The sequence below is a fragment of the Silvimonas sp. JCM 19000 genome (assembly GCF_054652575.1).
This window is the reverse complement of record NZ_BAAIHC010000013.1, coordinates 55,588-113,258: the sequence shown is the minus strand read 5'-3', so window position 1 is coordinate 113,258 and position 57,671 is coordinate 55,588. Positions and strand designations below refer to the sequence as shown.

The window sequence follows — 57,671 nt, the reverse complement described above, 5'->3', positions numbered from 1 at the left end:
AGGTCAGGCCGTCCATCCGCGGCATTTCGATATCGAGCACGATCACGTCGGGCCAGTCGCGCTCCATTTTCTGCCGCGCAAAAATCGGATCGGGGGCGGTACCGATAATCTGGATATCGGCAGCCTTGGAGAGGGTCTCTTGCATGACCTGCCGCACCACCGCTGAGTCATCCACGATCATGACTTTAATCGCCATGGTTTCATCCTTTCAGATGCGTGCCGAGGCGCGCTAATCATTCATCATAGTCGGCGCGGGCGGCGCGATGCCCGCGTAATGCACCCATACCGCGCCAGTGTTCAAGTCCAGCACGATACGGCGTGATTCTTCGCCGCCGACGTCTTCCACCGTGGCGTTCAGGCCGTGGCTTTGCAGCCAGGCACGGGCACCTGCGATGTTCTTCATGCCGATGGGCATATTGTTGCCGCGGCGCAGCGCCATAAAACTGCCGCCGCCAAATAACTTGTATTCAAACTCGCGCGCGGACAGCCCGGCGGCATCCATATATAAGGCCAGCGCATCCATGGCGTCGTCACCATAGCGCGGGTTAAGAATCTGCCCCGGCTGGCGGGTGCGCCCGCTGGTCGGTAGCAAAAAGTGGCACAAGCCGCCGGTACGCTGGCCCGGATGCCACACCGTCATCGCCAGGCACGAGCCCAGCAAGGTGTGGATACGTCCTGGTGCCGGGCCAAACCAGATCTCGCCCGGCATCACAAAAATGCTATGCATGCGTTTTCCGGTAGATTGCCGTGGTGATTTGCTCCAGTCCGCTATATCGATCCAGCAAAGGCTCGGCGTGGCCCATCATCAGCCAGCCGCCGGGCCGCAATTGCGCCGTCACTTGCTCCACCACGCGGCGCTTGGTCGGTGGATCAAAATAGATAGTCACATTCCGCAAGAAGATCACATCAAACAGGCCCAGTTCATGCAGGGCGCCGGTCAGATTAAAGGGCCGGAAACTCACATGGCGGCGCAGGGTTTTATCGATCAGCAAGGTGCCGTCGTAACGGCCTTTGCCTTTGAGGCACCACTTTTTGAGATATGCCGGTGGAATACGTTCCGCCTGGTCCAGGCTATACAAGCCACGGCGCGCGGTTTCCAGTACCTGGGTGCTGATATCGGTGCCCAGAATCTCCCATTGCTGGCTGGGTGGTAGCACCCCCGCCAGCACCATGGCGGCCGAATATGCTTCTTCGCCGCTCGAAGACGCGGCGCTCCACACGCGCACTTTGTCCGGCCCGCTCAGCGTGGGCGGCACCATGGCGTAGAGCGCGTCAAAATGCTTGGGCTCGCGAAAAAAATAGGTTTCGTGGGTGGTGATCAGATCGATCAGGATTTGCAGTTCCTGCGCGTTGCGGTCCTGGCGGATTAATTCAAAATACGCGCCATAGCTGGCGCACTGATTGATGCGCAGCCGTTTTCCCAGCCGCTGCGCCAGCATCATCTGTTTGCTCTCAGGCAGCGACAGGCCGATGTGCTGGTGCAAAAAGCGCTGGAACAGCTCGAATTCCTTGCGGGTGATCGGCGTAGTCAGCATGGAAGATGGGGTGTCTTAATCCTCGGCGCCCGGCGCGCCATGCACCAGCGAGCTCATTTCTTCCAGCGACAGCACGTGGGCCACATCCAGCAAGATGACAAACTGGTTGTTGATCTTGCCCATGCCGGCAATAAATTCGGCGCGCAAGGGCGTGCCAAAGCTGGGCGCGGGCTCAATCTGGCTGGCCGGAATTTCGATAACAGCATTAACGGCATCGACCAGCATGCCCACCGAATGCGCTTCACCGGCAAAGTCCAGGTTAAGCACCACCACGCAGGTACGGCGGCCGACGGGCGTGGGCGCGCGGCCAAAGCGGATCGACAGATCAATCACGGGCAAGACCGAGCCGCGCAGATTGATCACGCCATGCACAAACGGCGGCATCAATGGCACTTGCGTGACGGCGCTGTATTCGATGATTTCCTTGATGTGATGGATGACAACGGCAAACACTTCGGCGCCCAGCGTAAACGTCAGGTATTGCTGGTCCTCGCCGGGCAGGGCGCTGCCAGCGGTGGTGGCGGGGAGGGTGGCGGCGGGCATGGTCGGCCTCAGAAGCGGGTGAATTCGTTTTCGTCCGGATCACCGGCCGTATCGTGGCGCTGGCTGGCCTGGCGTACCGGCGAGCGTGGTGCGGCGCCGCTGCCATGAAAGCTGCGTTTGGCCACCCCGCTGACGCGCGGGCTGCTGTGCGCCGCGCCAGCTCCGCTTACGCTGCCGCGCCCGCTCTGGCCCTCCAGCCGGAAGAAGCTGACGATGTCCTGCGCCTTGGCCGCATGCGAACTCAGTTCTTCTGAGGTCGAGGTCAGTTCTTCGGCCGAGCTGGCGTTCACTTGCGTCACATTGGTCAACTGGCTAACCGCCATATTGATTTGCTCGATGCCTTGCGATTGCTCGGACGAGGCTGCGGCAATTTCCTGAACCAGATCGGCGGTGCGCTGGATTGACGGCAGCATTTGTTCCAGCAAATTGCCGGCCTGTTCGGCCTTGTCAACACTGTTGCCCGCCAGCTCTGAGATCTCCTGGGCCGCCACCTGGCTGCGTTCGGCCAGCTTGCGTACTTCGGCGGCGACCACGGCAAAGCCTTTGCCGTGCTCACCGGCGCGCGCCGCTTCGATGGCGGCGTTCAAAGCCAGCAGATTGGTCTGGTAAGCGATGTCATCGACGATGCTGATTTTCTTGGCAATTTCGCGCATGGCGGACACGGTATCGCGCACGGCCTTGCCGCCTTCGGTGGCGTGGCTGGACGACTGCCGCGCAATGCCTTCGGTCACGCGGGCGTTTTCGCTGTTTTGCGAGACGGTGGAGGTCAGCTCTTCCAGCGAAGCGCTGGTCTCTTCGATGCTGGCCGCTTGCTCGGACGCGGTTTGCGACAGCGACTGCGCCGACGCGGCCACTTCTTCGCTAAGCGAAGCCAGCGAGTCGGCCGACTGGTGCAGATCGGTCATGATATTGGCAAGGCGGCTGATGGTTTGCTGCAGGCTGTACAACATGCTGTTTTCATCGCCGGGGCGCAGGCTGATACGGATGGCCAGATCACCATCGGCCAGCCGGCGCAAGGCTTCGACTGCGGCATCCGGCTCGCCGCCCACCTGGCGGGTAATGATGCGGGTGACCAACAAGCCCAGGCCGATCGCAACGATAAAGCCGATCACCATAATCGTATTGAGCATGACGGTGACTTGATGCACCACTTCCTGGCCACGCTCGTGTGCGTCCTTGCCATTCTTCTGGTTTTCTTCGTTCAGCGCGTTGATGACGCCCGCCACCTTGTCATATTGCGGACGGGTTTCGCTGCGGATGGTGGTGTAGGCCTCGTCCTTTTTGTTGTCGCGCAACAACTGGGCCACTTTGTGCGCCGAGTTCAGATAGACCGGCCAGGCCGCATCAAACTGACCCAGCAGATCGCGCTCATGCGCGGTGGTCACGGTTTGCTTGTCGGCCTCGACCGCGACGGTGACTTTGCGTTCGGTATCAAGCATGCGTTGCAGTTGATTGCCGCGTTCGGTGGTGTCTGGCTCCAGCATGGCTACATACAGTCGCCGATAGTGTTCATCCAGCTGAAATTTGCTCTCACCAAACATCGCCACCGGCACCAGGTTGTCGTTGTAGGTTGAGTCCAGCATCGCGCCCAGCATCATGGAGCGATTAACCCCGACCACGCCGATCAGCACGGCAATCAGCGCCACAATCAAAAATGTAATGACCAGCTTGCTGGCCAGTTTGAGTTGCAAAAACCATTGCATGGTTTTTCTCCTGGGCAGGCCGGGTTAGCGGCCGGGGTTGGGCAGAGTCGTTGTGCGGTCGTGAGTGGTGTGGTGGATCAGTTGTGCAACGTCAAGAATCAGTGCAACGCGGCCGTCACCCAGTATGGTGGAGCCGGCAATGACGCGGGCGTGGCGGAACAGTTGCCCCAGTGGCTTGATCACGGCCTGCACCTCGCCCAGTAGTTTGTCGACCACCAGCCCGGCGCGGGCCTGGCCGTACTGCACCACCACCAGGCTCTCGCGCGTGCCTTCCGGTGGGGCTGGCATTTCAAACAGCTGGCGCAGGCGGATAAAACTCAGCGGCTGGCCGCGCAAATTGACGATGTCGTGCAGGATGTCGTGGCTGCCCAGATCGGCGCATTCGACCACCAGTTCCAGCGGGATTACAAACACCGATTCGCCCACCATGACCTGGAAGCCATCAATAATCGCCAGGGTCAGCGGCAGGCGGATGCGCAGGGTGGTGCCGTTGCCGGGGCGCGAGGTCAGTTCCACCTCGCCGCGTAATTCCTGGATATTGCGCTTGACCACATCCATGCCTACGCCGCGGCCAGACAGATTGGTTACTTTTTCGGCGGTGGAAAAACCGGGCTCAAAAATCAGCTGCCAGATTTCTTCATCGCTCAATTGCGCATCGGCATGGATCAACCCGCGTTCCACCGCTTTGGCGCGGATGCGCTCGCGGTTCAGGCCACGGCCGTCATCGCGCACTTCCACCACGATGCTGCCGGACTCGTGATAGGCGTTCAGCCAGATGCTGCCGTGTGCCGGTTTGTCGGTCTGCTCGCGCTCGTCCGGCATTTCGATGCCGTGGTCGATGGCGTTGCGCACCACGTGCATCAGCGGATCGGTCAGCTTGTCGACCATGCTTTTATCCAGCTCGGCATCGCCGCCGTGCACATGCAGTTCTATCTTTTTGCCCAGTTCTTTGGAGACATCGCGCACCACGCGCGGAAAGCGATCAAAGATTTCCTTGATCTGCACCATGCGCAAATCCAGCGCGCTGTCGCGGATGCTCTCGACCAGTGTGCCCAGATGCGCCGTGGTTTCCAGCATGGCCAGATCGGCGCTGCGGCTGGCCAGCAAACGCGTGGCGGCGCCCGCAATCACCAGCTCGCCCACCAGGGTAATCAGCTGGTCCAGCTTGCCCGCTTCGACCTTGATAAATTTCTGCTCGGCGCCTTTTTTTTCTTGCGCCTGCTTTTGCGTGGCCAGCGCGGCGGCCACGACCGGCGCATGCACCACGTGCTGTTCCACCAGCAGGGTTCCTAACGGCTGCCCGGCCCCCTCATTGGCCTGCAGTGCCAGGATCTCGGTCAGCTCAGCCTGGGTAATCGACCCGCAGGCCAGCAGGATCTCGCCCAGGCGGCGCGGCGATTCGGGCAGATTGCGGATCAGCTCGATGTAATCCTGCACGCGTGAGCGCGGCGGCAGGATGCGGATGGTGCTTTCGTCGCGCACAAAATCGAACACGCCTTCGATGGTGGCTTTGTCGGCGTCACTGGCAAATTCAATCTCGAAGCCCAGATAGCACAGCTCCGCATCCATCTCGCTGGCGGCGGGCAGGCTGTCGGTGAGGGTGTAGATATAAACGATCTCGCCCATGCGCCCGAGGTAGCGCAAGAACGACAGCGGGTCCATGCCGTTGCGCAATACATCGCTACCAAAGCGCAAGGACAGATGCCAATAGTGGTTGCCGACATTAAGCGCATCGCCATCGCGCTCCAGCGGGTCAGCCTGAACGCTGGCCGCCACGCCCATGCTGGCGTGCGGATGCCCCAGATAGTCGTTGAGCTGGTCGAGCAGGCTGGCGCGTTCGGTCGGATCGGGGTCGGTGTCTTCGCTGCCGTTTTCCACGGCGTCGATCAGCTGGCCGATATAGTCGCGGCAATCCAGCAACAACGTAACCAGCCTGTCGTCGATCAACAGTTCACCGGCGCGCACGCGGTCGAGCACGCTCTCGCTAGTGTGGGTAAACGCCACGATGCTGTCCAGACCAAACAATCCGGCCGAACCCTTGATGGTGTGGGCCGCGCGGAACGCGGCATTGACGGCATCATTGATGTCGCCACCGGCCTCCACCTGCAGCAAGGCGTTTTCCATTGCGTCGAGCAATTCGCGTGCTTCTTCAATCAACGTGCCACGCGCTTCTTGCAAATCCATGGCCGACCTCCGCTCAAGGGCGCGTAAAGATCATGGGGTCGCCAAAATGGCCCCCCAGATTGCATAGCTCAAACACTTCCAGCACCGGCTTGCTGTGATTGACAAAGCTGATCGGCTTTTGCTGGCGAGCGGCTTCCTGCTTGAGCATCAACAACAACTGCACACCAGCGGTATCGATTTCTTCCACTTGCGCCAGGTCGACCGTAATGGCTTCGAGCGCGCTTAATTCAGCCAGCAATTGTGGCTTGAGCTGGTCGGCCTGATAGATATTGAATTCACCTTCAATATGTAGCGTGCCGCTGGCGTCGAGATGTTCGCTGCGTAAAGGCATGGCGGCCCCCGGGGGGTGACGTTAGGGCAGGATCAGCTTGGCGACCGCATCCAGCAAAATGGGCGGCTGAAACGGCTTGACCACCCAGGCGCGCACGCCAGCGGCTTTGCCTTCCATTTTTTTGCTCTCTTCGGCTTCGGTGGTCAGCATGATCACCGGCGTGAACTTGTAGGCGGGCAATTGCTTGGCCGCCTTGACGAAACTGATGCCATCCATATTCGGCATATTGACGTCCGAGATAATCAGATTGAGCTTGCGCCCATCCAGTTTGCTCAGCGCGTCTTTGCCGTCCACCGCTTCGACGACGGTGTAACCGGCTTGCTTGAGGGCAATGCCCACCACCTGCCGCAGGCTGGCGGAATCGTCCACGATCAAAATCGTTTTGCTCATGCGGGCTCCTTTGGGCGGGTCGGGCCTGCCTGGTCTTGTTGCCGAGTCAGAAAAAAGTAACTGAAGAAGCCGGGCTGGCAGCCGCAGCGCTCTGACCGTCGCCACCGTGGGCGGCTTTTTGTTCGAGCGTGGTGTAGGTGCGTTGCAGTTCATCCAGCCAGCGCGCGGTGTCGGGTGCGGTGGCGTCATGGCCGTTGCGCTGCAATTTGCTGATGTCGTTACCGACATGATCAAGAATCTGATGCACCCGATCCTGGAACTGCAGATTGACCAGCACATCGGAAATCTCGCGTTCAACTTCGTGGCCGTCCTGTTCCAGCCGTTGCAGGTTTTCATTCAGCGTTTGCGTGGTTTCTTCAAAACGCGCTATCACCTGGCGGATGATGCCTTCGGCCCCGCCGATCATCTTGCTTTCTTCGCTGGAAAAGCGTTGCGTCATGTTTTGGGTGTTCTGCATGGCGGCATTAACCAGTTGCACTTTTTCGCTGATGCGCTTGCCGGTTTCTCCCGACAGCGTCGACAGCTTGCGCACTTCATCGGCCACCACGGCAAAACCGCGACCCGATTCGCCCGCCCGCGCCGCTTCAATGGCGGCATTCAGCGCCAACAGATTGGTTTGTTGCGCGATGGTGGCAACGTCGGTGGCCATGCGTTGCAATTCGTCGGTATAACTGGCCAGGCCGTTCACTTCGGCCAATAAAGATTCGCGCGCGGCAATCGCATGATTCAGCGAATCAATAATCCCGGATAAATCGCGTTCGGATTCCTGAATGGTCTGGTGGATATTCTGCGCACCGGCCGTGCCCGAGCGCGCTAGCGTGTCGGACAATTGCTGATTGATATTGGAGAAACGCAGCACCAGATTGTTGGCGGCATCGCCCATTTGCGTTTGCGCCAATTGCACGTGCTTGCCCCATAACGGTAATACCGCGCTGAGAAACTGCGGCCAGCCGCCGCCGGTGTGCAGCGGCTCGGCGCTGGGTGTCCAGCTTGGCGTGGCGGCGACGGCGGTCGTTTGCGGTACGCTGCGCGCCAGGAGCAGCACGGCAATGCCAAGCACGATGCCGGCGATCAGGCCGTACCACCACAGGGTGGCCAGCCAGGCCAGTGCAATCGTATTCACTACGGCAAAAGCGATAAACAGTAACCAATAAACCGGGGAGCTGGTTTTCACGACTTATCCTCTTGTCATAAGTCATTTTCTTTCTAGATGAGGCCGCTTACGAACGCAAGCATCGCCCCGGAGTTAAAACAAATCGCTGATTGAACTGCGCAATTTGTTACCTTATTTGTAAGATCTACCAAAGATTCGGGCGTTTTATTGCAATCGGTTAGTGGTTTACCGAATGGTTGCTTGCTGTAACCGTGCATTACCCTGCGGGCAAAGGAAAATTCATGCGTATACGCTTTTTGCAAGACTCTGATCTGGATGGTTTGATGGCGCTGGCGCAAGCAGCGGGCGTGGGCGTCACCACGCTGTCGGCTGACCCGCAACGGCTGGCTGCGCGCATCGCCGCCAGCACGCAATCGGTAGAAGGCAGTCCGGATCAGGCCGATGCCAGCTACTTTTTTGTGCTCGAAGACGAAACCACCGGCGCGCTGGTGGGCACCTCGGGCATCGAAGCCGCCATCGGCATGCATGACACCTGGTACAACTATCGCGTCGGCCTGGCCGTGCATGCCTCGCGGGAACTGGAAATTTATAAACAGCTGACCACGCTGTTTTTAAATTCGGACCTGACCGGCGCGTCGGAATTGTGCTCTTTGTTTTTGCTGCCGGATTGGCGCAAAGACGGTAATGGCAGTTTGTTATCGCGCTGCCGCTTTTTGTTTATGGCGGAATTTCCCGAGCGATTCTCCGAGCGCGTGATTGCTGAAATGCGCGGGGTATCCGATGAAAATGGCCGCTCGCCATTCTGGGAAAGCCTGGGCCGACATTTCTTCAAAATGGATTTTGCCCGCGCGGATTTTCTGTCTTATGTCGGCGATAAATCTTTTATTGCTGAATTAATGCCCAGCTATCCGATTTATACCTGTCTGTTATCGGAAGAAGCCCAGGCCGCCATCGGCGAAGTCCACCCCGGCACCCGTCCGGCGCGCAAATTGCTGGAAGGCGAGGGCTTTAGATATTCCGGCTATGTCGACATCTTTGACGCCGGCCCCAGTCTGGAATCGCCGCTCAAAGACATCCGTGCCATCCGCGACAGCCGCCTGTACCAGGCGCTGGCCGTTAACGCCGAACCCAAAGGCGGCGTGCCCTGGTTGGTCAGCAATCGCAAGCTGGGCAGCTTTAAATGCGCGCTGGCGCAAACCCGCCCGCTGGAAGACAGCCTGCCGCTGACCGCTGCGGTGCTGGCGCGGCTGGAAGTAGAAGACGGCGACGTAGTGCGTGCGGTGCCGCTTTCGGCTTGATCAGGCACGCGGTAATCTGTTTGCCACATATTTGATTCGCCGCGTACTCACAAGGTGGCGCGGCGGCTTTGCTATTCAATGAGCACCCAACCCTTCGGAGCCTGGATCCATGCTGATGATTAATGGGGAGTGGCGCGCCGGTAGCGGCGAACGCTGGCAATCGCGTAATCCGGTCACACAAGAAACCGTCTGGGACGGCCATGCCGCCAACGCCGCCGAAGTGGATGCCGCCGTGGCCAATGCGCGCGCGGCCTTCAAAAGCTGGGCGCGGCAAGAGCCGGAAGCGCGGCTGGCGGTGGCGCGTAATTTTGCTGAACTGCTCAAAACCAATCAGGCCATGCTGGCCGAGACCATAGGCCAGGAAACCGGCAAGCCGCGCTGGGAAGCCCTGACCGAAGTCACCAGCATGATCAACAAAGTGGATATCTCGATCCGCGCGCTGGATGAACGTACCGGTAGCAAGCAAGCCCCGCAGGGCGATGCGCAGGCCGTGTTGCGCCATCGGCCGCATGGTGTGCTGGCGGTGTTCGGGCCGTATAACTTTCCGGGCCATTTGCCCAACGGCCATATCGTGCCCGCGCTGATCGCAGGCAATTGCGTGGTGTTCAAGCCGTCCGAGCTGGCGCCACTGGTGGCGCAAAAGACCGCCGAACTGTGGCTGGCCGCAGGTTTGCCCGCAGGCGTGCTCAATCTGTTGCAAGGCGGCCGCGACACCGGAATTGCCTTGTCAAAACATGCGGGCATCGATGGCCTGTTGTTTACCGGCAGCGCCACCACCGGCTACCACCTGCATCGCCAGTTTGCCGGCCAGCCCGACAAGATGCTGGCGCTGGAAATGGGCGGCAACAATCCGCTGATTGTGGCCGAGGTGGCCGACGTCAACGCCGCGCTACATCACGTGGTGCAATCGGCTTTTGTGTCGGCGGGCCAGCGCTGTACCTGTGCGCGCCGACTGCTGGTGCCGCAAGGAGCGTGGGGCGATGCGTTTATTGATCGCTTGAGCGAAGTAACGCGCAATCTGACGGTGGGCAGCTGGGATGCCGAGCCGCAGCCGTTTATGGGCGCGGTGATTTCGCTGCAGGCGGCCGAGCAATTGCTGAAGGCGCAAACCGAACTGCATGCCATGGGCGCTTCCAGTGTCCTGACCATGCGTCGCCTGGTCGAAGGCACGGCGCTGCTGTCGCCCGGCATTCTTGATGTGACCCATGTGGCGCATCTGCCCGATGACGAATACTTTGGCCCGTTGCTGCAAGTGCAGCGCTACAGCGATTTTGCTGAAGCCATCACGCTGGCTAACCGCACCCGTTATGGCCTGGCTGCCGGTTTGCTCAGCGACGACGAGGCGCAATATCGCACCTTCTGGCTGGAAAGCCGTGCCGGCATCGTCAACTGGAACAAGCCGCTGACCGGGGCCTCCAGTGCCGCGCCATTTGGTGGTGTTGGCGCCTCGGGCAATCACCGCCCCAGCGCCTGGTATGCCGCCGATTACTGTGCATGGCCGGTGGCGTCGCTGGAAAGTAATGCCCTTACGCTGCCAGGCCAGTTGCCGCCGGGTATGACCCTCTGATTTGTTTGTGATTTTCTGGATTCGGGATTGAATTGATGCGCGCTTTTGAAGCCAATTTTGACGGCCTGGTCGGGCCGACTCATCACTACGGTGGCCATTCCTTTGGCAATGTCGCCTCGACCAGCAATGCCAACAAGGCCGCCAATCCGCAGCAGGCCGCCAGACAGGGTCTGGCCAAGATGAAGGCGCTGGCCGATATGGGCTATCACCAGGGCATTTTGCCGCCGCAAGAACGCCCGGCGGTTGAGGTGCTGCGCGCGCTCGGATTTGGCGGTAGCGATGCCGAGGTGGTGGCGGCAGCAGCCCGCAGCGCGCCGCAGTTGCTGGCCAATGTGTCGTCGGCCTCAAGCATGTGGACCGCCAATGCCGCCACCGTGAGCCCGTCAGCCGATACGCGTGATGGCAAAGTGCATTTCACCGTGGCCAATCTGCAAAACAAATTCCACCGCGCCATCGAACACGAACAAACCAGCCGCACTTTGCGCGCGGTGTTCAAGCACGACGCCCACTTTGCCCACCATGCTGCCTTGCCCATGCATCCGGCCATGGGCGACGAGGGCGCGGCCAACCACACCCGCTTTGCCACCGAATATGGCGCGCCCGGGGTGGAGTTTTTTGTCTACGGCCGCCAGCAGTGGGGCGGCACGCAAGAACCGCAACGTTATCCGGCCCGCCAGACGCTGGAAGCCAGCGCCGCCGTGGCGCGCCTGCATGGCCTGAGCGCCGAACGCGTGGTGTATGCGCAGCAATCGCCATCCGTGATCGACGCGGGCGTTTTCCACAATGACGTGATTGCGGTCGGCAATCTGGATGTGCTGTTTTGTCATGAGCAGGCTTTCGTCAATCAAGCGGGCGTCTATGCTGAATTGCAGCAACACCTGGGCGCACCGTTGCGCGTGGTGGAAGTGCCCACCACGGCGGTGTCGGTGGCGGATGCGGTCAAATCGTACGTATTCAACAGCCAGTTGCTGGCTGGCCCGAATGGCCGCATGAAGCTGGTGGTGCCGCAGGAATGCCAGAACACCCCAGCGGTCTGGGCCTGGTTGCAGCAGATGATTCATGACGGCGGCCCGATCAATGAACTGCTGGTATTTGACCTCAAGCAAAGCATGCAAAACGGGGGTGGGCCGGCCTGCCTGCGTTTGCGCGTGGCGCTGAACGAGGCAGAAGCGGCTGCGGTCAACCCGGCCTGCTGGATGAACGATGCCCAATTTGCCCGGCTGAATGCCTGGGTAGACCGGCATTATCGCGACCGCCTGAGTGAAGCTGATCTGGCCGACCCGCAATTGCTGATTGAAGTGCGTACCGCGCTGGATGAGCTGACCGGCATTCTGCAAACGGGATCAATCTATCCGTTTCAGTTGGCTGGCGCCTGAGGCGGGCGCAAACGCAGATTAATCCGGAGCGGCGCAAGCCGCTTCGTTACTTGATAAAGGATGACACCGATGTTCCAGGGATCGTTTCTGGCCGCAACGCTGGCCGGCAAAACCACGCTGGGCCTGCCGTTCTACCTGCCCCATGGCGCCAATGTGCAGATCATGGACGAAGGCGTCATCCGCTTTGGCCCGCGTGACCCACAATCCAGCCCACTGCATCTGGTGATCTCATGCGGCGTGCACGGCAATGAAACCGCACCGGTCGAGCTGGTTGAGCGCTTGATCGCCGCTTTGCTCAGCGGCGAACTCAAGCCGCGTGCACGGGTGATGTTTGTGTTGGGCAATGTCGCGGCCCTACGCGCGGGCACGCGCTTTGTGCAGCAGGATATGAACCGCTTGTTCTGTCGCATTCCGGAAGCCAGCGACGACGACGAAAGCCGTCGCGCGACCATGCTGGAGATGCATCTGATGCGCTTTTTCAGCCGTGCCATTCAGGATGATAAACCGCGTCTGCATTACGACTTGCACACGGCCATTCATGGCTCGCAGATCGAGAAATTTGCCATTTACCCGCGGCCGAACGAGGGGCAACACTTTCAGCCTGCTGCGGTGGCGCGGCTGGCGCGCGGTGGCGTTGCGGCCGTGCTGTTGCAGACCAGTACGGCACCGACGTTTTCGTATTTCTCTTCGCGCCATTGCGGCGCCACCGCCTTCACCGTCGAACTGGGCCGCGCCGCGCCGTTTGGCCAGAATGCCGCGCTGGATCTGAGCCAGATGGAAGCGCATCTGCGCGCCTTGATCGGTGGCGAGGTGCCGATGGACGACAGCGCCCCGGCCTCGATGCAGGTGTTCCGCGTCTCGCGCGAAATCATCAAGCGCAGCGAGGCGTTCGAGCTGTTTATCGACGCCAAAACCGACAACTTTACCCCGCTGATCCAGGGCCAGCCGCTGGCCCGTGATGGCGAGCATACGTGGACGGTGGAAGAGGCAGGGGCGCGGATTATTTTTCCGAATCCGGACGTGGCGGTAGGGCAGCGGGCGGGGTTGGTGATTGTGCCGACGGAGAGTTACGCGCGGTGATTTTTTGCGGGGGGAGGTGGGGGATAGAGCTTTTAAACGCTTTAGCCTGCGGCGCATGTTTTGAAACCGGGGGGCGCCCCGTTGCGCCTTACTTTTCTTTGCTTCGCCAAAGAAAAGTAAGCAAAAGAAAGGCGACCCCACTCGCGAATCCTTCGCTCGCCAGGGGGCCCGGTAGGTCAAAAGCCGAAACGGACCGTCTGCTACTTCAGCATGTCAGCTGCCGCTCCGCGGAACTTCGGTCGGACGGAGCCCGTACCGGTCTCCTTCCCCTCCCTCGACAGGTAATGGCTGCTGTTTGCCAAGGGGGCTGCCTCGTTGCTGCGCAACATCGGGTGGGCGTGATGGTGACGGGTAACAGTGAACATCTGCATCGCTTGCTTAACGCATTTGTTTTGCAAGGCCACCGCCGTCTAATTGGTCACCCCTTCCGCCACGACCGCCAACTCTCATAGGGTGGGTCAAGACCCACCACCCAAAGCCACAAGCAAGAACACCCAACGCAACCGCGAGCACGTAGGTTGCGTTACCCCATCGGGGTAACGCACATTTCCCCGATTACGCCATGCCCATCATTCCTTGCCGCCATCCGGATTTCGTGTTTTTCAAAGCTTCGGTGGCATAACCAAAATGTGCGTTGCCCTACGGGTAACGCACCCTACGTTTGCATGCGTTCGCGAGAGGGCAAAAACATGCGAGCGTTTCGGCTTGGTTGTTCTTGCATGCCACTTTGAGTGGTGGGTCTTGACCCACCCTATGCGTTAAGCACGCGCACTAGTCATTCACTGTCACGGCTCAGCATCCACGCCCACGATGTTGCGCAGCAACGAGGCAGCAACCCCGGCAAACCAGCGCCATCTCCTGAGCGTCGCGTACGCGGAGCGGCAGCTACCATGCGAAAGTCCCAGACGGTTAGTTTCGGCTTTTGACTTACCCCCGCATCGCGCCAGCTAAGGGCGGCCTCTTTGGTTACTTTCTCGGCTGTAGGAGAAAGTGACGTGCTCCCGGGCACCCCCGGGTAACAAAACACCCGCCGCAGGCTAAGCGTTTAAGGATTTACAGCCAAAGCAGTGCACCCGGCCTCATCAGCGTTTTTTCTTCTTGCCGCTCGACTTCTTTACCGGCGCCGCCTTCTTGCTCGACTTGCTGGTGCTTGCTGCCGCCTTGCTGCTGGAGGTCTTCGGTTTGCTGCATACCGACACCACGCGCTTATGTTTGCCTTTGCCCTTGGTGACCTTGCGGCAACTGGCTTCAGCGGGCGCATCGGCTGTGGTGATGCCGGCAGCGGCAGAAGACTGGCCGCGGTTTTCTTCGCGTGCCGTGCCAGCCATGGTCAGCAAGCTGGCCAGGTTAGGCGCATCGCCAGCCACGCCCTCGATCCGCCGCGCGCCGTCAAAGCGGGTGGTCCAGTATGCCTGGGTCAGGTTGGCCACCTCGATATCGCGCCCGGTTCGGGGCGAATGGATAAAGCGGTTGTCACCCAGATAAATGCCGACATGCGAAAAGCGACGGCGCAAGGTATTAAAGAACACCAGGTCGCCGGGCTTCAGCTCGGTGCGGTCCACATCGCGGCCGGATTGGCTCATGGCCAGCGCATTGTGCGGCAGGGCGATATTGAGCGCGTTCTGGAACACGTAACGCACAAAGCCGCTGCAATCCAGACCCTGCTCCGGCGTTTTGCCGCCCCATTTGTATTTAACGCCGATCAGGCTCATTGCCTGCAGCAGCAGGTTCTGCGCGGGCGCGTTGGGGTTGTCGGGGTTGGAGGGGTCGTTGACGCCGGTGTTGGAAGAAGAATTGCCGTTGGCCTCGGGGGCACTATCGGCACTGCCTTTACGTGTGCGTGGCGCGGCCGTCCAGGCGCTGCCAGCGGGGGCAGTCGCATTGCTGGAACCGCTGCTTTGGGCGCCTGGCGCCGAAGCCGCAGCGGGAAGGTCGTCCGCCCACACCCCGCACATCGTCAAGCCCAAGGAGAGGGCGATTATCAACCGTAAGCATTTCATGGGGCCAGACTGTATCGGATGAGCGAAAACGCTGTAAAGCCTCAGGCTCACGAACGGTGTCGTGCCAAGGCGCATTTTTGCTGGGTTTGCGGGCGCTGAAAGCGGTGTGTGGGCGTGCCGGAAAAGCGGTTTTGCGGCAACGCCGGAGCGCGTTCGATACCGTTGATCGGCCTTGGTTCCCTGTTTAAAACAGCGGTTTGCAGTTTTTTCATCAGCCCGGCGCGTGCATGCGGGCGATGACGCCGCAGGATGGTGTTTTGGCCAAAATAGTTTATCTTTGACACCGTTTGCGTTAGCGGCGCGTCAGTCCGCAGCCAGCACACTTTGTAATCTTCAAGAATTCACCGGAATCTCATGCTCAAGGAAACCTTCACCGTCATGCGCGATTTGCCGCGCGTCCGCGAAATCATTGCGGTATTGATGCGGCACGGGCTGGGCAATCTGGTGCAGCGGCTGGGTCTGGCGCATGGGCTGGAGCGGGCGGGTGATTTGCTGCGTTTGCCCGGCGATCATGGCATCGAACTGCTGGACCCGCCGGTGCGCGTGCGCCGCGCGCTGGAAGAACTGGGCCCCACCTTTATCAAGCTGGGGCAAGTGCTGGCCACGCGGGTGGACGTGTTTACCCCCGACTGGATTGTTGAATTTGAAAAACTGCAAAGCGCGGTGCCGCCGGTGCCATTTGCGCAATTGCTGCCCGAGCTGACGCTGGTATTGGGGCGCGATCCCAACGAAATCTTTGATGAGCTCGATCCGATCCCGGTGGGCTCCGCCTCGATTGCGCAGGTGCATCGGGCCCGGCTCAAGACCGGTGAAGATGTGGTGCTTAAAATCCGCCGCCCTGGCATCGTCAGCAAGATCGATTCGGATTTGCGCATCCTGCGGCAGATTGCCGCGCTTATGGAATTCGAGTTTCCGGAAAGCCGCCGTTATCAGCCGGTGCGCATCGTCGATGAATTTGCCAAATCGCTGAAACGCGAACTGAATTTGTCGGTGGAGGCGCGCAATCTGGAGCGCTTTCAGCAAAACTTTGCCGGCTCGGCCGATATTGAAATTCCCTCCATCCATTGGGAATACACCAATGAATGGATGCTGGTACAAACCTGGATCGGCGGCCTGGCCGGCAATGACCTGGCCGGGCTGGAGCAGGGTGGTTATGACCGCGCGATGTTGGCGCGGCGAGGTGCCGATGCGGTGCTGAAGATGGTGCTGATCGACGGGTATTTTCATGCCGATCCGCATCCGGGCAACGTTAAATATCTGCCAGGCGATCGCATTGCGTTTCTGGATTTCGGTATGGTTGGGCGCTTGCCACATCAACGCCGCGATCAGATCGTCGATTTGCTGGCGGCGCTGGCCAAGCGCGATGAGCACGGCATTCTCGAAGTGCTGATGGAATGGACCGGCGATACCGTAGTGGATGAGGAATCGCTGGCCAATGATATTGCCGGCTTCATTTTTAATTATGAAAACCTGCCGCTGCGCGATATCCAGTTTGGCGCGCTGCTGAATGATGTGGCGATGATCATGCGTGAGCATGAAATCACCCTGCCTGCCGATTTGACGCTGTTGTTCAAAGCCCTGATTACGCTGGAAGGCCTGGGCCGCCAACTCAATCCCGGTTTCCAGATGATTGAGCATCTCACGCCGTTTGTGCGCCAGGTGATGATAGAGCGCTACAAGCCCGAGGCGCTGTTCAAACGCGGCAAGGCGGGCCTGACCGAGGCGCTGGATTTGATCAGCGGCTTGCCACGCGATATCGGCAAGCTGATCCGCCAGGCGCGCCGGGGCAATGTCAAAGTCGATCTGGATTTAAAGCGGCTGGATCGCTTTGGTACGCAAATCGCCAAAAGCGCCAATCGATTGACCATGGGCATCGTCACCGGCTGTTTGATTATCGGCTCATCGATCGTGATGACGGTAAAGGCCGGGCCCACCTTGTTTGGCTTGCCCTTGCTCGGCTTCTTCGGTTTCATGATTGCGTTCTTCAATACGCTGTGGCTGATTTTTTCGATCTGGGTCTCGGGCAAAGAAGAACGCTAGGGCGCGCCAGCCGGCAGGCGCCACTTTGCTGAGACGAAACGGTAAGGCGCCGCGTGGGCACATCGATTATGCTGCCGGCTCTGCCATCACCGGAGCCCGTCGCCATGCCTGCCCTTGAGCTCATCGTGTTAGGCGCCATCTGGGGCGCCTCGTTTTTATTCATGCGCGTCGGCACGCCGGAATTCGGCCCCTTGCCGTTGATACTGGTCCGGGTCGGGGTCGCCTGCCTGGTGTTGCTGCCGGTCATGCTGCAAGCCACGGCGCGCCAGCAAGTCCGCAAAAACTGGTGGTCTTTGCTGATTGTCGGGGCCACCAATTCAGCGCTGCCGTTCTGCCTGTTTGCCTGGTCCACGCTGTACCTCAACGCGGGCATGGATTCGATCCTGAATGCCACCACACCGCTGTGGGGCGCGCTGATTGCCTATCTCTGGCTCAAAACGCCGCTGACGCGTGATCAATCGCTGGGGATGGTGTTGGGCGTCAGCGGCGTGGTCATCCTGGCGTGGCCCACGGTGCAACATGGCCAGGCCTCGACTTTGCCTGCGATGTTGGCGGTATTGCTGGCGACGGGGTCATATGGCTTTTCCGGGCACTATTCGCGCCGCCATCTGAGCGAGGTTTCGCCGTATGTAAATGCCTGGGGCAGCCAGTTCTTTGCCACGCTCTTGCTGGTCTTGCCCGCCTGCTGGCTGTGGCCGCAGCACGCCGTCAGCACGCGGGCGTGGGCGGCGGTGTTGACCCTGGGTTTGCTGTGCACCGGTCTGGCCTATGTGATTTTCTTTCGGCTGATCCGCGCGCGTGGCGCTGCCTTCGCGATTTCGGTGACGTTTTTGATCCCGCTGTTCGGCGTGAGCTGGGGCGCCCTGTTTCTGGCCGAGCCGGTTGGCTTTGAGCTGGTCATCGGCGGATTGGTCATTCTTGTCGGCATTGCGATGACGACAGGTAAGCTGAAGCTGCTACCACAACGCTGGGCCACCGCCTAAGCTGGGAACAGAGGACCGGCATGGCCGGTCACATGCGTTCATTACCAGGAGTCAAAAATGGTCCAGGATCCGAATCGCCAATCTGAAGAACTCGATTATCCCCAGCGCAAAGAAGCCGATCTGCACCAGGATATCCTTAACAAGGGCAGGCAGTCGCACGGCGAAAAACCACAGTACAGCCAGGTCAAAGATCCTGAGCCGGTGGCAGATACTGGCAAAAAGCAGTCATCCTGATTGGTGTGCGCTGCGTTGACCAGATAGCAAGCGTGAAGGCGGGTGCAGACCTGCCTTCATTGCTGTGTGGCGGTCCAGATGCCGCGCTTGCTTGCCGCGGCAATAATATGCCCGCGCGGGTGCGGCACGCGCCAGAGATTGCCCGTCGCGTAAACGCGTTGCATAGTTCTGCCTTCGCCTTAGCCCCATCCCCGCTTCAGGACCGTTATGCCCCACTATCAGATCCAGCCTGCCGACCTTAAAGCCCATTATTTTGACGTGACGCTCACCATCAATAACCCGGACCCGCAAGGCCAGGTGGTGTGGCTGCCCGTGTGGATTCCCGGCAGTTATCTGGTGCGCGAATTTGCCCGCAATATTGTCTCGATGGCCGCACACAGCAAAGGCAAGCCGGTGGCGATCACCAAGCTGGACAAGCATCGCTGGCAAGCGGAGCCGGTTAAAGGCAAGTTGCAGTTGATCTATCGCGTCTATGCCTGGGATTTGTCAGTGCGCGGCGCTTATCTGGACGAGACACGCGGTTTTTTTAACGGCACCAGCACCTTTCTGGCCGTGGCCGGGCAAGAAAGCGAAGCTTGCAGCGTGGAACTGCTGCCGCCCGGCGATAGCGTTGCCAGCAAATGGAAAGTCGCCACCACCTTGCCGCGCGCGGGCGCCAAGGCGGGCAAGTTTGGCGCATATGTCGCCAGCAATTACGACGAGTTGATCGACCATCCGGTGGAGATGGGCGATTTTAACGAAGACAGCTTCAAGGCCTGCGGTGTGCCGCACCAGTTGGTGTTTGCGGGCCGCCATAACGTGGATATGAAGCGGCTGAAGCAGGATCTGAAAAAGATCTGTGAATACCAGATCAAGCTGTTTGGTGAGCCGGCGCCGTTCGACGAATACACCTTTATGACCATGATTACCGGCGACGGCTATGGCGGGCTGGAACATCGTGCCTCGACCGCGCTGATGGCCGGGCGCGACGATTTGCCGCTACCGCACGAAACCACGATGAAACCGGCGTATCGCCAGTTCCTGGGTCTGTGCAGTCATGAGTATTTTCATAGCTGGAACGTCAAGCGCATCAAACCCGCCAGCTTTGCGCCCTACGATCTGCATCGCGAAGGCTATACGCGCTTGCTGTGGGCGTTTGAGGGCATCACATCGTATTACGACGATCTGACCCTGGTGCGGGCCGGCGTGATCAGCCAGCAGGATTATCTGGATTTGATCGCCAACACCTTGACCGGCGTGGAGCGCGGCGCAGGTCGGCTCAAGCAAACCCTGGCGGAATCCAGTCTGGATGCCTGGGCCAAATATTATCGCCAGGACGAAAACAGCCCCAACGCCATCGTCAGCTATTACACCAAGGGCGCACTGGCTTCTTTGTGCCTGGATCTGACCATACGTTTGCGCACCCACGGCGCCAAGAGTCTGGACGATGTGATGCGCGCGCTGTGGCAGCGCTTTGGCAAGGATTTCTACAGCGCTAACGGCGGTCGTGGCGTGGGCGAAGAAGAGTGGGAACGTGTGGCGATTGAAGTCACCGGCGTGGATTTGCGCGAATTTTTTGATATGGCGTTGCGCTCGACCCAACCCTTGCCGGTGGCGGAATTGCTGGCGCAGTTTGGTGTAGAAAGCCAGTTGCGCGTACCGGCTGGTGGCGCAGACAAAGGCGGCTGGAAAGAGCTGGCCGCGCCGGGCAATAGTCTGGGCGCGCGTGTGGCCAGCGACGCGCTGGGGGTGAAGCTAACGCATGTGCTGGATGGCGGCGCCGTGCAGCAAGCTGGCTTTAGCGCGGGCGATGTGCTGATCGCGATGGACGGCCTCAAGCTCAGTGCCGGCAATCTTGATGCCGCATTGGGCAATCGCCCGGCCGGTGCCGAAGTCGAAGTGCACGCCTTCCGCCGCGACGAGCTGATCCGCCGCAAACTGGTCATCCAGGCGGCCAATGCGGATACGTGGGGTTTGCGTATCAATGCGGTGGTTGAGGCCGGGGTGGCTGCGGCGCGCAAGGCCTGGCTGGAAGGCTGACCGCAGCGGACGTGCCCGGCGGCTGTCGGGCACGTCATGTTTGATCAATTCGCGCTTAAACGCCGCCGCTGTAACCCAGTTGTCGCCAGGCTTCATACACCGTCACGGCGACGGCATTCGACAGATTCAGGCTGCGCACCTGCGGCAGCATCGGCAGGCGAATGCGGCGCGCGGCTTCAAAGCGCGCCAGCATGTCATCAGGCAGGCCGCGGGTTTCGGGGCCGAACACAAAGGCGTCCCCTGCTTGATAGGCCACACCGTCAAAGCGGCTGCTGCCTTTGGTGGTCATCGCAAAATAACGCGTCTCGGGCGGCAGACTGGCCAGCAGCGCGGCAAAATCATCATGCACGCGCATTTCGGCGAACTCGTGATAATCAAGCCCGGCGCGGCGCATGCGCGCGTTATCGAGTTCAAAACCCAGCGGGCGCACCAGATGCAAAGTGCAGCCGGTATTGGCGGCCAGGCGGATGACATTGCCGGTATTCGGCGGAATTTCCGGTTGAAACAACACGATATGAAACATGGATGCGCTAGTGTCTCGCGGACACGCAAAAAACAAGGTCCGACATAATGCCATGACGGCACGGTTAAGGCCTGGGTAAACGCCCGAGCGGACAAGGTTGCTGCTAGAATCGCTGCGAATAGAACAAACCCGGACTGCTGTATGAACACCGCTACGCTGTTGATCAGCTGCCCAGACCAGAAAGGTCTGTCGGCGGCGATCGCTAATTTTCTGTTTACCTACAACGCCAATATCGTTCACTCCGACCAACATCAGGACAGCACCGATGATCTGTTCCTGATGCGGGTGGAGTGGGACCTCACTGATTTCACCCTGGATATGGCCAGCTTTGCCCCGGCCTTCCAGCCGATTGCCGATCGCTTTCGCATGCAATGGACCGTGGCCCTGTCGGCCGAGCGTCCGCGCGTGGCGATTTTTGTCAGCAAATATGATCACTGCCTGGTTGATTTGCTGCATCGCCATCAAAGCGGCGAACTGGCTTGCGATATTCCGCTGGTGATTTCCAATCACGAAGACTGCCGCGCCGTCACCGAGTTTTATGGCGTGCCGTTTCACGTAATCAGCGTCAACAAAGACAACAAGGCCGAAGCCGAAGCCGCGCAGCAGGCCTTGCTGCGCGCCAACCAGATCGATCTGATCGTGCTGGCGCGCTATATGCAGGTGCTGTCGCACGATTTCACCGCGCAATGGCCGCAGCGCGTCATCAATATCCACCACAGTTTTTTGCCGGCCTTCGACGGCGCCAAGCCTTACCACCGTGCCTTTGCCCGCGGCGTCAAACTGATCGGCGCCACCAGCCATTACGTGACCGAAATCCTCGACGACGGCCCTATTATTGAACAAGACGTGCAACGCATCTCGCATCGCGAAGATGTGGAAGACCTGGTGCTCAAAGGGCGCGATCTGGAAAAAGTAGTGCTGTCGCGCGCGGTCAAATGGCATCTGGAAAACCGCGTGCTGGTTTATGCCAACAAAACCGTGATCTTTGCCTGACCGCCGCATGAACGGTTTTCTGCGCGATGTCCTCAGCGTCTGTCTGCTGCGATTCAAGTCGCTGGAGCAGTACAGCTACGCGCCGTGGTTGACCGCCCTCTGGCTGACGCTGGCGGGCGTGACCGACGCCATGTCGAACGACGACATCATGGGGGCATGGCCGCTGCGTTTGCTGTTCTTTGTAGTGGTGGACTGGACCCAGGCCGTGGGCGCCGCGCTGTGGTTGACGGCGTGGTTTAAATGGATAGAGCGCAAACCGGTGGAGTTCAGCTTTTTTCCGCTGGTGGTGCTGGCGGGTACGCCGCAAATGGTCGCGCCTTTGATCGATGGCATCGGCGAGCCGCTGGGCAGTTATGTGCGCACCGCGCTGGCTTTGTACGGTCTATTGGTGTTGATCTACGCGGTGTCGCGCAGCACCGGCAAGACGCTCGGGTCTGCCGCCATCGCGGCGCTGGCGTTTATTCCTGTGGCTTTTGTTTTGATGGGTGGCACCACCGCGATTGCCGAGCGCATGGGCTGGATCGATCTGCCCGCCGTTAGCGCCGACGCGCCGGATGCCCCCGATGCTTCTAACCCGGAGACTGACCTGTGACCGCGTTCCGATATGTGGCCGTGCAACAGGATGGCGGCAACAAACGTGGCCTGATCGAAGCCGACACGCCGCGCCAGGCGCGCCAGCTATTGCGCGACCAGGGTATGTGGGTCAGCGAACTCGACGCCATCAGCGCGCAGCCCAAACGCCGCTTTGGCACCGCGCGCGGGCTGGGCACGCAAAAGCTGGCCATCTGGACCCGCCAGTTTGCCACTTTGCTTGATGCCGGTCTGACCATCGAACAAGCGCTGGCGGTCTTGCTGGAGCAGAGCGAGGACGAAAAAGAAAAGCGTCTGTCGGCGGCTTTGCGTAGCGAAATCCTGTCCGGCGCTTCTTTGTCGCAAGCATTGACGCGGCAAACCGGCGCGTTCCCCGAGTTGTATCGCACCATCGTGGCGGCGGGCGAAGAGTCCGGCAAAGCCGGGACGGTGATGCAGCGGCTGGCTGATTATCTCGAAAGCCGCGCGGCGCTGGGCAGCAAAGTGGCGCTGGCCTTTGTGTATCCGGCGGTGGTGATGTCAGTCTCCATCCTGGTGGTGGTAGGGCTGCTCACCTGGGTCGTGCCGCAGATGGTGACGGTGTTCCAGAGCGCCAAACAGCAATTGCCGTTTTTGACGGTCGCCATGTTGTGGTTGTCGGCGGCGGTGCGCTCATGGGGTTGGTTGATGTTGCTGGTGGCGATTGCCGCAGGTTTTCTCAGTTGGCGTGCACTCAAGCAAGAAGCGGTGCGGCGCACCTTTGATGCCTGGGTGCTGCGTCTGCCTTTGTTCGGGCGCTTTGTGCGTGCTGGTAACACGGCGCGCCTGGCCTCGACGCTTGCCATTCTGGTGGGCAGTGGCGTGCCTTTGCTCAAAGCCTTGCAAGCGGCGGTGGGCGTAATCGGCAACTTGCCCTTGCGCGAGGCAGTGCAAGAAGCCTCGCGCCAGGTGCGCGAAGGGATGACGCTGTCGCGCGCCCTGAATGAAAGCAAATTGTTTCCGCCGGTGTTGATCCATCTGATCGCCAGCGGCGAGGCAACGGGCCGGCTGGAATATATGCTGGATAAAGCCGCCGCCCAGCAAAGCCAGGAACTGGAAAACCGCGTCGCCACCTTCACCAGTCTGCTGGGTCCGATCATGGTGTTGCTGATGGGGATCGTGGTGTTATTGATCGTGCTGGCGATTTTGCTGCCGGTCTTTGAAATGAACCAACTTGTAAAATGAGGTCAACGATGTCTGCAGCTGTTTATGGCCGCGCGCAACGCGCCGTCCAGCGTGGTTTTACGCTGATTGAAATTCTGGTTGTGATTACGATTCTGGCGATTCTGGGCGCGTTGATCGTGCCCAAGATCATGGACCGCCCGAACGATGCGCGCGTGGTCGCGGCCAAGCAGGATATCCGTTCCGTCGTTCAGGCGCTCAAGCTGTACAAGCTGGATAACGGGCGCTATCCCACCACCGAGCAGGGCCTCAAGGCCTTGGTCGAAAAGCCGACCACCGAACCCAATGCCAATAACTGGAAAACCGGTGGCTATTTGGAAAAACTGCCCAAAGATCCGTGGGGCAATGACTATGTCTATCTGAACCCGGGCCTGCACGGCGAAATTGACGTGATGAGTTACGGCGCAGATGGCCAGTCCGGTGGCGAAAACTACGACGCCGATATCGGCTCCTGGCAGCAATAAACCGGTGATGGCTGCCTCGCGTCCGGCACGGCTGCGTGCCCTTGGCTTTACGCTGATCGAGATCCTGGTGGCGATCGCGGTGATCGGCATTATCCTCGGTCTGGCCGCGGTCAAGCTGGGGCAGTCGGACGGGCAGATTGCCGAGCGTGAGGCGCAGCGCCTGGCCGCCGTACTGGAAGACGCGCGCGATGAGGCCATCAGTGGTGGCCATAGCGTGGGCTGGTCCAGCGACGGTCGGGGCTATCAATTCTGGATACAGGATGGCAATGGCGACTGGCAGGCTATCCCCAACCACGAAGTGCTCAAACCCTATCAATTGCCCGATATCCTTAAAGTGAGCGCGCAGAGCGTTAATTTGCGCGAGCAACGCCTGGGCGAGCGCATTGTGTTTGACTCCACCGGCGTCAACCAACCGTTTACCATAGAACTGGTCACGCAAACAGGGCACTGGCATCTGGAAGGTGATGTGATGGGGCGTGTTTCGGCGCAGCAGGTGACCAACAATAATGGCTGACGTCATGCCTGCACGGCTTGAATCCGCCCGGCGCGGGCGGGGGTTTACCCTGATCGAAGTGATGGTGGCGCTGGCCGTGGTGGCCATTGCGCTGATGGCTGCGCTCAAAGCAACCAGTTTCAGCACCGATTCCGCCATTGATTTCCGCACGCGCATGCTGGCGGGTTGGGTGGCGCAAAACCAGATCGATACCTTGACCGCCCGCCGCGACTTTCCCGATATGGGCGAACAAGACGGCCATGAATCCGAAGCCGGCTTTGATTTTCATTGGCATATGACGATTACCGGCTCGCCCAATCGTTCGTTCCGCCGCGCCGAAATCCGCGTGTATGAAGGCGAAGCCACCGACCATGCCGCAGCCACCCTGGTGACTTATGTCGCGCGCGTCGGCACCTGAACCTCAACGCGGCTTTACGCTGCTGGAAATCCTGATCGCACTGAGCATTTTTGCAGTGGTGATCCTGATCGCCTATCGCGGCTTGTCGACCATGATCGACGCCAAATTGCGCCTCGACGCTGAAACCACGCGCTGGCGTGAAATGAGCCTGGTGATGAGCCGCTTTGGCGACGATCTGACCCAGAGCGTTAATCGTAGCTATCGCGACAGCGCCGGCAATGTGCAGCCGCCGCTGTCGGGCAATCAACAACCCAATGCGCCGGAATGGCCCAAGCTCGACCTGGTGCGCGCCGGGGGCGATGGCGGGCCGTTCCACGTGGCTTATCGCTTGCGCGAAGGTCGGCTGGAAATGGAATTGTGGGACGCGCTGGACCAACCGCCACGCGCCCAGCCGGTGGTGCACGTGATGCTGCAGAATGTGGAGCGCTTTGAAGTGACGTTTATGGATAGCACGCTCAACTGGCAAACCACCTGGCCGATCACCGGTAGCGCGGATATTCTGCCGCGCGCCGTGCGCATCGTGCTGCAACAAACCGGCCAGGGCGCCATTGAGCGGACGTACGCCTTGCCATGATGCCGCCACGCCTGGTTAATTCTACGAAGGGCTCGGGGCGCGCAAGACGCCAGCAGGGCATCGCCATACTCACCGCAGTTGGCATCGCGGCACTGGTGGCCGCGCTGGCGGCCTGGATCGCCTGGCGCCAGGCCTTGTGGTATCGCCAGCTGGAAAACCAGTTTGATCAGGCAGAAGCCATCGGTGTGGTGCGCGCCTCAATCAACCTGGTGCGGCTGACGCTGCGCGATGATGCGCGCAATAACCAGGTCGACCATATGCTGGAGCCGTGGAATATTCCGATTCCGGCGATTCCGGTGGAGAGCGGGCGCGCCGGTGGCCGCATTCTGGAACAGGGCGGCTTGTTCAATCTGAATAACCTGGTCGACGACAAAGGCGCCATCGTGGATGACCAGGTGCAGTGCTTCAAGCGCCTGCTCACTACCTTGCAATTGTCGACCGATCTGGCGGATGTGCTGGCGGATTGGGAGGACGCGGATTCTGATTTGTCCTCATCCAGTAGCGCTGAAGACAACGCCTACCTGGCGATGACGCCGCCGTATCGCGCCGCCAATCAACGCCTGACTGATCTGGGCTCGCTGTCACGGGTGCGCGGTTTTACGCCCGACATCATTGCGCGCTTGCAGCCGTTTGTGACCGTGGTGCCGTTGCAGACCAAGGTCAACGTCAATTTCGCCTCGGCCGAGGTGTTGACGGCCGTGGTGCCGAATATGACGCTGGCGGTGGCGCAAAGCGTGATCTCGAAACGGGCCGGGCGGTACTTCAAGGATATAGGCGAGTTCCGCGATACCTTGCCGGACAGCTTCAAGGCCACCTCGATTACTTCGATTACGGTGCAGACCACCTACTTTATCAACGAAGTAGAGGCGCAGTTTGGTCGCGTTACCTTGCGCTATCAGGCCTTGCTGGAGCGCACTACCACTGACTTGCCGCGCATCGTCTGGTTGCGCCGCGAATAATGCAAAAGGGTGGGCGCGGACAGCAGTCCGGGCCCACCCTTGATGTGCTTGAGACGATTGCTCAGTGCGGATTCAGCGGCAAGGTGACCCGCACAATCAAACCATGTACCGGCGCATCAAGCAGATCAACGCTGCCGCCGTGGCGCTCGGCAATTTCCTTGACGATGGCCATGCCCAGGCCGCAGCCACTGCCGGTTTGTTCGCGGCGGTAAAAGCGCTCAAATACGCGGTGTTTATCTTCGTCCGGAATGCCGGGGCCGTCGTCTTCCACTTCGACTACGTAATTGCTGCCTTCCTGGGTCAAACGCACAGTCACGTTGCCGCCGCGCGGAATGTATTTGATGGCGTTTTCGACCAGGTTAACGAACAGCTCGCGCAGCAAGGCGGAGTTGCCTTCGATGACGGCTTCATTCAACGACGTGTCACAACCCAGGTCCATGCCTGCCGCAAGTGCGCGCGGCACCGATTCTGCGGTCAAGTCACGGATTAATTTGGCCAGATCAACCTTCACCCGCGGCATGCCGCTTTGCGTGCCCGGTTCCGAGCGCGCCAGGGTCAGTAACTGGTTAACCAGGTGGATGCTGCGCGTGGCGCTGGTGTGGACCATATTCAGGCGGTCGCCCAGGCCTTGCACGGTAGTCTCCCGCATCGCCAGTTCGGTCTGCGATTTAAGCCCGGCCAGCGGCGTGCGCAGTTGGTGTGCCGCATCGGCAATAAAACGGCGCTGCCGTGCCACGCTTTCGTTGGTGGTGGAGAGTAATTGATTGAGCGCATGCGTCAGCGCATGGACTTCTTCCGGCGCGTCGCTCAGTTCAAACGGAGCCAGATTTTGCGCGCGGCGGTTTTCCAGCAAGTTCTGCAAGCCACTCAATGGCTTAAGACCGCGATTGATACCCACCCAGACCAGTACGCTCATTACGATCAGCAGGCCACCCAGCGGCAGGCCGATCGTGAGCATGATCTGATCAGACAGTTGTTTGCGGCCCTGCTGGTTGCGCGCCACTTCGACGTGCAGCCAGTGATTGCCGGTGTGGTCCAGCGGATAGAACACCGATAACGCACGCGAGGTGCCGTCTTTGTTTTTGCTGGTGTAGAACTCGGGGTGACTGGCCGTCGGCGTGGGCGCGGCCACATCTTCAAACTGACCATTGCTGGCCAGTACGCCGCCGGGCAGGGTGCTGATGCGATACATCAAGGCATCGTCGAGCGAGCCTTGCAGCAGATCACGGGCGGCGGGGGGGAAGTCGAAGGTGACCTGACCGTCGGGCCGCACATGCACCTGACGCGCCAGCGCGTTGGCGGTCTGTTGCAGCGAGGTGTCGGTCATCACGTTAGCAACGTGGCTGGCCACCTGAAAACTCAATAGCGCCCCAGCTAGCCATAAAACTAGCTGGGGGATCAGCAGCCATAACAGGAGCTGACGTTTGAGGGAGTACTTAGCCTGCATCGAACGAATGCGGTTGCTGCTTTTCCAGTAGATAGCCCAGACCACGGATAGTACGAATCACCACGCCGCACGGTTCCAGCTTCTTGCGCAGACGGTGAACGTAGACTTCGATCGCATTCAGGCCAACTTCGGCATTGTCCGAACCCAGTTCGGAAACGATTTGTTCTTTGGTCACCACGCGATCGATGTTGGACATCAGGATCTCGAGCACCGTCAGTTCGCGGGCGGACAGATCGAGCGGTGTGTCGTTACACCAGGCGCGTTGGCCAGCACGGTCAAGACGCAGGTTGCCGAGCTGCTGTACCGACTGCGGCAGGATCTGGCTGCGGCGCAACAGGGCGCGCAGACGCGCTTCGAGTTCGGCAAATTCAAACGGCTTGGCCAGATAATCATCGGCACCGGCGTCCAGACCCGCAACACGGTCTTCCAGGCCATCAAGCGCCGTCAGGATGAGGATCGGCAGCGACGGCTTGTGCTGACGAATATTCTTGAGCACGGTCAGGCCATCCATATTGGGCAGGCCGATGTCGAGGACGACGACGTCGTAGTCGTTGTGAAGAAGAATCTGCAGCGCCAGCGAACCATCATTGACGCAATCAACCTGAAAATCGGCTTGCGACAAACTGGTCTTGAGGGCATCCGCAAGAATGAGATCGTCTTCGGCGAGAAAGAGCCGAGTGCTCATGGTTGGAAACCTCCGGTTGTAAGATTAAGCTTACCGCTGAGTTTAACTGCTATTTCACAAAGGCCCAAGTTATTTTTTTTCATTATTGTTTCGCGCCCATCTTACGAGATCGCGATGTGGCTATTCTAGCGGCTTCCAGCCTGTTTTCGCGGGTGTCGAAGGGGTGCTCCCAGCCTGTAAGTTGCTGGGTGGTCAAGTCAGCTAACGCGCGAATCCACAACGCCGAATCATTGAGACAAGGGATATGCTGATACTCACGCCCCCCGGCTGCGAGGAAGGTCTGCTTGCCTTCCATGGCAATTTCTTCCAGCGTTTCAAGGCAGTCCGCCACAAAGCCCGGACAGAACACGTCAACCCGATGTGTGCCTGCCTTACCCAGCTGTTGCAGCACTGACGCGGTATACGGTTCCAGCCAGCGCGCCCGGCCAAAGCGCGACTGAAACGACACCGTGTATTCCGATTCTTCCAGCTGTAACGCACTGGCCAGCAAGCGTGCGGTTTTCTGGCAGTGGCAGAAATAAGGATCGCCCCGGTCCAGCGTATAACGCGGCAAGCCATGAAAGCTCATCACAAAATGTTCGGGACGGCCGTTGTTCATCCAGTAGTCGCGTACTTGTTGGGCCATGGCTGCAATATAGCCAGGATGGTCGTGAAAACTACGGATCGAGCGCACGGCAGGCTGATTTCTGTATTTGAGCAGATGAGCGAACGCTGCATCGCAGGCAGTGGCGGTGGTGCTGGCGGCATATTGCGGGTACAGCGGCAACAGCAGAATGCGATCGCATCCGGCCGCCTTCAGCTCGTCCAGGCCCGCAGCAATGCTCGGGTTGCCGTAGCGCATGCCAAAGGTCACCACCGGCTGTTCGCCCCCGCGTTCGCCCAGATAGCCTTTGAGCAGCACGGTTTGCTTGCGGGTCCAGGTGAGCAGCGGCGAGCCGTCGCGTTTCCAGATCAATTGATATTTGGCGGCCGATTGTTTGGGGCGGGTGGTCAGCACAAACAGATTGAGTATCAGTAGCCACAGCAAACGCGGAATCTCCACCACGCGCGGGTCAGACAGAAATTCGCGCAGATAGCGCCGCACGGCCGCTGTGGTGGGCGCATCCGGTGTGCCCAGATTGATCAGCAGCACGCCCGTGCGCGCGGCCTGGCCATGTTTGAATTCAGGCTCTTTAAGGTAACGAGGCATGAGGCGTTCCGCAGCACAAGACAAAGGCGGCAATCATAGCAGCGCTATGGCATTCACGGACGGAAGCCACGTACGGATTGCAGCAAACGCTGCGCCGCCTTGGCGTCCTGGCCGTAATGTGCGGCCAGATACAATGCAGCAATAATCAGGATGCGCGCGCGATGCAAGGGCAAGGCCTTGGCAGCGCGTTCGGCAAATTGTTGCGGCGGCTCTCCCGGCTGCGGCGCGACACCGGCGCGGGCCAGGCGGCGGACGAACAAACGCCAGGCTTTTTGCTGGGCATCCAGCACGCGGCGCTGGCTGCTGCCGCGCAAAGAAATCAGATAGATCAGCAGCATCACCACTGCCGCACCCAGCAACCACAGCACAAACTGCGGCGACAGCAGGCTATCGATGCCCAACTGGCTCAGTACCTGCATCTGGCGCCGCGCATCATAGCCGACCACCCATTTGTCCCAGCCATGCATGGCGGCATCCCAACGCAAGCGCAACTGGCTGAGCGCGCTACTGTCATCGCGCACCAGCGCGGGCAGTCGGTCGGTCTGGCGCAGGCTTTGCGCCAGGCCCCGGCTGATGCGGTCAGGGGCGATGGCCGAGGTGGGGTCGATGCGCTGCCAGCCCTGGCCTGGCAACCAGACCTCGGTCCAGGCGTGGGCAAACGCCTGGCGCACGATGTAATAGTCGCCATTGCGGTTGTACTCGGCGCCCAGATAACCCGTGACCACGCGCGCGGGCACGCCGGCGGCGCGCATCAGAAAGGTGAAGGCACCCGAGTAATGTTCGCAGAAGCCGGCGCGGCTGCTGAACAGCAACTCGTCGACCTTGTCGCGCGATTCCAGCAGCGGCGGTGACAGCGTGTATTGATACCCGCCGCGACGTAGAAACTGCAGCGCCGCCAGCACGCGTTGCGACGGTGACAATCCGGCCCAGCTGGCCGCGAGTTGCCGCGCACGCGGGTTGATATCGGGCGGCAGGCGCAGATCGGCTTGCAGTTCGCGTGGATCGGCGTCGAGCACCCACCAGCTGCTCTGGCTGGTGATGGTAAAGCGTTGCCGTTGCGTGATCGGATCGCGTGTGAGCGCCTGCAGCGCTTTGTTCAGGTGACTGCCTTCGGGCAAGGCCACTGGCAGATCCATCGCCATCAACCAGTTGCGCTGGCTGGGTTCCAGCGTCACGGTATAGCGCCAGCGCGGGCCACTTGGCAATACCGTGGGGGGGCGGGCAAAGTCGGGGCGCTGCGTCCAGGTCTGGCCGTCAAAGTACTCGAGCACCGGGCCGCGCCAATACATGCTGGTACGCGGTGGTGGCTGGCCCTCAAAATCGACGCGGAATGCCACCGTGTCATCCAGCGTCAGATCGCTCATGCTGCCCGGCGTCATTGTTTCGGATAGCCCGGTATGCGCATTGGGGCCGCTGTCGGGCATATGCCACAGCGGGCCGTTCAGACGCGGGAACAGCACAAACAGGATCAGCGCCACCGGCAAGGCTTCCAGCAGCATGCGCCCCGTCTTGCGTGCATCGTCGATCTGCAGCTTGCCGTCCGCACGGTGCCACGCGATCAGTTGCGTCATGATCAGGGCCAACACCGCAATCGAATACAGCAGCATCCCCACCGATTGCGACGCCAGAAAACCGGTGCTGCAGGCAAAGCAGGCCAGCAGGCTGAGTACGCGAGCATCCCGCCGCGTGGCGGTCTCCAGAAATTTGACCGCGATCAGGCTGGTTAGCACCGCCACGCCGCCTTGACGCCCCACCAGTGAGTGGTACTGCACAAACACCAGCACAAACAGCAAGCCGGCATAGGCCAGCCGCACCGCCCAATGCGGCAACGGTTTGCGTTTGGCGGCCAGGCGCAAGCGCCAGAACACCGGCAGGATGATGAGTGCCGCATGCCAGACCGGTAACTGGAGCAGCGCAGGTAACAGCGAGGCCAGCACCGCAGCGACCAGGCCATACAAGGGGCCGCGCGGCAGGATGGGCGGATTTTTCATAGGCTGGGCTCGCCATCATCGTGGCCGAACAGCGCCAGCGCAGTCAGGCAGCGGGCCTCATGCAGCGGGCCGTGATCGGCTTCGATCTCGGTGCCGGGCAAGCTCAGGGCGTAGCGTTCGCCGGCGGCTTCGGCTTGCAGTATCCATGCGGCCAAGCGCGACAGACGCGCCTCGGCATTGTTGAGCGCCACCTGTTCCCACTTGAAATGCCGGGTCACGGTCCAGGGTGTTTCAAAAGTACGGACGGCCAGGTGCTCTTGCCGTGCCGATTGCTTCCACGCGATATGCCGCGGCGTGTCGCCCGCCACATACGGCCGCAATCCGGCATATTCGTCGTCACCCTTGCTGGTGACTTCGCCATGCTCGTTGTGATCGGGCGTGCCGCTCCATGGCGGCGGGTCGGCTTCGGGGTGCGGATAGACCAGGCAGCGCGCCTCCAGATTGGCGTAACTCCACGCCCGACACCAACCGCTGGGATAGGCCGTCTCGATGGTGACGCGCGGCAGCGCCAGCCAGCCGCGATGTTGCGCCGGCACGCCCACGCCTATGACTTCTTCTACCCCCACTGCCACCCCGACCGGATTGCCCGCTAGCGTGCGGTCGGCGGTCAGCACCAGTGCGTAGCGATCCAGTTTGTTGCTGACGCTCAGGCGCAGCGGAAACCACGCGGTCTGCCCGACAAATACGGCGCGCGGCGCCTCCACCTGGATTTTGAGCCCGAGCAGATTGCGAAACGCCTGCACCAGTCCGGAATGGCCCAGGCCCAGCATCAAAAAGGCAAACAGATACGCCAGGCTCAGTTGGTAATTGATTGCACCCACCAGCACCAGCAGGGCGGTCGCGCCATAGGCAAAGCCAAAGCCGCCGGGCAAGACATAGATACGATTTTGCCGCAGCACAAATTCGCTGCCCGCGCTGGGATGGCGTCGGGTCATCCAGCGCTGCCAGGCGGGCAACAAGGCGGGTGGAATCAACATGGTTGGCGCTTAAGGAATGGCGACGCTGGCCAGCAGTTCTTGCGCCACCCGCGGATCGGCCTGACCGCGTCCGCGCAATTGCAGCCGATGCCCCGCCACGCCGGGGAATACCGCCTGCACGTCATCGGGAATGGCAAAGTCGCGCTGTTCCAGCCACGCCCAGGCGCGCGTCACGCTAACCAGGCCCAGCAAAGCGCGCGGCGACAGGCCATAGCTAAAGCGCTCGATCGAACGCGTCGCCGCAGCCAGCGCCTGAATGTAATCGAGCAAGGCGGGCGCCAGTTTGACTTGCTTGATGGCTTGTTGCGCCTGCTGCATGTCGGCGGCGTTGAGGCAGGGCTTGAGATGCGTGAGCATTTCGCGTCGGTCTTCACCCGCCAGCAAAGCGCGTTCGGCCTGAGCAGACGGGTAGCCCAGCTCCAGCCGCATCAGAAAGCGGTCGAGTTGCGATTCCGGCAAAGGAAAAGTGCCAATCTGGTATTGCGGGTTCTGGGTGGCGATCACAAAGAACGGCTCGGGCAGCGGATGGGTTTTGCCATCTACGGTGACCTGGTTTTCTTCCATCGCTTCCAGCAGAGCCGATTGGGTTTTGGGTGGCGCGCGGTTGATCTCGTCGGCCAGTAACACCTGGCTGAACACGGGGCCATGATGAAAGCGGAAGGTGTCGCTATCACGCGCATAGATTGAAACGCCGACCAGATCGGCCGGCAATAAATCGCTGGTGAACTGTACGCGCTGAAACTGCAAGCCCAGCGTGCCAGCCAGCGCATGGGCCAGTGTGGTCTTGCCTACGCCGGGCAGGTCTTCCAGCAATAAATGACCTTGGGCCAGCATGCAGGCCAGCGCCAGGCGGATCTGGCGCGGCTTGCCGAGGATGATGGTGTTCAGTTGATCGATGGCGGCGGCAAACGAGGGCGTCATGCAACATCCTGTGTAGTGAACGGGCGCGCTATGGTAGGGTTTCAGGCGCGAACAGACCGGGCTCCGCAACGCGCTCCCAGCCATGCTGGCGAGACGGCGGCACACACACTCTGCAAAATTCTTGTAAACGCTGCGGTCTGAATTATAAGCATGCTCCGGGAGTACATCGTTTGTTTTCCACGGCTGTAGCAGGCGGCATCACCGCCTATATCACGCATCCCGCCTGCACCATGCACGACATGGGCAAGGGCCATCCCGAGTGCGCCGAACGCCTGGCCGCCATCCAGGATCGTTTGATTGCAGCGGGCCTGTGGGATGCCCTGTTGCACCTCGAAGCCCCCGCCGCCAGCCGCGCCCAGCTTGAACGCGTGCATACGGCCGAATGGCTGGACCGGCTGGGCGCGTTGTCGCCCACGCATGGTTATGTGCATCTGGATCCTGACACCGCCATCAATCCCTATAGCTTGCGCGCCGCCTGGTTTGCCGCAGGCGCAGGCGTGCTGGCCGTTGATCAAGTGATGACTGGCGCCATCCAGAATGCGTTTTGCGCCATCCGCCCGCCAGGGCATCACGCCGGACGTGCGCAGGCCATGGGCTTCTGTCTTATTAATAATGTGGCGGTGGCGGCGGCACATGCATTTGCCGCGCATGGTGTGGAGCGGGTGGCCATCGTTGATTTTGATGTGCATCACGGCAATGGCACCGAGGACATTTTCAGCCAGGACCCGCGCGTGTGCATGGTGGGGATGTTTCAACATCCGTTTTATCCCTACAGCGGCGACGTACCGCTGGGCCCGAACATGCATAACTTTCCACTACCACGCGCCAGCACCGGTGCGGCGTTTCGCGACCTGGTCCGCGAACGCTGGTTGCCCCTGCTGGATGACTTTGCGCCGCAACTGATCCTGATCTCGGCCGGCTTTGATGCGCATCTGGAAGATGATATGGCTTCGATGGGCCTGGTCGAGGCGGATTATGCCTGGGTAACGCAGCAAGTGATGGCGGTGGCAGCACGCCATGCCGGCGGACGTATCGTTTCGATGCTGGAGGGCGGCTACGATCTTTCCTCGCTGGGGCGGAGCGTGGGCGTGCATGTCAAGGCGTTGGCGGGACTATAAAGCGCTGGCTGGCGGTCGCCCCGGGTCGAGACCTTCAGCCCGCGTGGCTAGCAAGAACCGGCGTGCCAGATTCTCGCCGGATGTCTTGCTTGCCGGGCGATGCCGGTAACTCATCCAGGGCGGAGGCGTCATACATGCTCACCGCCCGCCACACCTCACGCTGGCTTGCCCAGTTCCCCCAGCAGCTCTTTCACCCGTGCCGCGCGCAGTGGCGCTTCCGGCCAGTTGCCTTCCAGTCGCAGTCGGTCCTGGCCGGCCAGGCGATAGTTCTTTTTGCTCTGGATCAGCGTGATGATCTTCATCGGCTCCACTGATGTGTTCTTGGCGAAGTTCACCACGATGGCGGTGTCAGCGGCGTCAATTTTGGTAATGCCCATGGGCTTGGCCAGCATGCGCAGCTTGTGGCAATCCAGCAGCACTTTGGCCGGGTCCGGCAGCAAGCCAAACCGGTCGATCAGCTCTTGCATCAGGTCGTCCAGATCGTCCGGGGTTTCGCAGTTGGCCAGGCGTTTGTACAAGCTCAGGCGCTCGTGCACGTCCGGGCAATACGCCTCCGGCAACAGTGCGGGTGAGTGCAGATTGATTTCGGTGGTCACGCCCAGCGGTTGCGAAAGATCGGGCTCGATGCCTTTTTTCAGCGCCTTGACCGCTTCGTTCAACATCTGCGAATACAGCGAGAACCCGATTTCCTGCATTTCGCCCGATTGCGAATCGCCCAGCACTTCGCCCGCGCCGCGGATTTCCAGATCGTGCATGGCCAGATAGAAACCGGCGCCCAGTTCTTCCATCATCTGGATGGCTTCCAGCCGCTTGCGCGCCGATGCGGTCATGCCTTCCAGATCGGGCACCAGCAAATAGGCATAGGCCTGGTGGTGGCTGCGGCCGACGCGGCCGCGCATCTGGTGCAGCTGGGCCAGGCCGAACTTGTCGGCACGGTTCATGATGATGGTGTTGGCGTTGGGAATATCGATACCGGTTTCGATAATGGTGGTGCAGAGCAGGATGTTGAAACGCTGCGCATAAAAATCGCGCATCACATGTTCCAGATCGCGTTCACGCATCTGGCCGTGCGCCACGCCGATGCGGGCTTCGGGCAACAGCGCGGTCAGCTTCTCGCGTACGTTCTCGATGGTCTCGACTTCGTTATGCAAAAAGAACACCTGGCCGCCGCGTTTCAGCTCGCGCAGTACGGCCTCGCGGATCACGCCATCGCTGAATTTGGCGACAAAGGTTTTAACCGCCAGCCGCTTGCTTGGCGCGGTGGCAATCACCGAGAAATCGCGCAGGCCTTCCAGGCTCATCGCCAGCGTGCGCGGGATCGGTGTGGCGGTGAGCGTCAGCACGTCGACGTTGGCGCGCAACGCTTTGAGCTGTTCTTTCTGGCGCACGCCAAAGCGGTGTTCCTCATCGATGATGACCAGGCCGAGGCGTTTGAATACCACGTCGGGTTGCACCAGCTTGTGCGTGCCGATAACGATATCGACGGTGCCGTCTTCCAGACCCTTGAGCGCGGCGGCGACTTCTTTGCTGGAGCGAAAGCGCGAGAGTTCGACGATCTTGATCGGCCAATCAGAAAAGCGATCGGTAAAGGTCTGGAAATGCTGCTCGGCCAACAAGGTGGTCGGCACCAACACCGCCACCTGTTTGCCACCCGCCACGGCGGCGAAGGCAGCGCGCAGGGCGACTTCGGTTTTGCCAAAGCCGACATCGCCGCACACCAGCCGGTCCATCGGACGGCCCAGCCGCATATCCACTAGCACGGCCTCGATGGCGGCAGCCTGGTCTGCGGTTTCTTCAAAGGCAAAGCCTTCGGCGAACGCGGCGTAATCGTTGAAGTTCCAGTCGAAGGCGTGGCCCTCGCGCGCGGCGCGGCGGGCGTACAGATTGAGCAATTCGGCTGCGGTATCGCGCACCTGTTCGGCGGCGCGGCGGCGCGCTTTGTCCCAGGCGCCGGAGCCCAGCTTGTGCAAGGGTGCGGCTTCGGGTGCGCCGCCGGAATAGCGACTGATCACATGCAATTGCGACACCGGCACATACAGCTTGTCTGAGCCCGCGTATTCGATCAGCAGCAACTCAGTCTGGCCTTCGCCCAGATCCATCGACACCAGGCCTTTATACAGGCCGATGCCGTGCGCTTCATGCACCACCGGATCACCGATTTTCAGCTCGGACAAATCACGCAGCATCGAATCGGTATTGCTACGCTTTTGCGCCTTTTTACCGCGCGCCTGCGCCACGGTGGCATACAGATTGGCTTCGGTAATCACCGCTTGTTGATCGCCGACCAGAATAAAACCCTGGTATAGCGGTGACGCGGTCAGCATCACCGGCGCTTTGCTTTGCAGAAACGCCTGCCAGTTGTCCGCGATTTCGGGCTTTAAATTGTTGTCGGCAAAAAACTGCGCCATGGTCTCGCGCCGACCCATGCTCTCGGCACAGATCAGCACACGCCCGGCATAGCTGCCCAGAAACGCCTGCAATTTGCTGATCGGGTTTTCGGCGCGCCGGTCCACGTCCAGCGCCGGCAGCGGCGAAGTGTTCGGATTGTCGCCGGCTTGCAGTTCCAGCCGCGCGTAGTCTTTGAGCGTGGCGAACAGCGTATCCGGCTGCAGATATAGCGCGGCCGGGGTCAGAATCGGCCGGTCTTTTTCGCCGGACAGATTGCGGTAACGATCCTGCGTATCGGCCCAGAAGCGCGCAGCGGCATCGTGCACCGCGCCGTGCAGTACCGGCAGCGTGCCCTTGGGCAGGTAATCAAACAGCGTGGCGGTCTGCTCAAAAAACAGCGGCAGATAGTATTCGATGCCGGCCGGGGTGGCGCCGTTGGAGACATCTTTATATAAGCGCGATTTGGACGGGTCGCCTTCAAACACCTCGCGAAAGCGCTGGCGAAAGCGTGTGCGGCCACCTTCATCCAATGGAAATTCACGTGCTGGCAGCAACCGCACTTCCGGCACCGGATATAGGCTGCGCTGGGTGTCGACGTCAAAGGTGCGGATGGTTTCGATTTCGTCATCGAACAAGTCGATGCGATATGGCAGCGTCGAGCCCATCGGGAACAGATCAACCAGGCCGCCGCGGATCGAGAATTCGCCTGGGCTGTAGACCTGAGTGACATGGCTGTAGCCGGCAAATGCGAGATCGGCGCGCAACTTGTCCGGATCAAACTTCTCGCCCTTCTTAATAAAGAACGTGTAGCCCGCCAGATATTCCACCGGCGCCAGTCGGCCCATGGCGGTTTGCACCGGCACAATCAGAATGTCGGCCTGGCCCTGGCGTACTTGCCACAAGGTGGCCAGCCGTTCCGAGATCAGGTCCTGATGCGGCGAAAAATGATCGTAAGGCAAGGTTTCCCAGTCGGGCAGCATGGCCACGACTTTGCCCGGCGCCACCCAGCCCAGTTCATCGCGCAAGCGCGTGGCGCTGTGGGCCGTGTCGGTCAGGATCAGCAAGGGGCGTGCGGCCTCGGCGTAACGCGCCAGCAGCACGCTATCGGCGGAACCATGAGGGAGTGCGATCTGCAGGCGATCGCCGGTCTTGGGCAGGGCAGGAAGGGGCACGGGACGGGTTCAGGCAGCAGCAAAGCGTTCATTATACCTGGCCGGGCGCAGCTGGCACCGCGCTGACCACACAAGCAGTGATACAAACATGCCAGATACATTGCGCTGTTAGCCTTTGATGCAGCATTTTTCCTACCCTGGGCAGCGCGCGGTTGCTTTTTTGTCGCGGTTCCCGAATCATGCCGCTGGAATAACACGGCCTGGCCGTTTGAAACGGTCGTTTAGAACCGTCTAACAAGGGTTGCCCAAGCGATCCGGCAATAAGAATGGTTCTACGGAGATGTACTCGCTCATGCCTTACCGGTGGCTCGGCCCGGCCCTGTTTGCCATTGCTTATGCAGTGTGCAGCCTGGTGGTCTGGCAGATCAGTCCTGCACATTCATATACGTCACTGATAGCGCCCCAGGCGGGCGTCGCGGTGGCGGCTTTGTCGCTGCTGGGCGTGCGCTATTGGCCCGGTCTGCTGGCCGTCGGCTGGATCACGCCCGCGCTGCACGGCCTGCCTTTGCTGGCTTGTCTGGAACTCGATGCCATCGAGATGCTACAAGCCTTGCTCACCATCAGCTTATTGCCCCAATTTGCCGCCGAGGGCGGCTTTCGCCTGCGCGATGGTTTGCGCTTTCTGGTGGCGGGCCCGCTGGTGGCGTGTCTGCTGGGCGCCAGTTTTGCTGCGGTCGTGCTCGGCGCATTTGAACAGGGCTTGCCCGGCGGCGCGCCGGAATGGCTGACGCTGTGGCTCGGCAATGCCTTTGGCATGGTTACGGTGTTGCCGCTGTGCTACGCGCTGCGCCAGGATGGCCCGCGTGTGCGCAGCAACTGGTGGTTCGAGCTGGTGCTGCTGAGCGCTGCCGGTGCCGTGGTCGCCACCCTGGTGTATCGGCATTTTGAGCTTGGCTATACCGATATGCAGTTCCTGCTGTTTCCATTGATCATCTGCACCGCCTTGCGGCTGGGGCATATCGGCAATGGCTGCGTGCTGTTGCTGGTGGGCATGATTGCGGTTGTGCAGCTCAGTGCCCTGGGCGTGGCCGGTGCCGGTTTGATTCCGGTGGCGGTGGTGCTGCTGACGGTGGCCGTAGCGGGCATGATCCTGGCGGCGTCGCATCAAGAAGAGGCAGTCAGCGCGCGGCGGGCGCGGCTGGCGGCTCAGGTGTTTCATAACGCCACCGAAGGCATTCTGATTACCGATTCCAATGCCCGCATCATTGCGGTGAATCCGGCTTTCAGCCAGATCACCGGCTACGAGCCCGACGAAACGCTGGGCAAACTGTCGCGCATGTTCCATCGCAACGGCCCGGTGCGCGAAGTCAATCGCGAAATGCTGAGCGAACTGGCCACGCAAGGCCGTTGGCAAGGCGAAATGCTGGACCGGCGCAAAACCGGCGAAGCCTATCCAGCCTGGTTATCGATCAGCGCGGTGCGCGATGACCACGGCAGCATCGCCAATTATGTGGGCGTGTTCTCCGACTACACCCATCGCAAAGAAGCCGAACAGCGTCTGTTTTTTCTGGCTAATCACGATGCCTTGACCGCCTTGCACAATCGCGTGGCCATGAACGAAGCTTTGCAACAGGCGGTGGCCCGCGCCGGCGAAGAAGATCGGCAACTGGCTTTGCTGTTTATCGATCTGGACCGCTTTAAAGGCATCAATGACACGCTGGGCCATGACGTCGGCGACGAATTGCTTAAAGTGATCGCTCAGCGTTTGCGCGGCACGCTCAAAGAAACCCAGTTGATTGCGCGACTGGGCGGCGATGAATTCACCATCCTGATTGATAACGTGCGCGATGCCGATGCAGTGGCGCATGTGGCCGAGCGGGTATTGGCTGAATTAAGCCGTGCTGTGGTGATCAAGGGACAGGAATTGTTTGTTACCTGCTCGATTGGTATCAGTCTGTATCCCTGTGATGGCAACAGCCCGGCGCAATTGCTGAAGAATGCTGATGTGGCGATGTATCGTGCCAAAGAATTAGGTAAAAACAATTTCCAGTTTTTTGCGCCCGATATGAATGCGCGTGCATTTGAACATCTGGTACTGGAAAACAGCCTGCGCTATGCGCTGGAACGGCGCGAACTGGTGTTGCACTTTCAGCCGCAGATCGATCTGGCCACTGGTGAATTGTCGGGCGTGGAATGTCTGATCCGCTGGGAACATCCGGAGCTGGGTCTGATTCCGCCTTCCAGCTTTATTCCCCTGGCCGAAGAAAACGGCTTGATTGTGCCGATCGGCGAATGGGTGCTGCAGGAAGGCTGCCGCATGATGCGTTTGTGGCAAGTGGCCGGCTATCACATTCCCCGTATGGCGATTAATTTGTCGGCGCGGCAATTCCAGCGCGAACAATTGGCTGGGCATGTACGTAATGCGCTGGAATCCTCGGGCATTGCGCCCGAATTGCTCGAGCTGGAAATCACTGAAAGCATGATCATGCAAAACCCGCATCGTGCGGTGGCGGTATTGCAAGAGCTCAAGCGCATGGGCGTGCAATTGGCGATCGACGATTTTGGCACCGGCTATTCATCGCTGAGCAATCTCAAACACTTTCCGCTGGATACGCTCAAGATCGATCGCTCGTTTACCGTCGGCTTGCCCGATGACAGCGATAGTGCCGCCATTACCGAGGCCATCGTGGCCATGGCGCGCAAGCTGCGGCTCAAGGTGGTGGCCGAAGGCGTGGAGACGGTGGAGCAGATGCTGTTCATGCGCCGCGCCGGTGCGCATGCCGTGCAGGGTTATCTGTATGCGCCCGCAATGGACGCCGATAGCCTGCTGCGTTTTCTGTTGCGCGAGGGTTTTGCCGCCGCCACCAGCGGGCTGGGGTAAACTGCCGGGCTATTCACTGAATCGCCGGACCCGCAGTCATGCAGAACAAAGTCGTCATCCATGGTTTTCACGCCGTAGGCACCCGCCTCAAACGCTTTCCCGATAGCGTGATCGAGCTTTATCTCAACAGCACCCGCATGGACCAACGCGCCAAAGATCTGGCCCGACTGGCTGAAGCGCAAGGCTGCAAGGTGTTGCTGGTGGATGCGGCGCGGCTGGATGGCTTGACCCACGGTGGCCGCCATCAGGGCGTGGCGGCGCTGATCGACGCGGGCAAATCGTATATCGAAGTGGATGACGTGCTGGAGAACCTCGGTGACGAGCCGCCATTCTTGTTGATCCTGGATGGCATCACCGACCCGCACAATCTGGGCGCTTGCCTGCGCGTGGCCGATGCCATGGGTGTGCATGCGGTGATCGCGCCCAAAGACAAATCGGTGGGCCTGAACGCCACCGTATCGAAAGTGGCTTGCGGTGCTGCCGAGGTGGTGCCGTATGTGATGGTCACCAACCTGGCGCGCACGCTGCGCGATCTGAAAGACCGCGATATCTGGATTGCCGGCACCGCGGGCGAAGCCACCACCGATCTGCATCACTTTAACCACACCGGGCCGCTGGCGTGGGTGATGGGCAGCGAAGGCGAGGGCATGCGTCGTTTGACGCGTGAGCACTGCGATGTGCTGGTCAGTATTCCGATGTTTGGCTCGGTGGAAAGCCTGAATGTTTCGGTAGCCAGCGGCATCGTGCTATCCGAGACGCGCCGTCAACGCACCATGGCTGCCGGCAAGTAAACATAGGGTGGGTCGTGACCCACCTCTTAAAGCCTTCAAGAAGAATGAGGAAGCATGCTCCCCATTTCTCTCGGTGGCTTTGAGTGGTGGGTCGTGACCCACCCTATATCATTTGCGCTTCTTTTTGGTGGCGGGCTTGGCTTTGGGCTGGGGCGTGGACTCGGGTTGCAGATCGTCGTTGGCGTCGTACGCCGTCTTGATTGCATCGGCCAACTGATAAACCACCGTGGCGTATAGCGTGCTGCGGTTGTAGCGCGTCACCACATAAAAGTTGTTAAAGCCGGCGTAATAGTCAGTCACGCCCGCCGTGGTTTCCAGCGCAAACAGCACCGCTTGTTGCTGCGTATCTACTTCAGTAATCGGTTGCACGCCACGCTGCATCAGTTCCGCCATCGTGTAATGCAGGTTGAACTTGTCGGCCAGCAATTCCTGTTCGTCACCCGTCACGTTGACGCCCACATAGCCTTTGCCAGCGCGTTGCCAGCCCGATGCCGCCAGGAAATTGGCGACGCTGGCAATGGCGTCTTCGGGCGTGCCCCAGATATCGCGATGATGATCGCCATTCCAGTCCACCGCGTATTGGCGAAAGCTGGATGGCATGAATTGCGGCATGCCCATTGCGCCCGCGTATGAACCCATAAACGTAAACGGGTCTTGATTCTCTTCGCGCGCTAACAGCAGAAATTGCGTCAGCTGGTCTTTAAAGTAATCGGCCCGGCGCGGGTAGTTAAACGCGATGGTGCTCAGGGCATCCATCACGCGGAAGCTGCCGGTATTGCGGCCGTACAAGGTTTCCACACCGATGATGCTGGTGACGATTTCGGGCGGCACGCCATAACGGTCCTCTACCTCGGCCAGCGTGTCGTGATAACGCCGCATAAAGCGCGCGCCACCAATAATGCGTTGCGGGCTCATAAAGCCATTGCGGAATTCATACCACGGCCGCGACGTTGACGGCTTGTCCAGCACGGCAATGATATTGGGCTTGGGATTGATCTTCTGGAAGACCGCGCTCAATTCATCACGGTTGAAATCCTGGCTGCTGACCAGTTGATCGATATAGGCCTGGACCTCGGGCCGTTGCAGCAATTCATCATCGGCATGTGCGGTGACGGCCAAGGCGGCGAGGGCAGACAGCAAGGCGGTTTTCAGGGTTTTGCAGATCAAAGCGGGGTTCCGGAAAGAAGGACTAACGCGGGTGCACGGGCCCGCGTCGGTGTTATTGGGACAGCGCGCTGCTGAGCAAGCGGGCGGTGACGTCGACGATGGGGATGATGCGTTCATAGGCCATGCGCGTCGGGCCGATGACGCCCAGCGTGCCTATGACTTCGCCATTGGCGTGATATGGCGCGGTGATGATCGAACAATCATCCAGTGGCGCCAGCCCCGATTCGCCGCCGATAAAGATCTTGACGCCTTCGGCACGATTGCCGGCTTCCATCAATTGCAGCAAGGCGGTCTTGCGTTCAAACAATTCAAACAACTGGCGCAGGCGGCCCATATTGGCGGCCAGATCGTCGCTATCCAGCAGATTGCGCTCGCCCGAGATCACCAGGTTTTCGGTATCGCCACTCAATACATCCTGGCTGTACACCACCGCAGTATTCAATAACGCGGCCAGTTCGCCTTTAACGGCACGCACTTCGTTTTCCACCACCTGACGCAGATTGTGCCAGGTGCGGCCGGCGCAATGCGCATTCAGAAAGTTGGCGGCTTCGGATAGCTCAGACTGGCTGAACAGCGTGTTGGTCTGAATGATGCGGTTTTGCACATCGCCATCGCTGGTCACCAGAATCAACAAGACGCGTCGATCCGATAGCGGCAGAAACTCGATATGTTTAAGCAACACATCCTGACGGCGCGGGGTGAGCACCACGCCGGCGAAGTGGGTGAGCTGCGACAGTAATTGCGAGGCAGCGGTGATGGTGCGTTGCGGATTGTCGACCGGCAGTCCATTGCTGAGCGGCTGCAGTTTATCGGCCTGGAGTTGTTGCACCGACAACAACGAATCCACAAAAAAGCGATAACCCAGCGACGTGGGGATACGCCCGGCCGAAGTATGTGGGCTGGCCACAAAGCCGAGTTGTTCCAGATCGACCATCACATTGCGGATGGTGGCAGAGCTGATATCCAGGCCGGAATAGTGCGACAGCGCCTTTGAACCAACGGGTTGGCCGTCGGCGATATAACGCTCGACCAGGGTTTTGAGCAGGATTTGTGCGCGATCGCTAAGCATGCGCAGATTCTAATCGTTAACCGCGGCAAACTGAACTACGCATTGCGCTCCACCACGCTTTTGCCGTGCGTGTGCGGCCCTCACCACGTAGGCCGTTGTCCACGTGCCTCGCGGTCGTGCTTGTGGTTAAATGCTGCCGTACTTCACCGGACCCCGACATGCAAAGCCTGTTCAAAACGATCGTACTGGTTGGTCGCTTCAATACGCCCACCCTGGGTGGGCCGTTGCGCCGGCTGGCGGCCACCTTGCAGGAGCTTGGGGTGCGCGTATTAATAGAAAGCGAAGTCGCGGCCGAGCACGGTATTACTGATATTCCGGTGGTCGAACGCATTGCCATCGGCAAGCTGGCCGATCTGGTGGTGGTGCTGGGCGGCGATGGCACCATGCTGGGTGTGGCGCGGCTGGTGGCGCCGTACCGGATTCCCTTGATCGGGGTCAACCAGGGTCGCCTGGGCTTTATGACCGACATTCCGCTCAGTGATATGGAGCGCACCATCAGCGGCATGCTGGCGGGCGCGTTTGTACCGGAAGAACGCATCCTGCTGGAAACCACCGTGCGGCGCGAAGACAAAGAACTGGTGTCGGCGCTGGCGTTCAATGACGTGGTGTTCAGCCGGGGTTCCACTGGCGCGATGATCGAATTTGAAATCTTTATCGATCGCCAGTTTGTCTACAGCCAACGCTCCGACGGTCTGATCGTCTCGACGCCGACCGGCTCCACCGCCTACGCGCTGGCGTCGGGCGGGCCGATACTGCACCCCAGCCTGCCCGCGATCACACTGGTGCCGATCTGTCCGCAGTCGTTGTCCAACCGCCCCATCGTGATCAACGACACCAGCGAAGTCGAATTCCGCCTGACGCGTAATTCAGACGCGCGCGTGTACTTTGATAACCAGAGCGATTGCGAGCTGCACGAAGCCGATCGCGTGATCATCCGCCGCCATCGCAACACGCTGCGCATTCTGCATCCGGTTGGCTACAACTATTACGACATGTTGCGTGACAAGTTGCACTGGGGCCAAAAGCTCAACTGATCTGACCAGACCGATGCTGCTATCTCTGAATCTCAAGAATTTTGTAATCGTCGACAAACTCGCGCTCGAATTCGGCTCCGGCCTGAGCGTGTTTACCGGCGAAACCGGCGCGGGTAAATCCATCGTGATGGATGCGCTCGGCCTGCTGCTGGGCGATCGTGCCGATGCCGCGCTGGTGCGGCATGGTGAAGACAAAGCCGATCTGCTGGCCGAATTTGATTTGTCCGAGCGGCCGCAAGCGCGCGCCTGGCTGAACGAAAACGAACTGGCGGGCGACGACGCGCAACACGCCATCATCCGCCGTACCCTGGATAGTCAGGGCAAAAGCCGCGCCTTTATCAATGGCACGCCCGCCACGTTGGCGCAGCTGAAAGGCCTGGGCGAAATGCTGGTGGATATCCACGGCCAGCACGCGCATCAACAATTGCTGCGTCCGGAAAACCAGCGCGATCTGCTCGACCATTTTGCCGGGGCGACGGCGCAGGCGGGCAAGGTGCAACAGCAATGGGCGCACTGGCGCACGCTGCAAGACGAGTTGGCGGCCGCGCAACGCGATGCCTCGACGTTTGAAGCCGAGCGCGAACGACTGAGTTTCCAGATTGAAGAAGTGTCCGGCCTGGCGCTGTCCGATAACGAATGGCCCGAGCTGCAAGCCGAACACAAACGGTTGCAGCACGCAGCCAGCCTGATCGATGGCGTACAGCTGGCGCTGACCACGCTGGCCGATGGCGACGAGAACTGCCAAAGCTGGCTGGGCAGCACCGCGCACAAATTGCAAGGCCTCGGCGATTACGACGAGCAACTGCTGCCGTCCTTGCAATTGCTCGAAGGCGTGGAGGCGCAACTGGCCGAAGCGGTGAGCGAATTGCGTCGCTATGCCGATCATCTCGAACTTGATCCGACCCGGCTGGAAGAGGTTGAAAGTCGCCTCGACGCCATCTGGCGCATGGCGCGCAAATATCGCACCGAGCCAGAACAACTGCCGCTGTTGCTGCAAGGCTGGCAGGATCGCCTCGAAGCGTTGGGCGGGAGCGAAGGTCTGGCGCGTCTGCAGCAGGCGGAAAAAGCCGCGGGCGAACTGTGGCAGAAAGAAGCCGCCGTGCTGAGCAAGTTGCGCCAGCAGCATGCGGGCAAACTGGCGCAGGCAGTGACCAAAGAAATGAAGCCGTTGGCGCTGGCCGATAGCCGTTTCGAGATCGAACTCGAGGCGGCCGCACCCGGCCCGCACGGCGCGGAAAGTGTCGATTTCCGCGTGGCGCACGCCAATACCCCGGCGCGGCCTATGGGCAAGATTGTGTCGGGGGGTGAGTTATCGCGGATCAGTCTGGCCATCCAGGTCATCGTCAGCGAATTGTCCGGGGTGGGCACGCTGGTGTTTGATGAGGTGGATGTGGGCATCGGCGGGCGCGTGGCCGAGATTGTTGGCCGCATGCTGGCCGATCTGGCGCAACAACGCCAGGTGCTGTGTATCACCCATTTGCCGCAAGTGGCCGCGTGTGGCCAGCATCATTATCAGGTGAGCAAAGCGCGCGCCGGGGCGGGCATGATCAGCCAGGTGCACGCGCTCGATAACGATGCCCGCGTCGAAGAAATCGCGCGCATGCTGGGCGGCGTCGAAATCACCGAGACCACGCGGCGGCACGCGGCCGAGTTGCTGGGCCATGCCTGAAGATCCGCAACTGCAAACCACTGCCGCGCCGGTCTGGACGGCAGCGGACGAAGCGTTTATGCGCATGGCGCTGGACGAGGCCGCACAAGCGCAAGCCTTGGGCGAAGTACCCGTCGGCGCGGTGCTGGTGTACCAAGGCCAGGTGATCGGCCGTGGCCACAATCAACCTATCAGCGGACATGACCCGAGCGCGCACGCCGAGATGCTGGCCGTGCGTGCGGCCGCCAACCACCAGCAAAACTATCGGCTACCCGGTTGCGAGCTGTATGTGACGCTGGAGCCCTGCATCATGTGCGCCGGTGCCATGATGCATGCGCGGATTGCGCGCGTGGTTTACGCCACCCGCGACCCGAAAACCGGCGCAGCGGGCAGCGTGATCAACCCCTTTCTTGATCGCCGTCTGAACCACCACACCGAGGTGCAGGGCGGCCTGTTGGCAGACGAAGCCGCGGCCCAGCTCAAAGCCTTCTTTGCCGAACGCCGCCGCGCACAAAAATCCGCCCGCAATCCAGCGCCTTAGGCTGGTCATCGCCCGTGGCGCCTGGCGCGGCGCGCTTGCTGCATTTGTCCGGTGTTGCTGTTTTGTTGCGCTCGGCCGTGTCCGTTGACTGACTTATGCCACCTGCATGCTAAAGTGACTCGCGCTGCAAGGTGCGCTCAGCCCTTGCTGCCCAACACAATACAAAAAACAGTACGCCGTCCCCCGGACAGGCTGCATCCGGTCGACTGCGCGCAGACGTGGTAAGCCAGAAAACAAACCGATAGAGGATTCGATATGAAACGCTTTGTGCTGCTCCCGCTGGCACTGCTGGCGGCTGCCTATGCGCACGCCGCAGATACGGTGGTGTTCCAGGATGATTTCGAGAAAGACCTGTCGCAATGGGTGGGCCAGAATGGCGATGGCTCAACGCCTATACACGCCACCCTGGTGGATGACCCGCTCAAGCCTGGCAATAAAGTGCTGCGCTTTGATCGCAAAGTGTTCGGCGGCGACGCTTTCAGCAAACAAGGTTTTCCGGCCGGCGCATCGTATACGCTGACCTTTGATTATCTGAGCACCTGCGGCAGCAATTGCGGTGGGGTGATCGGCTATACCGCCGAATTTCCGGGGCGCGATAACTGGCTGGCCGGCACCGCGCGTTCGGGCTTTCCCGACAAGCTCAAAGACAATGGCAAATGGCAAAGCTATAGCCTGGATTTCAAAGGCAAATTCGATTTTCACCTGGCGCTGGAACAATGGGTGCAATCGGATGGCGAAGGCAAAGACGTCTATTTCGACAATATCAAACTGATTAACCACGACGGCGGTGCCGCCGCCGCTCCGGCCGCAGCGGCGGCCGCCCCGGTGGTGATTACCGGGGGCACGCCAGCGCCCACTTCGCCACAACTGGTGGGCTATTACGTGGCCTGGGCGCCAGGCAAAGGCTATCCGGTCAAGATGCTGGAAACCAGCGGCGCGGCAGGCCGCATGACCGTGCTCAATTACGCCTTCGGCAATCTGAACGCGAACAAATGCGTGATCGGTGATCCGGCCGGCGACTATCTCAATCCGGTCGACGCTGCCACCTCGCTCAGCGGCAAAGCCGACGAGCCGGGCAAGCTGGCAGGCAACTGGGGCCAGTTGCGCCAGCTCAAGCAAAAGCATCCTGATCTGAAAGTGGTGATCTCGCTGGGTGGCTGGACCTGGTCGAAGTATTTCTCCGACGCCGCGCTGCCCGCCAACCGTGCCGCCTTCGTCAAATCGTGCGTTGATCAATTCATCAAGGGCGATGTGCCGGATGCCAGTGGCAAAGTCGTGGCCGGTTACGCCGCTGGCGTGTTTGATGGCATCGATATCGATTGGGAGTACCCGGCTTCGAGCGGCGCCGACGGCAATGTGGTGCGTCCGGAAGACAAGGACAATTACATCGCCTTGCTGAATGAATTCCGCAAGCAACTGGACGCACTCAAGCCTGGCTTGCTGCTGACCAGTGCGGTGAGCGCATCGGCCCAGATCTATAACAATCTGGATATGGGCCATGTGCAGTTGCCGCTCAACTGGATGAATCTGATGGCCTATGACTTTGCTGGCCCGTGGGAAAACCGTACTGCACCGATGGCCAATCTGTTGGCGGGCAAGCAGGACAAGCTGGCGATTGATATCGCGGTCAATGACTATCTGGAAAAAGGCGTGGCTCCGGCCAAACTGGTGATCGGCGTGCCGTTCTACGGCTATGGCTGGGTGCCGGAGAAGATGGATAACCACGGCCTGTATCAAGCCGTCAAAGCCAAAGCCGTGGGCAAGCCGGATGCCGGGATTGCGACGTGGCCCGAACTCAAAGCCAAGCCGGGTGAAGTGTTTAGCGACAACGTGACCAAATCCATCGTCAAGGTCAGCAATGGCGAAGTCTGGACCTACGATGACCCCAGCGTGCTGAAAGAGAAAGTCGCTTATATCAAAGCAAAAAAACTCGGTGGTGCGATGGTGTGGGAACTGTCGCAAGACACCCCCGACGGCGAATTGTCGAGCGTGCTCTACAACAATCTGTTGAAGAAATAACAAGGCACACGTAAGCTGAAAAACGGGGAGCGATCCCCGTTTTTTTATCTGGAGACGCCATGAAACTGCTCGTTGATATCGCGTCACAGCAACTTCAGTTGCTCGATGACGCCGCAAAAGTGGTGAAGCAATGGCCGGTCTCGACCGCCGCCAATGGGCCCGGAGAGCAGGGCGGCAGCAACAAGACGCCGCGTGGCTTGCATATCATCCGCGCCGTGGTTGGTCGTAATCTGCCCAGTCATGCCGTGTTGCGTGGGCGTCGGCCCACTGGCGAAATCCATGATGCCGCACTCAGCGCGGCGCATCCCGAGCGCGACTGGATACTCAGCCGCGTGCTGTGGTTGTCGGGCTGCCAGCCTGGCTTCAACCGCCTTGGCGAGCACGACAGCATGCGGCGCTATATCTATATCCACGGCACGCCGGACGATCAGCCCATGGGTATCCCCGCATCGCATGGTTGCATCCGCATGCGCAATGCTGATCTGCTGGAACTGGAGCCACAGGTGGCGGCAGGCATGCAGGTGCTGATCCGCGAAGACGCCAGTCAGCGCGCGCCCATCCACGTGGTGCCGCTGCCGCAGCACGCAAGCGTGGATGCGCATGATCTGCACCCGATAGGCCCATCGCTACCCGATTCGCCGGTACCCGCTGGCATCCCGTTGCGTTGGGCGGCCTGGCGCGAAGACGGTGTTTTGCTGGGCGTATTGACCTGGAAAGCAGGCAGTGGCGCCACCCTGGCTGTGTGCACCGGCGCACAGGTGGGCGAGGTGCTGCCCTTGCTGTGGCGCGAAGCGGCGCGTGTGGCCAGCGAAACCGGGCAGAAAGAGATGCGCAGCGTGGTCAAGGCCGAATGGCTGCGCGAGCTGGATCAATATGTAAAACCTGTCGCCACCGTGGCCGATGGGGCCGTGCTGGTGCGCGGCTGGATTTAGGTCGCCGCATGCGCGTTGCGTATGGCGCAGCCATGAAAAAACCCCGCCGAGGCGGGGTTTTGTGCGATCAGCGTTCCGTGCGGAAAGCTTAGAAGTCGGTACGGATACCAACCAGACCGGTCTTCAGGTCCTGGCCGTTGGCAGCAACCAACGAAGCCGAGTTGTTCTGGAACGAGAAGGCGTTGGTAGCATCGCCGCTGTTCTTCAGATCAACGTACGACAGGTACAGGCGGGTTTGCTTGGACATGTAGTACACAGCGCTCAGGGAGTACTGTTGGCCGTCGGTGTCGCCCACGCCGTTCACGTTGTTGGACTTGGTGTACAGGCCTTGCAGTTCAAACTTCTGGTTGAACCAGTAGTTGACCGTAGCCATGTAGTTGTTCCAGCTGGTGTCGGTGCCGTTGGCGCCTTCGTTCTTGATGTGCTCGATACCAGCACCCAGGCCCAGACCGAAGTCAAAGTTGTAAGCGACAACCGCTTCCAGACCTTGCACGTCAGCACCGTTGGTGATGTTGGTGGCAACGCCGGTGTAGGTGGCGTTGGAGATACCGGTCACCTGGTTGAAGGTGCGGTTCTTGGCGTATTGGTAAGACACGCCAGCGTTGAAGCCTTGCAGGTTGTACAGGGCGGTCACGTCATAGATCGGAGCCTTGCCGGAAGCAGCAGGTGCGGAATCCAGGCCGACGTTAGCGCGAACCTGGAAGCCGGCCCATACCGGGGAATCCCACGACAGGCTGTCGTTCAGACGGGTAGCCAGTTGTGCGAACGTGCCCTTGCCGCCCTTCGGATCAACGGTGTCGAGGAAATCATCGAACAGCGGGGACAGCTTGCTGGAGGTCAGCATGGTCTTGTACGAGTTGTCGTAGTTACCAGCGCGGAAGGTACCGAAGTCATCGCTCTTGAAGCCGATGAAGCTGTTACGACCACCCCACGAACCGCCACCGACCGACTTGTAGGTGTTGGTGCCGGCTTTAGCGCCCAGGCCGGTTTCGAGTTGCCAAATGCCGGTCCAGCCGTTGTCCCACTTGTCAGTGCCACGGAAACCAATACGCGAAGAAGAATCAACCATGCGCACTGCATTCGGCGTAGCCGCTGCGGTCACGCCAGCGTCGCCTTTGTAGTATTCGACGGATTCACGGATAGAACCGTAGATGGTCACATCGGCCATTGCGAAGGGAGCGGCAAAAGCCAGGCCCAGTGCGGCAGCGATAATTTTTTTCATTTTGAAATTTCTCCTGTTGCAATAACAAGGCAGCACGAATGCACTGCAGCTCTGAAACCGTCACGGCATGAGTAACGTGCCGGTGTAATGGCCAGCGCTCTGTAACGTCGATAAAAACCGAAATTGCACAGTGCTGGCGGGATCGGGTTTTCTTTTAATCGGGAACCCGCTGAGTCGCCGCGGTTTCTTCTGAAAACGGCGTCAGTCTAGGCGGCGATGATGACACAAATGTGACATCTATAGAATTGGCAGCGCTGACGCATTGCATATTTGCAACAGAAATGAATATGCAATCAGGGTAATCCGCAATAATTGGCGATTTAACGGTCGAAATTACCCTTTGAACGGTGAACTTTTGCGTTTTTGTTAAATGGCTCATGTTGCATAAAAACAACTAAAACCGGGCTGCCGCCGCCTCATGCTGTTGCGTTTTAGCACGGTACGCGCATCAAGCCGGTTCAAAAGCCCGACACTTCGCGCCATAAATCGACCCGGATTGCGCTGTTACGGTGCGCATGCAAGGGCGAGCCAGCATGCAATGCTTGCATGACATCAACATAACCGGGTTCTTATACAAGGGCGAGACGCGCCGGGCGCGGATGGATGGCAGGCGGCGCTGGGCCGCAAGCGCGCTCCACACGTCGACGCGGACGGGGCGCGTGGGGCGCGCCAGCGCGTGAGGGCGTGTCTATTCCAGCGGATAGCCGCGCCGCACAATATCCATCACTTCGGGCGTTTCCGGCGTGCTGGTCAGTTTGACCGCGGCGGGAAAGAACAACATCGGCGCCGGGTAAACCTCGACCACATGGCAATGCGGCAAGGCCCGATGCGCTACTTCAGATTCCGGCAGCAGCGCCATCGCTGCCATGCCGCCGTCCAGCAAATCCAGCACCAGTCCGGCCTCTGACACATGCACCACGTTGCCGGGTTCTGCGCCCATGGCACGCAACTGATCCTGAATGGTGTTGTACGTGCCCGCGCCCGATAAGCGCCGGATCAGCACCAGCGGCAAATGATCGATGGCGCTTAATGGAAACGGCTTGGCCGGTGGCATCGGCATTAACGCTTTGCTGATCACGGCCACTGTTTTTACGGGCGTCAGATTAACGGTTTCATAGCCTTCGGTTTGATACGGGCTTTGAATCAAGGCCACATCAATCCGCTTTTGTTGCAAAAACAATTCGAGCTGGCTGGTATCCGAAACCAGCACATCCATTTCGACGTCGGGATAGTCGCGATACAGCGTCAGCAATAATGGCCGGAAATAAACATTGAACAGATAAGACACGCCAATACGGATACGACGTTTACGCACCGTGCCTATCGACATGGTCTCGCGCTTGATGGTTTCCATTTCGCGCAGCATTTCGCTGGCGCGTTTATATAGATGCAAGCCTGCAGGCGTGGGGGTCATGCCGCGACCATTGCGCGTCAGCAGTGTTACGCCCACTTCGTCTTCCAGCTCTTGCAGGCGTTTGCTCAGCGGCGGTTGCGCAATGTTCAGCACGCGCGCGGCCTTGCCGATGGAGCCTTGTTCGACGATGCCGCAAAAATAGCGCAAACGCTTTAAATCCACGAGAACCCCTTGTCACGCCAGCGACCACGCCTCGGCAATGCCCGGCGTGGTGGCGGTTTTACCGGATCAGACCACATCGGTCTGACCGGCTTTAAAAGTTTTCCCACATCCCCAGCACGGCGGCATGCTGGCTGCCGGCCTGGGCGCTGGTTGCGGCATTGCCACCCAGCACATAGGCGCCGTTCTTGCCGTTGTGCAGCGCGCTGTAAATCAGATAAACCTGCGCCCGTGGTGTCAGCACATAGTTGTAGGCCAGCGAATTCATGGTGGCATCGCTCTCGGCTACGCCGGCGTCGCCGGTCCAGTTGCTGGCCTTGCCGCTTAACAGTGTCAGGATATGCCGCGGTGCCAGCGTGTAGCGCGCAGTCACGCTGCCGTAATTGCGCTCGCGATCTTTGCCGCTGCGGTTGATGTCTTGCAATTCGTCATGCTCAAGCAGCGCCGCCAGATACCAATGCCCCCACTGGTAACCGCCCACCAGCATATTCATATAGCCGTTGCTGTAAAAGCCGGACGAGGTGGTCAGCATGCCGCGATTGGCCTGGCCGCCATAGGCCACGATCAGATTGCCGTTGCGATACACCGCATTGGCCGAGGTGACGCTGCCCGAGGTTTTCTGGTTATTGCTGTCGGCCACATAGGCATACTGGATGCGTGAGCTAAAGCCATGCAGATCCGGGGTCTGATAGCTGATCGAACTGCTGGTGCGCACGTCAAAGCCGCCCGTGGCCAGGCTGCCACCGTTTAACCACAAGGTGGCGTCGTTGCTGATGCCGGTCACGTACTGGAACATATTGCCTTCGATGCCATGCAGATCATCAACCGGCACCAGAAAATTGCCGGCCTTGAACGTGCCGTACTCGGGCGCGCTGATGCCGACAAACGTCTCGCGGCTGCCCCAATTGCCGCCGGTGGTGGTGGTGCCAAAGGCGATGCCGTTTTCGACCTGCCAGATCGCCTTCCAGCCGTTATCCAGTTTGTCGTAGCCGCGAAAACCGATACGCGAGGTATTGTTGGCCACCCGCATGCTCGATGTGGCGGTCGGGCCACCGCTGAGGGTGTTTTCGATATCCATATTGATGCGGCCATAAATCTCGACTTCTGCCTGCGCCAGCGCCGCAGTGGCGGCAAAGATGGCTGCCAGCAGCGCCAGGCGCTGGGCTTGTTGTTGGTTTTTCATGATGGTTCTGCCTTGCAGAAAGCACCGGCCACACAGGGCCGGTGCAGAAGGGCGCTTATTTGCGCAGGGCGAGCGGCTTGCTCAGCATCGAGGTCGCGCCGTCAACCGAGGTGACCGTGGCGGTGACATTGGCGGTGTTTTTGCCGTCGATGCGCATGCTGAAGCTGGCCGTGCCGTTGTTATCCAGCGGCACCAGCACAAAGCCCAGGTAGCGTTCAGCTTCGGTGGCGTGGGCGTTGCTGTTGGCAAACAACTCCACCCGCGACAACGTGCCCGCCTGGCCGCTGATGCGACCGCTGACCAGCACGGCCTTGCCTTCGGCACGGGCGCTTTCCAGAACGGGTGCGGCCAGATTGTGGTTGGGCATTGCTTCACAACCGGCGGGGCTGTTGCTATCGGTGCAGATGGTTTCCAGTTTGCTCACGTCACCGTCGATGCCGCCGCCGCGATTGCCAACAAACACGGCGTGTTCCAGCCCCGGTACGCCAAACACGATCGCGCCCGCCTGGTCCGGTAAGCAGGCGCCACCGGCAAAGCAGCGTTTGATGTCCTTGCCGTTGTCGAACATGGTGTTCGCCGTTATGCGATTGACCGCCGGGCCGCTGATACGGTTGATGCCAGGGCTGCCATCGGCCTGCGGGCTGCCTTGCGGCCGTACCGAAACCGCAACGCGGTTGCCGGTCATGATGTTGCCGTCGACGATATTGCCGGTGCCGCTCAGGGTTACACCCGACGACAGATTGGTAAAGGTATTGCCCGAGATAAAGTTGCGATTGCCCCAGTTGAGCTGGACGCCATCCGAATACCCGGCAAAGTAGTTGTGCACCACCATATTGTCGTTGCCCCACAAGATCTCGATGCCTTGCGAGGGTTCTTCGTTGCTGGCGTCCGTGGTGACGTGGTTATCGGCAATCAGGTTGTAGGCGGCGCCGCGCGTTAGCTCCATGGCGTCGCCGTTATTGCTGAACACGTTGCGCAGAATCTTGTTGTGGATGGTGGTGGTGGCGGTGGAGTTGCCTTTGCCATCGTCGCCGGTGGTCATGATGCCCGCGCCGCCGTGGTTGCCGCTGATGCGGTTGTCGTGAATTACGTTGTCATGCGCGCGATTGATCAGCACGCCGATGCAGAAATTGCGCACGTCTATCCCGCTGATATCCACGTTCCGGGTATCGCGCAGTACCAGACCCGGGCTGGTGGTGGTGCGGACATTGGCGCCAAACTGGCCGGGCACCGCGCCGGGGCAGGCATGCGGGCCACTGCCGATATAGCCGGAGCCATCAATCGCCACATATTCGCCGCTATGCGCCCAGGCTGTGCCTTCAATGCGAACCGGGCCCAGTACCGGCGGCAGCGGTGATTTGATCACAATCACATACGGCGCTTTGCCAACGGGATCGATCTCGATGGCGTAATGGCCAGGCGCCTGGTTATTGGTTTCCAGCGCCCAGCGCAAAGAACCGGCTTCGCTGTCGTCGGCGTAGCGGGTGACATGCAGCACTTCAACACCGGTGGGCGCGTCGGCGTGAGCGAGGGCGGCAGAGAGCATCAATGGCAAAATCAATGCGACGGCGTGTTTACTATTTATTTTCAATTTAATACCCCTTAAAAAATCGGCACAACAAGGTGGTCTTGAATACGGCCACTTATATTCAATGCAGAAAAGACCACTCCGCATTGCAATTCGGCAGCAATTAACCGCCCCTGCCCGAATCACAATGCAATGGGGTGGCGGGTATTGCAGCGGTCTGAGAGGGCGCGCGCAGAAACGCACGATTACGGTATGGCTTTATGCCGCCAGCAACGGGCTTTCTGGACGCGGTCTGCGTGGTATGCAAGCTGCACGCCTTGAATTTGCTAGCATTCTGGTAATTAAAGCCCGGCACAACTTTGATTTAAATCAAGCGCAGCGGCATCAAATCGATTCCGTTTTGGTATGACTTTACCCACCAAAACAGTATTTGGTTGCCAGCTTTGGACGGGCCTATATTCCATTCCGAATTCGAATTCACCCGAATTAACCCGTGTTGGAATCTCGTGGAGAAATCATGTCCGGCAATCCAGAATTGAATATTAAAAACGGCGTGCGCGATTTGCGTACGGCATTGGCGCTATTAGAAAGCCTGCCCGGTCAACTGGCGGTCACTGATGTAGAAGTAGACCCCGAAGCCGAGCTGTCTGGCGTGTATCGCTACGTGGGGGCGGGCGGTACTTGCATGCGTCCTACCCGCCAGGGCCCGGCCATGGTGTTTAACAAGGTCAAAGGCTTTGATAACTTCCGTGTGGCCATCGGCTTGCTGGCTTCGCGGGAACGCGTGGGCTATCTGCTGGGTTGCGAACCGGCCAGGCTGGGCCGCTTGCTGATGGATTCGGTCAAGCACCCGGTGCCGCCGGTGCTGGTGGGCGCCGACAAAGCGCAATGCCAGGAAGTCGTGCATCGGGCCAGCGACCCCGGCTTTGATCTGCGCACGCTGCTGCCCGCACCCACCAATACCGAAGAAGACGCCGGCCCGTATTTCACCATGGGCATGTGTTACGCCTCTGATCCGGAAACCGGTGAATCAGACGTGACCATACACCGCTTGTGCATACAAAGCGCCGACGAAATCTCGATGTACTTTGTGCCTGGCCGCCATCTGGACGCCTTCCGCATGAAAGCCGAAGCCGCTGGCAAGCCACTGCCGATTTCGATCAGTCTGGGGGTGGACCCCGCCATTGAAATTGGCGCGTGCTTTGAGCCGCCTACCACCCCCTTGGGTTTTGATGAACTGACCGTCGCCGGTGCCATTCGTGGCCGTCCGGTCGAACTGGTGAACTGTCTGACCGTTAACGCCCGCGCCATTGCGCATGCCGAAGTGGTGATCGAAGGCGAGCTGCTGCCCAATGTGCGGGTGCGCGAAGATCAGAACACCAATACTGGCAAAGCCATGCCTGAATTCCCTGGTTATACCGGGGAAGCCAAGGCTGCCGTGCCGGTCATCAAGGTTAAAGCGGTGACCCACCGCATCAACCCGATACTGCAAACCACCATCGGCCCGAGCGAAGAACACGTGAGCATGGCCGGTATTCCCACCGAAGCCAGCATTCTGGGCATGGTCGAAAACGCCATGCCGGGCAAGCTGCTGAATGTGTATGCGCACAGCTCGGGCGGCGGCAAATACCTGGCCGTGCTGC

Annotated in this window: 50 protein-coding genes (2 of these 50 only partly in view); 25 read left to right on the top strand and 25 right to left on the bottom strand. The window is 60.0% G+C overall.

Translation table 11 applies throughout. The annotated features are described in order from the left end of the window. The 9 genes in view from ACYQ1A_RS13255 to ACYQ1A_RS13215 are tightly spaced (at most 46 nt apart) and all read right to left on the bottom strand, a layout consistent with a single transcriptional unit that may run on beyond the window. Positions 1–196, bottom strand: the start of a protein-coding gene (locus ACYQ1A_RS13255; RefSeq protein WP_499362673.1) for a protein-glutamate methylesterase/protein-glutamine glutaminase. Its footprint begins 947 nt before the window's first position; the window shows 196 of its 1,143 coding nt (coding positions 1–196); the start codon lies at positions 194–196; its stop codon lies beyond the left edge, outside the window. A gap of 33 nt (positions 197–229) precedes the next feature. Then, positions 230–727 carry a chemotaxis protein CheD gene (locus tag ACYQ1A_RS13250; RefSeq protein ID WP_499362671.1) on the bottom strand — a complete coding sequence of 166 codons (498 nt, stop codon included), beginning with the start codon at positions 725–727 and terminating at the stop codon, positions 230–232. Continuing rightward, positions 720–1,535: a CheR family methyltransferase gene (locus ACYQ1A_RS13245; protein ID WP_499362669.1), complete on the bottom strand. Its 816-nt coding sequence runs from the start codon at positions 1,533–1,535 to the stop codon at positions 720–722. The genes ACYQ1A_RS13250 and ACYQ1A_RS13245 overlap by 8 nt, the downstream gene beginning before the upstream one ends. Positions 1,536–1,550: 15 nt before the next feature. Next, positions 1,551–2,078 carry a chemotaxis protein CheW gene (locus tag ACYQ1A_RS13240; RefSeq protein ID WP_499362667.1) on the bottom strand — a complete coding sequence of 176 codons (528 nt, stop codon included), beginning with the start codon at positions 2,076–2,078 and terminating at the stop codon, positions 1,551–1,553. Positions 2,079–2,086: 8 nt separating this feature from the next. Beyond that, the gene (locus ACYQ1A_RS13235; protein ID WP_499362665.1) at positions 2,087–3,781 is read right to left on the bottom strand and encodes a methyl-accepting chemotaxis protein; all 1,695 of its coding nucleotides are present in this window, start codon (positions 3,779–3,781) and stop codon (positions 2,087–2,089) included. A gap of 24 nt (positions 3,782–3,805) precedes the next feature. Continuing rightward, positions 3,806–5,965 carry a chemotaxis protein CheA gene (locus ACYQ1A_RS13230; RefSeq protein WP_499362663.1) on the bottom strand — a complete coding sequence of 720 codons (2,160 nt, stop codon included), beginning with the start codon at positions 5,963–5,965 and terminating at the stop codon, positions 3,806–3,808. Positions 5,966–5,978: 13 nt separating this feature from the next. After that, entirely contained in the window at positions 5,979–6,296 is a 318-nt protein-coding gene (locus ACYQ1A_RS13225) for an STAS domain-containing protein (protein WP_062224975.1), read from the bottom strand. 21 nt (positions 6,297–6,317) lie between these two features. Next, positions 6,318–6,686 (bottom strand): response regulator, encoded by a 369-nt coding sequence (locus tag ACYQ1A_RS13220; protein ID WP_499362661.1) that lies wholly within the window; start codon positions 6,684–6,686, stop codon positions 6,318–6,320. Positions 6,687–6,732: 46 nt separating this feature from the next. Next, positions 6,733–7,860, bottom strand: a complete 1,128-nt coding sequence (locus ACYQ1A_RS13215) for a methyl-accepting chemotaxis protein (protein WP_499362659.1) — start codon at positions 7,858–7,860, stop codon at positions 6,733–6,735. Positions 7,861–8,081: 221 nt separating this feature from the next. Between ACYQ1A_RS13215 and astA the strand changes: the two genes are divergently transcribed. From astA to astE, 4 genes are all read left to right on the top strand, one after another. Then, complete coding sequence (gene astA / locus ACYQ1A_RS13210) at positions 8,082–9,098, top strand: arginine N-succinyltransferase (protein WP_499362657.1); 1,017 nt, start codon at positions 8,082–8,084, stop codon at positions 9,096–9,098. A gap of 109 nt (positions 9,099–9,207) precedes the next feature. Further along, positions 9,208–10,665, top strand: coding sequence for a succinylglutamate-semialdehyde dehydrogenase (gene astD, locus ACYQ1A_RS13205; protein ID WP_499362655.1), 1,458 nt, complete (start codon positions 9,208–9,210; stop codon positions 10,663–10,665). A gap of 35 nt (positions 10,666–10,700) precedes the next feature. After that, entirely contained in the window at positions 10,701–12,041 is a 1,341-nt protein-coding gene (gene astB / locus ACYQ1A_RS13200; protein ID WP_499362652.1) for an N-succinylarginine dihydrolase, read from the top strand. Between the two features lie 69 nt (positions 12,042–12,110). Continuing rightward, positions 12,111–13,121, top strand: a complete 1,011-nt coding sequence (gene astE, locus ACYQ1A_RS13195; RefSeq protein ID WP_499362650.1) for a succinylglutamate desuccinylase — start codon at positions 12,111–12,113, stop codon at positions 13,119–13,121. A 1,082-nt stretch (positions 13,122–14,203) separates the two neighbouring features. On the opposite strand, the gene ACYQ1A_RS13190 is transcribed toward astE, so the two are convergent. Together ACYQ1A_RS13190 and ACYQ1A_RS13185 are read right to left on the bottom strand one after the other, a co-directional pair. Further along, entirely contained in the window at positions 14,204–15,106 is a 903-nt protein-coding gene (locus ACYQ1A_RS13190) for a C40 family peptidase (protein WP_499362648.1), read from the bottom strand. A 62-nt stretch (positions 15,107–15,168) separates the two neighbouring features. Then, positions 15,169–15,333 carry a hypothetical protein gene (locus tag ACYQ1A_RS13185; protein ID WP_499362646.1) on the bottom strand — a complete coding sequence of 55 codons (165 nt, stop codon included), beginning with the start codon at positions 15,331–15,333 and terminating at the stop codon, positions 15,169–15,171. A gap of 142 nt (positions 15,334–15,475) precedes the next feature. Here ACYQ1A_RS13185 and ACYQ1A_RS13180 point away from each other — a divergent pair, with 142 nt between their 5' ends. The 4 genes from ACYQ1A_RS13180 (at position 15,476) to ACYQ1A_RS13165 (ending at position 20,397) form a co-directional block, all read left to right on the top strand. Next, on the top strand, positions 15,476–17,161 hold the full coding sequence (locus tag ACYQ1A_RS13180; RefSeq protein ID WP_499362644.1) for an ABC1 kinase family protein: 1,686 nt from the start codon (positions 15,476–15,478) through the stop codon (positions 17,159–17,161). A gap of 104 nt (positions 17,162–17,265) precedes the next feature. After that, positions 17,266–18,144, top strand: a complete 879-nt coding sequence (locus ACYQ1A_RS13175) for a DMT family transporter (RefSeq protein WP_499362642.1) — start codon at positions 17,266–17,268, stop codon at positions 18,142–18,144. Positions 18,145–18,201: 57 nt separating this feature from the next. Then, positions 18,202–18,378: a hypothetical protein gene (locus ACYQ1A_RS13170; protein WP_499362640.1), complete on the top strand. Its 177-nt coding sequence runs from the start codon at positions 18,202–18,204 to the stop codon at positions 18,376–18,378. A gap of 207 nt (positions 18,379–18,585) precedes the next feature. Next, positions 18,586–20,397 (top strand): M61 family metallopeptidase, encoded by a 1,812-nt coding sequence (locus ACYQ1A_RS13165; protein ID WP_499362638.1) that lies wholly within the window; start codon positions 18,586–18,588, stop codon positions 20,395–20,397. Between the two features lie 55 nt (positions 20,398–20,452). Here ACYQ1A_RS13165 and trmL read toward each other — a convergent pair whose 3' ends face one another. Continuing rightward, positions 20,453–20,920 (bottom strand): tRNA (uridine(34)/cytosine(34)/5-carboxymethylaminomethyluridine(34)-2'-O)-methyltransferase TrmL, encoded by a 468-nt coding sequence (gene trmL, locus ACYQ1A_RS13160; RefSeq protein ID WP_062222715.1) that lies wholly within the window; start codon positions 20,918–20,920, stop codon positions 20,453–20,455. 141 nt (positions 20,921–21,061) lie between these two features. Here trmL and purU point away from each other — a divergent pair, with 141 nt between their 5' ends. From purU to gspK, 8 genes are read left to right on the top strand one after another with little or no spacing between them, the layout of a single operon-like run. Further along, positions 21,062–21,913 carry a formyltetrahydrofolate deformylase gene (gene purU / locus ACYQ1A_RS13155; RefSeq protein ID WP_499362636.1) on the top strand — a complete coding sequence of 284 codons (852 nt, stop codon included), beginning with the start codon at positions 21,062–21,064 and terminating at the stop codon, positions 21,911–21,913. Between the two features lie 7 nt (positions 21,914–21,920). Next, a complete protein-coding gene (locus ACYQ1A_RS13150) occupies positions 21,921–22,505 on the top strand; it encodes a hypothetical protein (protein WP_499362634.1) in 585 nt (194 codons plus the stop codon). Continuing rightward, a complete protein-coding gene (gene gspF / locus ACYQ1A_RS13145) occupies positions 22,502–23,707 on the top strand; it encodes a type II secretion system inner membrane protein GspF (protein WP_499362632.1) in 1,206 nt (401 codons plus the stop codon). The genes ACYQ1A_RS13150 and gspF overlap by 4 nt, the downstream gene beginning before the upstream one ends. Before the next feature lie 8 nt (positions 23,708–23,715). After that, positions 23,716–24,168 (top strand): type II secretion system major pseudopilin GspG, encoded by a 453-nt coding sequence (gspG, locus tag ACYQ1A_RS13140; protein ID WP_499362630.1) that lies wholly within the window; start codon positions 23,716–23,718, stop codon positions 24,166–24,168. 7 nt (positions 24,169–24,175) lie between these two features. Next, positions 24,176–24,682: a GspH/FimT family pseudopilin gene (locus tag ACYQ1A_RS13135; protein ID WP_062222709.1), complete on the top strand. Its 507-nt coding sequence runs from the start codon at positions 24,176–24,178 to the stop codon at positions 24,680–24,682. Positions 24,683–24,686: 4 nt separating this feature from the next. After that, on the top strand, positions 24,687–25,079 hold the full coding sequence (gspI, locus tag ACYQ1A_RS13130; protein ID WP_499362628.1) for a type II secretion system minor pseudopilin GspI: 393 nt from the start codon (positions 24,687–24,689) through the stop codon (positions 25,077–25,079). Then, positions 25,057–25,653 (top strand): type II secretion system minor pseudopilin GspJ, encoded by a 597-nt coding sequence (gene gspJ, locus ACYQ1A_RS13125; RefSeq protein ID WP_499362626.1) that lies wholly within the window; start codon positions 25,057–25,059, stop codon positions 25,651–25,653. Before gspI ends, gspJ begins: the two co-directional genes overlap by 23 nt. Beyond that, the gene (gspK, locus tag ACYQ1A_RS13120) at positions 25,650–26,612 is read left to right on the top strand and encodes a type II secretion system minor pseudopilin GspK (RefSeq protein ID WP_062222704.1); all 963 of its coding nucleotides are present in this window, start codon (positions 25,650–25,652) and stop codon (positions 26,610–26,612) included. Before gspJ ends, gspK begins: the two co-directional genes overlap by 4 nt. A 61-nt stretch (positions 26,613–26,673) precedes the next feature. Here the strand turns inward: gspK and ACYQ1A_RS13115 are convergent, their stop codons facing one another. The 6 genes from ACYQ1A_RS13115 to ACYQ1A_RS13090 all read right to left on the bottom strand — a co-directional run bounded on the left by ACYQ1A_RS13115 (position 26,674) and on the right by ACYQ1A_RS13090 (position 33,822). After that, positions 26,674–28,059 (bottom strand): sensor histidine kinase, encoded by a 1,386-nt coding sequence (locus tag ACYQ1A_RS13115; RefSeq protein WP_499362624.1) that lies wholly within the window; start codon positions 28,057–28,059, stop codon positions 26,674–26,676. Next, positions 28,049–28,744: a response regulator transcription factor gene (locus ACYQ1A_RS13110; RefSeq protein ID WP_053935861.1), complete on the bottom strand. Its 696-nt coding sequence runs from the start codon at positions 28,742–28,744 to the stop codon at positions 28,049–28,051. Before ACYQ1A_RS13110 ends, ACYQ1A_RS13115 begins: the two co-directional genes overlap by 11 nt. Before the next feature lie 82 nt (positions 28,745–28,826). Then, positions 28,827–29,933 carry a ferrochelatase gene (hemH, locus tag ACYQ1A_RS13105; protein ID WP_062222698.1) on the bottom strand — a complete coding sequence of 369 codons (1,107 nt, stop codon included), beginning with the start codon at positions 29,931–29,933 and terminating at the stop codon, positions 28,827–28,829. Positions 29,934–29,986: 53 nt separating this feature from the next. Continuing rightward, a complete protein-coding gene (locus tag ACYQ1A_RS13100) occupies positions 29,987–31,924 on the bottom strand; it encodes a transglutaminase TgpA family protein (protein ID WP_499362621.1) in 1,938 nt (645 codons plus the stop codon). Continuing rightward, complete coding sequence (locus ACYQ1A_RS13095) at positions 31,921–32,901, bottom strand: DUF58 domain-containing protein (RefSeq protein ID WP_499362620.1); 981 nt, start codon at positions 32,899–32,901, stop codon at positions 31,921–31,923. Before ACYQ1A_RS13095 ends, ACYQ1A_RS13100 begins: the two co-directional genes overlap by 4 nt. Positions 32,902–32,910: 9 nt before the next feature. Then, the gene (locus ACYQ1A_RS13090; RefSeq protein WP_062224801.1) at positions 32,911–33,822 is read right to left on the bottom strand and encodes an AAA family ATPase; all 912 of its coding nucleotides are present in this window, start codon (positions 33,820–33,822) and stop codon (positions 32,911–32,913) included. A 170-nt stretch (positions 33,823–33,992) separates the two neighbouring features. Between ACYQ1A_RS13090 and ACYQ1A_RS13085 the strand changes: the two genes are divergently transcribed. Continuing rightward, positions 33,993–34,940: a histone deacetylase family protein gene (locus ACYQ1A_RS13085; RefSeq protein ID WP_499362618.1), complete on the top strand. Its 948-nt coding sequence runs from the start codon at positions 33,993–33,995 to the stop codon at positions 34,938–34,940. Between the two features lie 155 nt (positions 34,941–35,095). Here ACYQ1A_RS13085 and mfd read toward each other — a convergent pair whose 3' ends face one another. Beyond that, positions 35,096–38,500 carry a transcription-repair coupling factor gene (mfd, locus tag ACYQ1A_RS13080; RefSeq protein ID WP_499362616.1) on the bottom strand — a complete coding sequence of 1,135 codons (3,405 nt, stop codon included), beginning with the start codon at positions 38,498–38,500 and terminating at the stop codon, positions 35,096–35,098. A 292-nt stretch (positions 38,501–38,792) separates the two neighbouring features. Here mfd and ACYQ1A_RS13075 point away from each other — a divergent pair, with 292 nt between their 5' ends. Beyond that, entirely contained in the window at positions 38,793–41,321 is a 2,529-nt protein-coding gene (locus ACYQ1A_RS13075; RefSeq protein WP_499362614.1) for a bifunctional diguanylate cyclase/phosphodiesterase, read from the top strand. Positions 41,322–41,359: 38 nt separating this feature from the next. Beyond that, positions 41,360–42,112 carry a 23S rRNA (guanosine(2251)-2'-O)-methyltransferase RlmB gene (gene rlmB / locus ACYQ1A_RS13070; RefSeq protein WP_499362612.1) on the top strand — a complete coding sequence of 251 codons (753 nt, stop codon included), beginning with the start codon at positions 41,360–41,362 and terminating at the stop codon, positions 42,110–42,112. Between the two features lie 108 nt (positions 42,113–42,220). Here the strand turns inward: rlmB and mltB are convergent, their stop codons facing one another. Together mltB and hrcA are read right to left on the bottom strand one after the other, a co-directional pair. Beyond that, the gene (gene mltB, locus ACYQ1A_RS13065; protein ID WP_499362610.1) at positions 42,221–43,279 is read right to left on the bottom strand and encodes a lytic murein transglycosylase B; all 1,059 of its coding nucleotides are present in this window, start codon (positions 43,277–43,279) and stop codon (positions 42,221–42,223) included. Between the two features lie 52 nt (positions 43,280–43,331). Beyond that, the gene (gene hrcA / locus ACYQ1A_RS13060) at positions 43,332–44,348 is read right to left on the bottom strand and encodes a heat-inducible transcriptional repressor HrcA (protein ID WP_499362608.1); all 1,017 of its coding nucleotides are present in this window, start codon (positions 44,346–44,348) and stop codon (positions 43,332–43,334) included. A gap of 158 nt (positions 44,349–44,506) precedes the next feature. Here hrcA and ACYQ1A_RS13055 point away from each other — a divergent pair, with 158 nt between their 5' ends. The 5 genes from ACYQ1A_RS13055 to ACYQ1A_RS13035 all read left to right on the top strand — a co-directional run bounded on the left by ACYQ1A_RS13055 (position 44,507) and on the right by ACYQ1A_RS13035 (position 50,522). After that, entirely contained in the window at positions 44,507–45,382 is an 876-nt protein-coding gene (locus ACYQ1A_RS13055; protein WP_062223821.1) for an NAD kinase, read from the top strand. 13 nt (positions 45,383–45,395) lie between these two features. Beyond that, positions 45,396–47,051, top strand: coding sequence for a DNA repair protein RecN (gene recN / locus ACYQ1A_RS13050; RefSeq protein WP_499362606.1), 1,656 nt, complete (start codon positions 45,396–45,398; stop codon positions 47,049–47,051). Further along, positions 47,044–47,571 (top strand): tRNA adenosine(34) deaminase TadA, encoded by a 528-nt coding sequence (tadA, locus tag ACYQ1A_RS13045; protein WP_499362604.1) that lies wholly within the window; start codon positions 47,044–47,046, stop codon positions 47,569–47,571. The genes recN and tadA overlap by 8 nt, the downstream gene beginning before the upstream one ends. A 255-nt stretch (positions 47,572–47,826) precedes the next feature. After that, on the top strand, positions 47,827–49,590 hold the full coding sequence (locus tag ACYQ1A_RS13040; RefSeq protein WP_499362602.1) for a glycoside hydrolase family 18 protein: 1,764 nt from the start codon (positions 47,827–47,829) through the stop codon (positions 49,588–49,590). 59 nt (positions 49,591–49,649) lie between these two features. Continuing rightward, on the top strand, positions 49,650–50,522 hold the full coding sequence (locus ACYQ1A_RS13035) for a L,D-transpeptidase family protein (protein WP_499362601.1): 873 nt from the start codon (positions 49,650–49,652) through the stop codon (positions 50,520–50,522). A gap of 88 nt (positions 50,523–50,610) precedes the next feature. Here the strand turns inward: ACYQ1A_RS13035 and ACYQ1A_RS13030 are convergent, their stop codons facing one another. The 4 genes from ACYQ1A_RS13030 to ACYQ1A_RS13015 all read right to left on the bottom strand — a co-directional run bounded on the left by ACYQ1A_RS13030 (position 50,611) and on the right by ACYQ1A_RS13015 (position 56,046). Further along, complete coding sequence (locus ACYQ1A_RS13030) at positions 50,611–51,744, bottom strand: porin (RefSeq protein WP_499362599.1); 1,134 nt, start codon at positions 51,742–51,744, stop codon at positions 50,611–50,613. 688 nt (positions 51,745–52,432) lie between these two features. Continuing rightward, the gene (locus ACYQ1A_RS13025) at positions 52,433–53,320 is read right to left on the bottom strand and encodes a LysR family transcriptional regulator (RefSeq protein ID WP_499362597.1); all 888 of its coding nucleotides are present in this window, start codon (positions 53,318–53,320) and stop codon (positions 52,433–52,435) included. Between the two features lie 91 nt (positions 53,321–53,411). Continuing rightward, positions 53,412–54,500, bottom strand: a complete 1,089-nt coding sequence (locus ACYQ1A_RS13020; protein ID WP_062223664.1) for a porin — start codon at positions 54,498–54,500, stop codon at positions 53,412–53,414. Positions 54,501–54,555: 55 nt separating this feature from the next. Continuing rightward, the gene (locus tag ACYQ1A_RS13015; protein ID WP_499362595.1) at positions 54,556–56,046 is read right to left on the bottom strand and encodes a NosD domain-containing protein; all 1,491 of its coding nucleotides are present in this window, start codon (positions 56,044–56,046) and stop codon (positions 54,556–54,558) included. A 499-nt stretch (positions 56,047–56,545) separates the two neighbouring features. Between ACYQ1A_RS13015 and ACYQ1A_RS13010 the strand changes: the two genes are divergently transcribed. After that, on the top strand, positions 56,546–57,671 hold the 5' portion of the coding sequence (locus ACYQ1A_RS13010) for a UbiD family decarboxylase (protein ID WP_499362593.1). Its footprint extends 371 nt past the window's final position; 1,126 of the gene's 1,497 nt are visible here — the first part of the coding sequence; the start codon lies at positions 56,546–56,548; its stop codon lies off the right edge, out of view.

Coding starts and splice junctions, on each gene's coding strand:
- ACYQ1A_RS13250 (WP_499362671.1), bottom strand. CDS start 727: ATGCATAGCATTTTTGTGATGCCGGGCGAGATCTGGTTTGGCCCGGCA.
- ACYQ1A_RS13245 (WP_499362669.1), bottom strand. CDS start 1,535: ATGCTGACTACGCCGATCACCCGCAAGGAATTCGAGCTGTTCCAGCGC.
- ACYQ1A_RS13240 (WP_499362667.1), bottom strand. CDS start 2,078: ATGCCCGCCGCCACCCTCCCCGCCACCACCGCTGGCAGCGCCCTGCCC.
- ACYQ1A_RS13235 (WP_499362665.1), bottom strand. CDS start 3,781: ATGCAATGGTTTTTGCAACTCAAACTGGCCAGCAAGCTGGTCATTACA.
- ACYQ1A_RS13230 (WP_499362663.1), bottom strand. CDS start 5,965: ATGGATTTGCAAGAAGCGCGTGGCACGTTGATTGAAGAAGCACGCGAA.
- ACYQ1A_RS13225 (WP_062224975.1), bottom strand. CDS start 6,296: ATGCCTTTACGCAGCGAACATCTCGACGCCAGCGGCACGCTACATATT.
- ACYQ1A_RS13220 (WP_499362661.1), bottom strand. CDS start 6,686: ATGAGCAAAACGATTTTGATCGTGGACGATTCCGCCAGCCTGCGGCAG.
- astA (WP_499362657.1), top strand. CDS start 8,082: ATGCGTATACGCTTTTTGCAAGACTCTGATCTGGATGGTTTGATGGCG.
- astD (WP_499362655.1), top strand. CDS start 9,208: ATGCTGATGATTAATGGGGAGTGGCGCGCCGGTAGCGGCGAACGCTGG.
- astB (WP_499362652.1), top strand. CDS start 10,701: ATGCGCGCTTTTGAAGCCAATTTTGACGGCCTGGTCGGGCCGACTCAT.
- astE (WP_499362650.1), top strand. CDS start 12,111: ATGTTCCAGGGATCGTTTCTGGCCGCAACGCTGGCCGGCAAAACCACG.
- ACYQ1A_RS13185 (WP_499362646.1), bottom strand. CDS start 15,333: ATGAAAAAACTGCAAACCGCTGTTTTAAACAGGGAACCAAGGCCGATC.
- ACYQ1A_RS13180 (WP_499362644.1), top strand. CDS start 15,476: ATGCTCAAGGAAACCTTCACCGTCATGCGCGATTTGCCGCGCGTCCGC.
- ACYQ1A_RS13175 (WP_499362642.1), top strand. CDS start 17,266: ATGCCTGCCCTTGAGCTCATCGTGTTAGGCGCCATCTGGGGCGCCTCG.
- ACYQ1A_RS13170 (WP_499362640.1), top strand. CDS start 18,202: ATGGTCCAGGATCCGAATCGCCAATCTGAAGAACTCGATTATCCCCAG.
- ACYQ1A_RS13165 (WP_499362638.1), top strand. CDS start 18,586: ATGCCCCACTATCAGATCCAGCCTGCCGACCTTAAAGCCCATTATTTT.
- trmL (WP_062222715.1), bottom strand. CDS start 20,920: ATGTTTCATATCGTGTTGTTTCAACCGGAAATTCCGCCGAATACCGGC.
- purU (WP_499362636.1), top strand. CDS start 21,062: ATGAACACCGCTACGCTGTTGATCAGCTGCCCAGACCAGAAAGGTCTG.
- ACYQ1A_RS13150 (WP_499362634.1), top strand. CDS start 21,921: ATGAACGGTTTTCTGCGCGATGTCCTCAGCGTCTGTCTGCTGCGATTC.
- gspG (WP_499362630.1), top strand. CDS start 23,716: ATGTCTGCAGCTGTTTATGGCCGCGCGCAACGCGCCGTCCAGCGTGGT.
- ACYQ1A_RS13135 (WP_062222709.1), top strand. CDS start 24,176: ATGGCTGCCTCGCGTCCGGCACGGCTGCGTGCCCTTGGCTTTACGCTG.
- gspI (WP_499362628.1), top strand. CDS start 24,687: ATGCCTGCACGGCTTGAATCCGCCCGGCGCGGGCGGGGGTTTACCCTG.
- gspJ (WP_499362626.1), top strand. CDS start 25,057: ATGTCGCGCGCGTCGGCACCTGAACCTCAACGCGGCTTTACGCTGCTG.
- gspK (WP_062222704.1), top strand. CDS start 25,650: ATGATGCCGCCACGCCTGGTTAATTCTACGAAGGGCTCGGGGCGCGCA.
- ACYQ1A_RS13115 (WP_499362624.1), bottom strand. CDS start 28,059: ATGCAGGCTAAGTACTCCCTCAAACGTCAGCTCCTGTTATGGCTGCTG.
- ACYQ1A_RS13110 (WP_053935861.1), bottom strand. CDS start 28,744: ATGAGCACTCGGCTCTTTCTCGCCGAAGACGATCTCATTCTTGCGGAT.
- hemH (WP_062222698.1), bottom strand. CDS start 29,933: ATGCCTCGTTACCTTAAAGAGCCTGAATTCAAACATGGCCAGGCCGCG.
- ACYQ1A_RS13100 (WP_499362621.1), bottom strand. CDS start 31,924: ATGAAAAATCCGCCCATCCTGCCGCGCGGCCCCTTGTATGGCCTGGTC.
- ACYQ1A_RS13095 (WP_499362620.1), bottom strand. CDS start 32,901: ATGTTGATTCCACCCGCCTTGTTGCCCGCCTGGCAGCGCTGGATGACC.
- ACYQ1A_RS13090 (WP_062224801.1), bottom strand. CDS start 33,822: ATGACGCCCTCGTTTGCCGCCGCCATCGATCAACTGAACACCATCATC.
- ACYQ1A_RS13075 (WP_499362614.1), top strand. CDS start 38,793: ATGCCTTACCGGTGGCTCGGCCCGGCCCTGTTTGCCATTGCTTATGCA.
- rlmB (WP_499362612.1), top strand. CDS start 41,360: ATGCAGAACAAAGTCGTCATCCATGGTTTTCACGCCGTAGGCACCCGC.
- hrcA (WP_499362608.1), bottom strand. CDS start 44,348: ATGCTTAGCGATCGCGCACAAATCCTGCTCAAAACCCTGGTCGAGCGT.
- ACYQ1A_RS13055 (WP_062223821.1), top strand. CDS start 44,507: ATGCAAAGCCTGTTCAAAACGATCGTACTGGTTGGTCGCTTCAATACG.
- recN (WP_499362606.1), top strand. CDS start 45,396: ATGCTGCTATCTCTGAATCTCAAGAATTTTGTAATCGTCGACAAACTC.
- tadA (WP_499362604.1), top strand. CDS start 47,044: ATGCCTGAAGATCCGCAACTGCAAACCACTGCCGCGCCGGTCTGGACG.
- ACYQ1A_RS13040 (WP_499362602.1), top strand. CDS start 47,827: ATGAAACGCTTTGTGCTGCTCCCGCTGGCACTGCTGGCGGCTGCCTAT.
- ACYQ1A_RS13035 (WP_499362601.1), top strand. CDS start 49,650: ATGAAACTGCTCGTTGATATCGCGTCACAGCAACTTCAGTTGCTCGAT.
- ACYQ1A_RS13030 (WP_499362599.1), bottom strand. CDS start 51,744: ATGAAAAAAATTATCGCTGCCGCACTGGGCCTGGCTTTTGCCGCTCCC.
- ACYQ1A_RS13020 (WP_062223664.1), bottom strand. CDS start 54,500: ATGAAAAACCAACAACAAGCCCAGCGCCTGGCGCTGCTGGCAGCCATC.
- ACYQ1A_RS13015 (WP_499362595.1), bottom strand. CDS start 56,046: ATGCTCTCTGCCGCCCTCGCTCACGCCGACGCGCCCACCGGTGTTGAA.